Here is a 55,562-nt window from a genome sequence, read left to right on the forward strand (position 1 = left end):
TGCGAACCAAGAGAGCATCGTAATCTCCGATGATGGCTACAAGCTCATCTTCGGACAAGCCATTCTTTTTCTCTACCTCTACATCTGGCGCATCGTAAAGCAGTTGAATCCCCATATCACTGATTCCATCCATGACTAACACTTTGAACATTTCCAATTCCCCTCCCGAATTTGTACATCTTATTTGTGTGAACGCAAAAAAACTCTCCATCCCGACACGTCTAGCGTATACAAGGGACGAAGAGTTCTGGCTCTCGTGGTACCACCCTAATTCGCTGAACACTCGCGTATCCAGCCTCATTCGGTCTGCATGCAGACCTGGAAGGGTAACGGCTTCCTGCCGTCCGCGGCTAATTTAAGAATTCACCGCAGCAACTCGGGAGTGCTCCGCAAATCGAAGGCGTCCGGTTCACACCAACCACCGGCTCTCTGTACGTTTCGTCTTTGCTTGGCTCCGTCAAAGCATTGTTTCTAAAGTTAAATTTTCACTAGCTTACCATGAGTTTTTCGGGCCTGTCAATAGGTGTCGAATGGATTTTGAATTACGAAATTTTTGTGAATCTATAGCACGTCATGCTAAGATAAAAATGGACTAGAGGAGGGACTTTAAGATGTCAATCGATCAAATTGAACCGGATGATTTCTTGCGCCAAATGGAGGAAGGAATCCTGCATGAAGCGCTTCTTATCGATGTCAGGGAGCCCTACGAGTGGGAGTATTATCACCTGGAGGGCATCCAGCTCATGCCGATGAATTCGATTCCTGCCAAGCTGGAGGAGCTTCCTAAGGAGAAGCCTATTTACGTAGTTTGCGCTCATGGTGTACGCAGCATGCATGTGAGCTACTATTTAATGCAGCAGGGCTTTGAGCACGTGGTGAACGTGGAAGGCGGCATGGCGGCACTGGCTCAATTGCGCGGATTCCAATACGACTGACCAGAAAGGAAAAATGACCGACAGGAGCGAAAACCCTTCGGTCATTTTGTTTATCAATCAATTCGTGAAAAAGGGGAGCTGCGGCATGGTTTCATTCATGTACTGCTTGCTCTTGTTGCGCAAGAAGTCACCAGGACGAACCGCATCCGTACCCATGAGCATGTCAATAACCTGTTTAACGTCACTAAGACTCATCTTTTTAACTTGACCTGAAGCAATCATCTCGTCTATCCGGCTAGTCATGTCTTGCGGTGTGAACGGTTTAAACGATTTGGCGGCAAGCAGCTGCTGTGCGATATAATCGTTTTTCATATTAAAGTTCAGCGCGCTCCAATCGTTCAGCGAAAGGGGCTTGCTTACATCAATCGGTTTAAACCCGCTATTGACGGTTTCGTTCCATTTGATTATCGCATCGTAGTATTCCTTCTCGGCTTTCAGTGCGAAGTTCTTCGCTTCCCCCAAGTAAGCATCGTTTCCCAGCTGGGCTACAAGCTCCGATCCGGACACGGCGTTCGCCTTAGGCGCATAGTCCTTCATGGCCTCGCTGAACAGCTTCAGGCTTTTCATATAATCCTTCAGCGCGTCCTGCAGCAGCGGGGAGGAATCCGGCATGGTCTTACTGCCTAGACGATCATAATTTTCTTGAGCAAGCTTGCCGAGATCCTTTATAATAAGCGAAGCGTCAGCAGAGTGATTTGTCTGAAGCTCGTCCATTTTGTCGAACCACTTTTTGTGAAATTCCCTGTACTGTACATAAATGGTATGATAGAAAGAGACCAAATACTGTTGATGGTATGCGGTAAAGCTATTAGCAGCTTCATTCTGCTTGGCAATCTGATCTTCGTATTTAAGTGCGGATCGATCCTGGCCCATTCTGAGACCAAAGAAGAAGGCCCCTAGTGCTACTACAAGCATAAAAATAAAAGTAGCGGCAAATAAGTAGTCCGTTCGGTTCAGTCGTTTTTCCATGTCTCATACACCCCTGCTCCTATCTCTATGCAGTAAGTATAGGTCAAATTGTCGAAAAAGGGAATATTTATGAAGAAATTTAATTTTAAGAATCTTAAGTTTCATAAGGTGAATTTAGACGAGGTAGACGACCACTTTTTGCTTGCAAACCTGTATATAACGCAGTCCTTGGTGGTGGTGCTGGCCGTTATTCTCCTGCTGTTTCAAAAACCGCAGCTCAGTACGATGTTCTCTATCAAGCCGGGATATTCGATCTTGGCATGGGCTGCGGGGTATGCGCTGTTGGTACTAATTCTCGATCTAATTTTGTCTCGCTGGGTTCCCCCTGAAGTCACGGATGACGGCGGAATCAATGAGATGCTGTTTAAAAATCGGCCCTTATGGCATATTGCCTTGCTTTCACTCGTGGTGGCGTTTTGTGAAGAACTGCTGTTCAGAGGCGCGATTCAGAGCTGGTGGGGGGCCTATTGGACCAGTATTTTGTTTGCGGCAATTCACATCCGGTATTTGCAGCATTGGATTATGACGGGACTGGTGTTCAGCATCAGCTATGGCTTAGGGTACATTTATGTCCATACCGGTACGCTTTGGACCCCGATTGCCGCACATTTTCTGATTGATTTTGTTATGGGCTGCATACTGCGGTACAGGAGAGAGAGCTAACATGAGAGGCAAATCAACACCCGCCACGAATCGGATTCCAGAGGAGCACAAACAGACGGAAGCACCCGCGGCAGCGAGTGAGGACGAGCACTACCTACCGCCGCGCAAATCGGTGCATCCGCCTGAAAAAGAAAAGTATGTGCATTACTTTTACAGGTCGCTGCTTTGGATGTTTATACTGCTTGTAGCCGGATTGTTTGTTTGGGGCTGGAAGCTGGTCAGTACCTAGAGCCTAGGGAACTTCAATCGTATTCGGATCGACGAAGCCGTACCCCTTCTCCTCCAGCCTAGTGAGCAGATTATCCAACGTTTGAACCGTCCAAGGCAGCTCGTGCATCAGAATGTTGCTTCCAGGACGAAGCTGCTCAAAGACATTGCTGATCACTTTATCCGGATTGTTGTTTTTCACCGTCATCTCCCAGTCTAACGACCCGTTGGACCACGTCATATAGAGCAATTTTTCGTCTTTGGCCTTTGCCCTGACGTCATCGCTGCCGGACCCAAACGGTGGACGGAAGAAGCTCGGGGCTTTCCCTGTAAGGTCTTTAATGGCCCGCTGTACATCCCCGATTTGGTGCTCCAGATTTTCTTTGCTTTCCTTCTTCAAGTCATTATGATCCCAGGAGTGATTGCCGATCGTTTGGCCGCGGGAAGCGATGAGTTTGACCAGCTCCGGCTTTTGCTTGATGCGGTATCCATTCAAGAAAAAAATCGCTTTTGCGTGATGCTTATCCAGCGTATCCAGCAATCCTGTGTTCATCTCCAAATCCTTCGGGCCATCGTCAAAAGTAAGCAGCACTACCTTTTTCTCCGTCTTCGCCGGATCGATGGGGACAATATCATAGGTTTTCGGATTCAGCATGTATGTTTTTTCCGCTTCCTTCGGAGGCTCCGTGGCTTGCGGCTTTGGTTCTAGTACAGGCGGCGGAGAAGCTTCGGCAGGCTTGGTTTCGGTCTTCGGCTCTTGAGGGACAGAAGCAGCAGTGGCTGCAGGTTGAGGCGCAGCGGTAGGCTCTGGCTGAGGGGAGTTTGCAGGTGCAGCGGTACATGCGGTGAGCAGTACGGCGGCCGCCGCGAGAATGGTCCATTTGCTTGTCATGTAGGGGAAGACTCCTGTTCCTTAGAAGTAGTAACCTTCACTGGTTATAAGGCGATTCCCTTATTTTATCATGCATGCTCGTTTGCAGGATAGCGGAAAATAAGGGCGTTACCGAAACCAATGGAGGGGTGTGATCACATGAGATTCGGTGCTTTCTTACTGGGCGGTCTCGTAGGGGCTGCAGCTGCTGTTTATTTAACGGGAAAAAGCAAGCCGATGCTCTGGTCGGTATTGGGCAAAAATGACGCGCTTGGGAGCATGATGATGAATTCCATGAACGATAAGTCGGATAAGAGCAAGTCCAAATTTGGCGATTCCTCCGGATCGGCTAAATCGAATGCTTCGTTCCAAGGCAATAAGGCAAAAGGCCATGAGGAGCAGTTTAGCGCAGCTGCTGCCGGCGGCATGTCCAAAGTTACGGAGTTCGTCAATCAGGATCCACAGCTGAAGGCGCAAGTAAATGAAATTTTATCGAGCAACAACCAGAGCGAACAATCGCAAGTACAGTAGGTTCTGCGATTCTTAAAAAAGCCATAATGACGCGGTTCTCGTCCCATAGTGCTTAGGCCCTGTGGGACGGGTTCCGCGTCTTTTTACGTATATTGAGGGAAAATTCAGCCTTTAACCGTTCTTTTCTCCAGTGTTTGTGATATAATAGATGTTAGTATGGAATACAAACTCTTAAATCGCTAATTAAGAGTATTGTATACATATACCCGTTACACCTTTGTTAACCAAACTTCATAAACTGTTATCACAGTCGGTTAGGAGGAATCCAGTATGAAAATGGAGCGATTAAGTCAGGACAAGATACGGATTTTCCTCACATTCGATGACTTAACGGAGCGCGGTATTCACAAGGATGATATGTGGAGAGAGATCCCTAAGGTTCATGAACTGTTTAGCGAAATGATGGACCAAGCCTATATGGAACTAGGGTTCGACGCTACGGGTCCGCTTGCCGTTGAAGTACTTGCCAGCCCTGCACAAGGAATGGTCGTTATCGTGACACGCGGGAGAATGAATTTCAGTCACGCGGATGATGCCATGGACGACGAAGTGGAAGAAGTGTACGAACTGGAAGTCACCATGGATGAGACGGATCAGATCACTTACGCATTTCACGACTTCGAGGATCTGCTGCGTATGGCCAAGGTTGTGAATCCGCTCCTGATCGAAGGCGGAACGCTGTACTCCTACAAGAATAAATGGATTCTGGTGCTGGATGCCGTGGAGATGGAAGATAAGCGGCTACAGTCCATCGTTGCAGTGCTTTCGGAATTCGGCGAAGCTGCGTCCGTGACGCAAGCGGTGCTCGAAGAGTACGGCAAGACGGTCATTGAATCCGATGCCATAAAAGTACTATGCTCCAAATTTTAATATCGGCGAAGCTCGTTCACATGGTTTCGGGGTAAGAGAAGCATTCTCAAAAACAGTATTGTTTTTGTGGGATGCTTTTTTTTGCGGTTTAGGGGGTTCGTGAATTGGGTCGGGAGGAAAGTGCAAGAATACAAACAGGATGTTGGTTCCGGAAGGGCAATATGGAAATCTGACGGTATTTATGCAAATTGACCCAGCAAAGGATGATCAGGATGGCTGAAAATTTAAACGTGTTAGAGTCCACGCAGCTCATTATCGAGGAGGCGCTGACCAAGCTCGGCTATTCTCAGGCGATGGTGGAACTGCTGAAGGAGCCGATGCGGGTGTTGACCGTTCGCATTCCGGTAAGGATGGACAACGATTCGGTTAAAATTTTCACGGGGTATCGGGCCCAGCACAATGACGCGGTGGGACCGACGAAGGGCGGCGTCCGTTTTCACCCAGATGTGCACGAGGATGAAGTGAAGGCGCTGTCGATTTGGATGAGCTTGAAATGCGGGATTGTGGATCTGCCCTATGGCGGAGGCAAGGGCGGTATTATTTGTGATCCACGCCAAATGTCGTTTCGAGAGCTCGAGAGGCTAAGCCGCGGCTATGTCCGCGCGATCAGCCAAATCGTCGGACCGTCGAAGGATATCCCCGCACCCGACGTAATGACGAACTCACAGATCATGGCTTGGATGATGGACGAATACAGCCGCATTCGCGAATTTGATTCCCCTGGCTTTATTACAGGCAAGCCGCTGGTGCTGGGAGGCTCGCATGGCCGGGAAACGGCCACAGCCAAAGGCGTGACGATCATGATCGATCAGGCGCTGAAGAAAAAGAATATCCCGCTCAAGGATGCCCGGGTTGTCATCCAAGGCTTCGGCAATGCCGGCAGCTACTTGGCCAAATTCATGCATGACGCGGGAGCAAAAGTGATCGGTATCTCCGATGTGTATGCCGCGTTGTACCGACCGGAGGGACTGGACATCGATTATTTGCTGGATCGCCGCGATTCGTTCGGTACGGTCACGAAGCTGTTCAATAACACGATTACGAATAAAGAGCTGCTGGAGCAGGAATGCGATATTTTAGTCCCCGCGGCGATTGAGAATCAAATTACGCTGGAGAATGCGGACCGGATCAAAGCGCCGATCGTGGTTGAAGCGGCAAACGGACCGACGACCTTGGAAGCCACGAAGGTGCTCACGGATCGCGGCATCCTGCTCGTGCCGGACGTGCTTGCCAGCGCTGGAGGCGTTGTTGTATCCTATTTTGAATGGGTGCAGAATAACCAAGGATATTACTGGACAGAAGCGGAAGTGCATGCCAGACTGCAAGTTATGATGGAAAAAGGCTTTGAAAATGTCTATAATGTTCATGTGACAAGAAATGTCGATATGAGACTGGCCGCATATATGGTCGGCGTCCGCAAGATGGCGGAGGCGGCGCGATTCCGCGGTTGGGTGAACTAATAAATGAACTGGAAGGGGGGACACTGTGAGCGTCTTATCTGTCCTGATGGCGGCTATTGCTCCTGGTGTCGCTCTGATGTCATATTTTTACTTGAAAGACCGTTATGACCCGGAGCCGATATCCCTTGTGCTCAAATTATTTCTGTTTGGCGTGCTGCTGGTTTTTCCGGTTATGGTGCTTCAGCGCGCATTGGTCCAAGGCTTGGGCGAAAATCCGTTTGTCTTTTCCTTTCTTACCTCGGCGGGGATTGAAGAGTTCTTTAAGTGGTTTCTGGTTTACTTTATTATTTTCAAGCATACCTCGTTCGATGAGCCTTATGATGGAATCGTGTACGCCGTCGCCACTTCACTCGGATTCGCGACACTGGAGAATGTGCTGTATGCGTTTCTGAATGACTCCGGCTTCTCGGCGCTGATGATGCGGGCGTTTTTGCCGGTATCCGGTCATGCGATGTTCGGTGTGATTATGGGCTATCACTTGGGGAAAGCGAAATTTTCACCGGATGGCGGGAACAAGCATCTGCTTCTTGCCTTGGTGCTGCCGCTGTTCTGGCATGGCGTATTCGATTATACGATGCTGGTGACCAAGACGTACTGGATCTGGTTCATGGTGCCGCTGATGGCGTTCCTGTGGATGCGAAGCTTATGGAAAGTGAATCGGGCGAATGCCAAGTCGCCGCTGCGGGTGATTCATCCAGAGGATCAGGTTAAAATTTGACAGGTGTGTCCATACTGGCTAGTAAAACCCAGTACGGAGGGAATCCATGACGTCGGTCGGCACACGTGTAAAAGTAACCATTCGCTGTAAGGCATGTGGGGAACGGTTCATTTTGAAAGGGAAAAAGGAAAAGGGTAGAATCGATACGGGCTTCAAGCAGTGCATTTGCAATAATGACAAGGATTTCTATATCGAAACAACTGATTTTTAGGGAGTAGGAGAGTCGGCCGCGGGCCGGCTTTTTTTGTTGCATAAAGCCCTGTACTTCAGGCGAACACTAAGTCCAAGTTTTTGTTATGAAAGGGGCTTATTAGAACATGTACAAACGATTGAGTATCGTCATGTTTCCGATTCTTCTGATCGCGCTCATCGGCACCGGCGTGTGGGGGTACTTAGAGCACCAGGAGAAAAACTCGGTGCTGATCAAGGCCGAGAATCAATACCAAAGAGCGTTCCACGACCTGTCGTTCCATGTGGATAAACTGCATTCGGAGCTTGGCAATACGCTCGCGGTCAATTCCACGTCGCAGGATGCCTACAAAAAAGGGCTGATCAACGTATGGCGGATCACAAGTCAGGCGCAAAATGAAATCAGCCAGCTGCCGCTGGGCATGCTGCCGTTTAACAAGACCGATGATTTTCTATCGAAAATTTCGAATTTTGCCTACCGCGCGGCCGTGCGGGATTTAAGCAAGCAGCCACTGGACGAGAATGAAATCAAAACCTTGAATACGCTCTACGAGCATGCAAATGACATTTCCACCGAGCTGCGCGGCGTGCAGGATAAAGTGCTGGCCAGTAACCTGCGCTGGATGGATGTCGAGCTTGCTCTGGCTACCCATAAGGAGCAATCGGATAACGCTATTATCGACGGATTCACCATGGTAGATAAAAAAGTCGGCGAATATCCGGAAATCAACTGGAGCCCGACGGTGATGAGCGCGTATCAGAACCGCAATATGAACATGCTTTCGGGTCAAGAGATCAGCGCCGATGAGGTCAAGCAAAAAGCCGCGCAATTTCTGGGTATCCAAGATCCTTCCAGCCTACAGGTCGTGGAAAATGGAGCGGGAACCGAATACCAGTCCTACAGCGTGAGCGCTCCGAAAGAGGGAACCAGCGACGGCTTGGTTCATATGGACTTCTCCAAGAAGGGCGGGCAGCTGCTCTGGTATAATGCGGCTCGGAATGTGCCGGAGAAAAAGGTGGATCTGCGTGCCGCGCGGGACAAAGCTGCGCAGTTTTTGGACGAGCACAACTATAAAGATATGACGGCTGTAAGCTATGACGAATACAATAACGTCGCTAACCTAACCTTTGCTGCACGAACCAATGACATCATCAACTATTTGGAGAAGGTTGCTGTGAAGGTGGCCCTGGACAACGCTGAGGTCGTGGGTGTCGAAGCCTCCGATTACGTGTATGACAAGAAGGATCGTCAAGTGAATGCAGCCAAGCTGTCGGATGAGGAAGCTCGTAAAACCTTAAGCGCCAACTTCAAAGTAGACAGCGTGCACAAAGCGCTCATCCGCAACGATGTGGAAGAGGAAGTGCTCTGCTACCAGTACATCGGACGCGTGAATGGCGGCATTTACCGCATCTACGTCAATGCGGAGAGCGGCGCCGAGGAGAAAATCGACCGGATCGGCAAAGACGAAGCCCAAGTTACGAAGTGAGTTAGCTTTTTTGCTCCCCTATTAACAAAATTAGGCCCGATGGATTTCATCGGGCCTTTTACATGGACAAATACGACCAAGTGTCGAAGGAGAAATACCCATTTGCGGCGAGTTTTTTGCTCAATCTTCACATTTTAAATTTTTTCAGGGGATTGAAGCAAAACGTGTTTGAGGAAGAGCAAATGGTTATTTCACCGGAGACCGCGGGAGCGTTTGTCCAAATTTTATTGCCACTCAGAAGGCATCGGCCGCTATTTTTACCGCTTCCCATATTTTCCCCGCGTGTTATAATAAAGACCAGACATGACCCGGGGGTGCATACAATTTGCTTCCAAAAGTGAATCAGATCTTATACATACAAGTGAATTCAATAGATGAAGAGGAAGCCCGGCAGGAAAGCAAATCGAGGATAGCTGATATAACAGACACGTACATTAGCATGGAAATCCCGATCAATGAGAAAAGCGGTCGATTGAAACGTTTGTATCACGGGGACGAGCTGTCGGTTTATTTCGTAACGGATGGCGGCGTGAAGAACTATTTTAACACCTCGGTAATGGGCTTTACCGACGACGTGATTCGGCTGGTGCATATCAAGAAGCCGGAGCTGGATGCCATCACGAAAGTACAGCGGCGAAATTTCCTTCGCGTGCCCGCCGAATTGGAACTAGCTGTGAAATTTTCGGAGCAGCTGCAATTTGTTTCCTTGACCGATGATGTCGGGGGCGGAGGCATTTCCTTCTTGTGCGATGAGTATGTTCCGGTGGTGTCCGGTTATGTGGTTCAGTGCTGGCTCCTCGTGCCTTATAAGAACGGACTGATCGAGCATGTGCCTTTCAAAAGCGAGGTCGTACGAGTTAAGCCGATGGAAACCGGTAAGCAGCAGGTCATGATGAGGTATTCGGAAATCACCGACCGCGACCGGCAGAAGATTATCCGCTATTGCTTTGAGCGTCAGCTCGACTTTAGAAAACGCTAGGGAATAAATTCCAACAAATTTGGATAAACTACCACCCAAAATCAGAGATGGGTGACGCACATGGAGCAAGAGAAGCAAAAGAAACGCGAAGCATCGTACGAGGAGCTATTCTTAATCTTTGGCAAACGTGTGGAAAAGGTGCTGGCTGTCATGGTCATTCTGCTATTCGTTGCGCTAATGGCCGCCCAGCTCTTGCTTCAGAATGCTCATGTGCGATACTTATTAGTTAAAGTGGAGCAGCTCGAGGGAAATCCGTACCGTGCTGACGGCAGTAAAGCCATGGAGAAGTGAACAAGACCTCGGTTCGTTTTGCAATTCTTGTCATACGTATGGTATAATTTTCTTCGTTCGAGGCTTCGGCCTGTTTTTTTTTGGCGGGCTCGTCCGCTTTCAATCTTGTTAGGAGGCCGCATCTTGGAAAAGTTTAACATCGCGATCGATGGCCCGGCAGGAGCAGGGAAAAGCACGATCGCCCGGCTCGTCGCAGAAGCGCTTGGCTTTATTTACATCGATACCGGGGCAATGTACCGAGCGGTTACTTGGAGCATCCTGCAGAAGGGCTTGGAGCCGGATCAAACTGCGGAGATGATCCAACTGGCAAACAGTATGGATATTCGTCTTATGCCGGGACCACAAGGTCAGCTTGTTTTTGTCGATGGGGCTGAGGTCACAGGGGTTATTCGAACGGCCGAAGTGACAGGCAACGTATCCCGCGTTTCCTCCATCGCTGAAATTCGCAGCATTCTGGTGGCCAAGCAGAAGGAGCTTGCTCAGAGCAAAGGCGTGGTGATGGACGGCCGCGATATCGGAAGCCATGTGCTGCCGGATGCAGAAGTGAAGATCTTTCTGACCGCAAGTGTCCGCATTCGAGCAGAACGTCGCTTCAAAGAAATACAAGACGTGCAGCAGGGAATTACTCTCGAGCGTCTGGAACAGGAAATTGCCGAGCGGGACCGGATGGATGAGCAGCGGGAGGCTTCACCACTTGTGAAAGCACCGGATGCCGTTTTGATGGATACGACCCAAATGACGATTCCGGAAGTGGTGGAATCCATTTTGGAACTTTGCAAGACGCAGGTGAGCGGAGGGACGTAAGATGCTTTATGTGACGCTTCGCGGCATGTTTCGATTTATCTTTGGTTTTTTTTACCGCTTGAAGGCGATTGGGACAGAGAACATTCCCCTCAGCGGGCCGGTTGTACTGTGTGCGAATCACACCAGCAACTTTGATCCGCCGCTGCTTGGCTCGCCGATCGATCGCAAAGTGCATTATATGGCCAAAGCGGAGCTGTTCGAACTGCCTGTTCTAAGCTACGTACTACCGCGGATTTGTGCATTTCCTGTCAAACGCGGCGGTGTTAGTAAAGAATCTATACGGTTGTCCATTCAGCTGTTGAAGGATGGAGAGATTCTAGGCATTTTCCCTGAAGGAACGCGCAGCAATGCCGGCGGAATGGGAAAGAAGGGCGCAGCCAGTCTGGCGCTCAAATCCGGTGCCACGGTGATACCGGCGGCCATCGTCGGGCAATATAAGCTGTTCCGTCAGATGAAGGTGATTTACGGCCCACCGGTCGATATAACGGAATTTGCCGACAGCGGATCTGAAGGCTTGGAGCAAGCGACGGATAAAATCATGGCTACCATCCGAACGATGGTAAAGCAATACGAATCGAAATCATAAATCGTGGCATACTTAAAAAAATGATGAAGTAATTTATTTTCCAAATACATTGTTGTCAGGTTGCTAAGGAGGGTATTCGACATGTCAGAAGAAGTTAAAGTGGAACAAGCAGAGGTAACCCAGGAAGAATCGATGGCGAATGTAACCTTTTTAAAGAAAGGCGATATCGTCAAAGGGAAAGTCATTAAAGTTGACTCCGATCAAGCGATTGTTGACGTGGGTTACAAGTATGACGGTGTGATCCCATTGCGCGAGCTTTCTTCGGTTCAAATCGAAGATGCTGCTGAAGGGATTGGCGCTGGTCAAGAGGTCGAGCTGAAAGTATTGACCATCGACGACCACAAAGAGAAGCTTGTTCTCTCCAAGCGTGCGATCGACAGCGAGAAAGCTTGGGATAAGCTGAATGCCGATATGGAGAATAAAACGGTCCTTGAAGCGAAAGTAGCTGAAGTTGTCAAAGGCGGCTTGGTCGTTGACGTTGGTCTTCGCGGCTTCGTTCCGGCATCGATGGTAGAGCGCACATTCGTTGAAGATTTCAGCGATTACAAAGGCCGTACGCTTCGTCTTCGCGTCAAAGAAATGGATAAAGAGAAGAACAAAGTAGTTTTGTCCCAAAAAGACGTTCTGGATGAAGAATTCGACGTCAAAAAGAAAGAAACCTTGTCCAAAATTTCGGTTGGCCAAACGTTGGACGGTACGGTTCAGCGCCTGACGCAATTTGGTGCGTTTATCGATATCGGCGGCGTAGACGGCTTGGTGCACATTTCCGAAATGGCATGGCATCATGTAGAAACCCCTTCGGAAGTCGTTAAAGAAGGCGACAAAGTGAAAGTACAAGTATTGAAGGTGGATCCGGAGAATGAGCGCATTTCCTTGAGCATCCGGGCAACGCAGCCAGGGCCTTGGCAGTCGATCAGCAGCATCAAGACGGGCGATATCGTAACGGGTACAGTGAAGCGACTGGTGAACTTCGGTGCTTTCGTTGAAGTGGCGCCTGGTGTGGAAGGCTTGGTGCATATCTCGCAAATTTCCCACAAGCATGTCGCAACGCCGCAAGAAGTGCTGAAGGAAGGGCAACAAGTTCAAGTGAAGGTGCTGGACATGAACCCGGACGAGAAGCGCATTTCCTTGAGCATCAAGGAAACCGAAGAAGCGCCTGCCCGTGAGCCTCGCGAGCCAAGACCAGAACGTGAGAGAGCGCCACGCAAGCAGGAATCGATCTCCCATGAAGAGGGCTTCAAGACGACGCTGGGCGATAAGTTTGGCGACATGTTAAGCAAATTTAAATAAGCAGATCAACGAAAAGAGGAATCCGAAGTGCGTATTTCCAGGAAAATGGAGCATGTGCATCATGCGCTTCGGCTTGGACAAAGCGGGAAGCATGGCTTCCAGGATGTCAAGCTGATTCCTAATTGTCTGCCTGGCATCGCTTCGGATCACATAGCATTACAAACCCAAATCGGCGAACTCATTCTGAGCTCGCCGATTATTATTAATGCGATGACCGGAGGGGCACAGGAGACCGAGGAGATTAACCGGGAGCTTGCCATAGCCGCCCGTGAAACCGGACTTGCCATGGCGGTTGGCTCGCAGATGTCCGCCCTTCGCAATCCGGAGGTATCCTCCAGCTACGAAGTGGTTCGGAAAGTGAATCCGGAGGGGATCGTGTTTGCCAATCTTGGCAGTGAAGCGACCGTGGAGCAAGCGAGACAAGCGATCGAGATGCTGCGGGCGGATGCGCTTCAAATTCACTTGAATGTGATGCAGGAGCTGATCATGCCGGAGGGAGACCGGAATTTCAGCGGCATGCTGGAGCGGATCGAAGCCATCGTGCGACAAGTAGGCATACCGGTGATCGTGAAAGAAGTAGGGTTTGGCATGGTGAGCGAAAGCGCAGAAGCGCTGCTGGATTGCGGAGTGCAAATCATTGACGTAGGCGGCCGGGGGGGCACCAATTTTGCCGCAATTGAAAATGCCCGACGGGAGCAGCCGATGGAATGGTTGAACGACTGGGGCTGCACGACCTCAGTAGCCTTGCTTGAGGCGCTGGAAGCCAAGCGGAGTCATACAAGTCAAGTCTCGATTATTGCGACGGGGGGGATCGGCGAAGCAGTGGACATTTGCAAAGCGCTAACGCTCGGCGCTTCAGCTGTAGGGATGGCCGGCGGGCTGCTGAAGCTGCTTCGCTCCGATGGGACAGAGGCGCTAATCAAGCGGATCGAGTCGCTGCATAGCGAGCTGCGCTTGCTCATGACGGCGATGGGCTCGCGAACGATGGCTTCCCTTGCCGAGGCTCCTGTAGTCATTACGGGAGAAACGGCGGCATGGTGCACTGCAAGAGGGATCTCCACGGAGGCTTACGCTCGCCGCCAAGGATATGCGAAGCGCAAGTAATGAAAACCATACAGAAAAGCCATACTAAGGAAAAAGTTCGGGAGCAGCACTCTTCCCTCTTATTGGAGTGTAAGGAGCGGCTCAAGAAAAATTTTTCGTTAGGTGGGTGCGAATGAATGCAGGCTATTTGTCCTCAGTGCTGATGGTGATCTCACTGATTCTGTTCGCCAGTGGCTGGAAGAACGTCATCATAAGAGGTATTACTCACCAGAGTCTACTTCTTTTTTTTATTTTCTGGCTGCTTTGTTCTCTGGGGAGCTGGAGCTGGAACGGGGTGCATTATAGCGGGATTGTAGGCTTGCTCCTTATTACGTCGGGGATCGCGATAGCCCGAGCTTCCGGTGCCATGCTGAGGCTGCATGTGATTTCGGTAGGCTTGCTGCTGGGCTCCGTCTCCTTCTTTTTGAAGGAAAGCCTGCATCTGATACCCTCGATAATCGTTTACAGCACAACGGTGACCATCTCGGGGATTATCGGCCTGTTAGCTGCGGTAACACTGCGCCAATCGGCGCTTCAAATCGCTGCCGTATCGATCGGATTGTTGATTGGTGACGGCATGTTCGCGTATTCGCATAAAGAGCATGTGCAGATGAGTATGGGGGGAGCTGCGTTTCAAGATCTATGGTGGATGACGATGTTCATGACGCGAACGTTATCCATGGCAGTATTATCGATGCTGGAAGGCTTCAAACGCGCTGCCGGATTTGTTTGGGAGACGATCCGTAACCGTAGAGAATAACGGCCAAGCTCTCGTAGCCTGCCAAAGTGACGCAAAAAGGAAGTGGTTTGGATGTGGGCATGGATCGTAGAACAAAAATATACGGTAGGCGTTATCCTTGGGGTTATCTTTGGTCTCGGCGCCAGGCTGAATATGCTCAGAACGGATTACAGGCAGTATCCCACGTATCCGCACGGGAAAATCATTCATATTGCCCTTGGTGTCATTGCAGCCGGCTTGGGAGCTGTGGCGATCCCAGCCCTATTGGAGAAAAATTATACAGCGATCACCTTTCTGGGAGCGGCCGCTCAACAATTTCGCGATGTCCGCAACATGGAACGGCAAACGCTGAGTAAAATCGATAGCATGGAGCTCGTTCCACGCGGTGCCACTTACATCGAAGGCATTGCTATGGTGTTTGAGGGACGCAACTATCTAGTCATCTTTACTTCGTTAGTGACTTCCTTTTTTAGCATCGTGCTGTACTGGTATTGGGGGATTGCGGCTGGGATCCTGTCGATCCTCATTACGAATTATTTCAAAACGGGCGAGAACATTTCACATATCGCGAATGTTCGTGTGGGACAGGTGAAGATCGACGGGCCCGATTTATTTGTGGATGATATTTATATCATGAATGTTGGGTTAGGCGATACTCAGAACGTAATTCGTGAGAAGGCGATCGGACTGATTTTGGAGCCAAAGAATCGAAACAGTCGGATTACGCTCTCCAATCCCGGCCAGCGCCAAGCGCTGCTGCATGATGTTTCGACCATTATGGGGGTTCACCGGGATACAGGCGAGCCAGCATTAATCCCTTTAGCGAAGCTGGATATGAACGATGGCCGCTTGGCCATGCTGCTGCTTCCCCAGGAGCACGACCCCGAGAAGGCCAGAGTGGTTGCCATGCGTTGCCCGATTCTGGAAAGCGCGGTACGGATGCCAAGTGAGGCTGGGGTTAACAACAATGGAAAGGCAGGCGCATGAACCATGGGTAAGATCGTGGCGGTCGTTTCTATGGACAAGGAGAAGGTGGCCGGCGGCGCGCCGATTTTCATCGTCGAGTCCCCCAAGGAGCAGCAGGAAGTAGCGTTTCGACTGGAAAAAATTTTGGATGCGGCAACGCACGACCTGCTAAACGGTACTCTCATTCTGGTCGATCACTCCAGTGGCGGCGGAAACGGGTAGTTCATTTACTTGTTCGGCTGATTTTGGTATAATATTGTTTTGATATTGAAGGTTTATGGAAGATGGTTGTACATTAGAAGGGAATGAAGTGCATAATGGCAAGGCCTATCGTAGCGATTGTCGGCCGCCCTAATGTGGGCAAATCCACGATTTTTAACCGAATCATCGGGGATAAGCTGGCGATTGTAGAGGATAAACCCGGTGTGACTCGGGATCGGTTATATGGGAACGGTGAATGGCTGAACACCCATTTCAGCGTCATTGATACGGGTGGGATTGAGATTGAAGGCGAGGACCATATTCTGCGTTCGGTTCGCGTTCAAGCGGAATTGGCCATTGAAGAAGCCGACGTGATCATGTTCATGGTGGATGCGAAAGCAGGCATCACGCCTGCGGATAGTGAAGTGGCGGAGATATTATACCGCGCGAAGAAGCCGGTCGTTGTCGCTGTCAATAAAGTGGACAACCTTCAGCGGATGGATGACATTTATGAGTTTTACAGCTTAGGGTTCGGTGAAGTCGTTGGCATTTCCGGCGCTCACGGCACAGGTCTGGGCGATTTGCTTGATGAAGTGATCAAGCATTTCCCAGATAAGCAGGATGATGAGTACGGCGAGGATGTGATCAAAGTCGCTTTGATCGGCCGTCCGAACGTAGGTAAATCCTCTTTGGTCAACGCGATTTTGGGTGAAGAGCGCGTTATTGTCAGTGATGTGGAAGGTACGACGAGAGATGCCATCGATACACCGTTTGAAAAAGATGGGCAAAAATACGTCATTATCGATACCGCCGGGATGCGCAAACGCGGCAAGGTGTACGAGAACACGGAAAAATACAGCGTGATGCGGGCCATGAAAGCCATCGAGCGCGCGGATGTTGTACTTGTCGTTATCGACGGTGAGGTTGGCATCATTGAGCAGGACAAGCACGTAGCCGGTTTCGCGCACGAAGCAGGGAAAGCAGCGATTTTCGTTGTCAATAAGTGGGATATCGTAGAGAAAGACGACAAAACGATGCACCAGTTCACGCAAAAAATCCGCGATCACTTCTTGTTCATGACGTACGCGCCTGTGGTTTATGTTTCGGCCAAAACCAAGCAGAAGCTGCATAAGCTGCTGCCGGTTGTGAACACCGTAGCGGAACAGCACGCACTCCGAGTGCAAACGCACGTGCTCAACGATGTCATTTCCGATGCAGTGGCCATTACGCCGCCTCCTACGGACAAGGGCAAGCGCCTCAAAATCAATTACGCTACGCAAGTGGCGGTGAAGCCTCCGACGTTTGTGTTCTTCGTTAACGATCCGGAGCTGATGCATTTCTCCTATACGCGCTATTTGGAAAATAAAATTCGTGCGGCCTTCGGCTTCGAAGGGACTCCCCTTCGGTTGTTCACGAGACGCAAATCGGAAGATGAATAGGAGAGAGGCGACTTGATTAGCTTGTTATCGGCTTTGATCAGTTATTTGCTCGGTTCGATCAGCTTTAGTTATTTGGCAGGAAGACTGCTCAAAGGCATCGATATCCGGAAGCATGGTAGCGGTAATGCCGGGGCCACGAACACCCTTCGTGTGCTTGGCAAGGGTCCCGGGATTACCGTCCTTCTGCTGGATATGCTGAAGGGCGTTGCCGCAGTGTGGATCGGCACCCTTCATAGCGGTGGCGATCCGCTGATTCAAGTGCTTGCGGGAGTCTGCGTCATCGCCGGGCACAATTGGCCTGTTTTCTTCGGCTTTCGCGGAGGAAAAGGGATCGCCACAACGATTGGTGTCATGGTGACCCTGGCCTTCTTGCCGGCGTTGTTCGCTGGGATAGTTTGCATTCTTGCGATAGCTGCAACACGTTATGTCTCACTCGGTTCGCTCGTGTTTACTGCACTCTTACCTATTTTGATTTGGTTTATGCACTATCCGACGGAAATTTTTGTACTTAGCTTGCTCTTATTCGTATTCGCTTGGGTGCGTCACCGTTCCAATATTGCGAAGCTCTTGACAGGTAAAGAAAATAAGCTTGGCGCAAAGAGACAAGCTTAGCTTGCGTTAGTAGGAGGTGAGCATGGATGCCAAAGACAAGCAAAACGGCGGTGCTCGTAGCGGGCAGCTGGGGAACGGCAATTGCCTCAGTGCTGGCGGATAACGGTCATCAGGTTGCCCTATGGTCTCGTAACAAGGATCAGGTAGAGGAAATCAACAGCCGCCATCGCAATCATCGGTTTTTGCCGAATGCGATCCTATCCGAGCGCATTCGTGCCACGGATTCGATGGAAGAAGCGCTGCAGGCTGCGGATGCGGTCATCATTGTTGCCCCATCGGCAGCGATGCGAGATGTGGCTTCGCAGATGCAGCCGTTCTTGTCGGAGCAGACGACGGTTGTCCATGCGACGAAAGGCTTTGAAGCCGGCAGCCTGAAACGGATGACCGAAGTGCTGTCCGACGAGCTGAAGGGCTATGATGCTAACCGTATTGTCGTATTATCCGGTCCGAGCCACGCCGAGGAAGTGATCGAGCGTCGACCAACCACCGTCGTAGTAGCTTCTATAGATAAGAATGAGGCGGAGAAGGCTCAGGACTTGCTGATCGCTCCATACTTTAGGGTGTATACGAACCCGGATGTGGTAGGCGTTGAGGTTGGCGGTGCGCTAAAGAACATCATTGCACTCGGCGCAGGACTGTCGGACGGTCTCGGTTTCGGCGATAACGCCAAAGCAGCCCTCCTGACTCGAGGGCTTGCTGAAATTGCCAGACTCGGCACGGCTATGGGGGCCAATCCGTTGACGTTCTCAGGTCTCGCTGGTATTGGCGACCTGGTGGTGACTTGCACCAGCCAGCATAGTCGGAACTGGAGAGCCGGTTCGCTGCTTGCCCAAGGACTAAGCCTGGATGAAGTGCTGAGTCGGATGGGGATGGTAGTGGAGGGTGTGAAGACAACGCAAGCCGCCTATCGCCTAGCAAGTCAATATGAGATCGCCATGCCTATTACCAGTGAGCTTCATCATGTGCTGTTCGACGGGAAGGAGCCCCAATTGGCGGTGGAGGATCTCATGGGTCGTGGCCGAACGCATGAAATCGAAGATTTGGCAGAGCCTTTCCAAAACGGATGGGCGGACCAGGAATGACCGCTCGATTGTGAGATTACCGCGGCGCGAGTAGTCAAGCGCCTACACAGCTATGGTTTAATATACATATAATACCTCAGACTTAGGTTGCAATTTATAGTCTGAGGAGGTAATGCAAGCGATGCCAGATAATAAGAACATGTCTAAAGACGTGCTGAATGTCGTGAAGAAGAAGACGGGGAAATCCGTTTCTGAAAATGACATATATAAACTCGCCAGCGGTGTCAAGCCTTCCACGCTTCAGAGCGATGCGCAGCTCCGGCAGCTCATTAAGCAAGTATCCAGCCTGGTGAACATTCCTGTCTCAGAACAAACGACGAACGATATAATCGATGCGATCAAGAGCAGCAAAATGAACGCAAGCAACATGGAGCAGCTGATGAAGATGATTATGAAAAAATAATTTGTATTTTCAACATTTTGATGGCATAGGCCGCTGGGAAGCGCGCTTGTGCTTTTTTTGTGATATGATTATGCTATTGTAAAAAAAGGGCTGGGGGTTGGAAGTCAAGTGTTGACGTCGATGGACAAGATGTGGGCATCCTTTATCGCCATTGGACTAATGATTGCCGCATCGGTTTTAATTTCATTTGCGCGCAGTAAAACAACCGGCGTGGTGCGGGTGCTGTTGTCGCTGGTCGCGTTTTTAATGTTTATCCCGATACTACTCTATATGATTGTATCGATGTTTTAGATCATCTCGTTTGACCGGGGGGTTACCAAAAGCAATGATTACGCTAGCAGGACGAAGAGTGAACAAAACCGTGGAGCCTGTCAAAGGGTTCACCATCTTGGACATGGCGCTAAAGCATGAGGTGGATTGGGGCTTTTCTTGTATGAGAGGCACTTGCTCACGCTGCCGTTGTCTTGTAACAAAAGGAATGGAGCATTTATCAGAGGTTTCTGAAGAAGAGCTTGACGCCCTAGAGCCGGAGGAGATCGAAGAAGGCTACCGTCTGGGCTGCCAGGCAAAGATTCGCTCGGAAGGCGAAGTATCTGTGACACATAAACCTTATTTTTAACATAGCAGGATGATGAGAAGATGAATAAACATATGAATAGCAAGCTGACCGATCCCTTGCAGGCGGCAATGATGGAGTTGTCACTTCGAACGCAAGGGTTGAACTTATCATGGCTTGTAGGTGGTAGCACGGGACTTCTGATTCAAGGCGTACCGCTGGCTGCTGAGCCCCGTGACTTGGATATTTATATTGACCGTGGTCAAGCGCATGCGATGCATCAGGCACTGCAAGCGTATTCCGTTGATCCGCAGGCAGAAAGCGAAACGAATATTTACCGTTCCATACTGAGTCATTATGATATTGGTGGTGTCCGAGTGGAACTCGTCGGAGCCTTTGAAGTACGGGCATTGGAAAGTGAGTACCGGGTGGAAGCGGATTTCCTACATACCGAATCCGAGGTGCACATTGAATTGGCCACGAATGAACGGATCACACTTATGCCGCTCGTGCATGAACTGATTTTCAACGTACTGCGAGCAAGGCCGGATCGGTACGAAGCGATCGCGGAAGCATGCCGGGCCAATGATTTGCCTCAGCATAGAGCCTTATTCGAGCGTTTGGCGGAGCGGAATACGTTCAGCCCCATCCTGCGTCATAAGTGCGAACAGCTGCTTTCATAACGCCTGTGTATTTCTAGCATTATAACCAAAAAGGAGCTAGTCCTATGCCACAAATCACCTTCCTGCCGGACAACAAAAAAGTTCAGGTGGCTCCCGGTACAACCGTACTTGGCGCTGCGGCCAAGGCTAAGGTGCATATCCGCACGCGCTGCAGCGGCAAAGCTGCATGCCTGATGTGCAAGGTCAGGGTCACAAGCGGTTCGGGACTGGCGGGGCTGAATACGAACGAACGCCTGAAGCTGGGCGGCATGGATAACGAGGGCTACCGGCTGGCTTGCCAAGCTAAAATTACGGGGGATGTGACGGTCACCATACCGGAGGATCCGCTGAAGGCTGCGATTCGCAAGCAGCTGGAGCAACAACAAGAGGAGGGCTGGTAATGAAGAGCTTGATACGTTTGGCGGCGGTGGCTTTGATCTTTACGCTGCTGAGCGGCTGTTTATACCCAAAAGAAATGCGCAAGGAAAATCAAATTGCCAGCGGAGAATACGTGGTGCTGGTGCAGAACGCCATTGACCAATATAAAGCGAAGACCGGCGTGCTTCCGATCAAGAACAGCGAAGAAACGACGCCAATCTATGAGAAATACCCGATTGATTTTAAAAAGCTGAAGGGACCGTATCTCAGCACCGTACCTGCCAATGCGTTTGAAAATGGCGGTACAGCTACTTATGTGCTGGTGGATGCGGAGACGAAGCCGACGGTTAAAATGATGGACATCCCGTCCTTCCAACAAACGGTGGATTTGCAAAAAGCAGTCGACGATTACAAAGCCAAAACCGGCCAGCTGCCCAAAGGACAAGCCATCGCTCAAGGGTTTTCGACAATCGATTATGCGAAGCTGTCCAGAAAGCCGGACGAAGTCCAGAGCATGTACTCGCGGGAGATCAAATTGCCGTTCATGCTCCATGATTCCGGAGTTGTAGCCATTGATTATGCGCCGGAGATTATGCGATTGATTGACAAAAAACAGCTCCAGAGCAAGCTTGATCCCAAGCAGGATTTAAGACAGCTGCTGGTACAGGAATCATTCTATGTGCCGGCGCGCTCCTTCCCTTATTTTTGGCACAATGGACAGCCGGTTCCGTTTACGGCGCCCTAACTCTATTAACCAACCTCTATAAACCTTCAAAAAAGGCGATAGAGGTTTTTTTATTTTTTCAAAATAGCTAGAATAACCTGCATCCGCCCTACATATATTTGACAAGGATGAAGTCGCGAAGCATGCGGCAATAACGGTACAGCAAGGAGTGGTCAAAATAAAAGTTGGGTCTACCGATCATATTTTGATACGCAATACATATATTGTACTAGTCCGAAGCATGTACGAGTTTCGTCTTAAACCACCTGTAGGAGGGATTCTCATTGGAAAAAGTGGATATCTTTAAGGACATTGCAGAGCGTACTGGCGGGGATATTTACCTGGGGGTCGTTGGAGCGGTCCGTACAGGAAAATCAACCTTCATCAAGCGCTTTATGGAATCGATCGTGCTTCCAAATATTCAGAATGAAGCCGATCGCATTCGGGCGACGGATGAGTTGCCGCAAAGTGCCGCGGGCCGGACCATCATGACGACTGAGCCGAAATTCGTGCCGAATAATGCGGTGCAGCTGCACGTTGCGGAAGGACTGAATGTTAATGTTCGTTTAGTCGATTGCGTTGGATATGTCGTGGAAGGAGCCAAGGGCTACGAGGATGAAAATGGTCCGCGCATGATTAATACGCCTTGGTTTGATGAAGCGATACCGTTCCAGGAAGCGGCTGAAATCGGTACCCGCAAGGTCATCCAAGAGCACGCCACACTGGGTGTGGTCATTACGACGGATGGCTCCATTGCGGAAATTCCACGTGCCTCTTATGTGGATGCCGAAGAGCGCATTATCAATGAGCTGAAGGAAGTCGGCAAGCCGTTTATCGTCATTGTCAACTCCACGAAGCCGAACAGCGAAGCGGTGCAGGAGCTGCGGGGCAATCTGCAGGCAAGACACGACGTGCCGGTTGTCGCGATGAGCGTAGCGAATATGCAGGAAGACGATATGATGTCCGTGCTCCGCGAGGTGCTGTACGAATTCCCTGTGCACGAAGTGAATGTGAACCTGCCTAGCTGGGTGATGGTGCTGGAGGAGAATCACTGGCTCCGCTCCAACTTCGAGAGCTCGGTTCGCGAGACGGTGCAGGACATCCGCAGGCTGCGTGATGTGGATCGAGTCGTCACCAATTTCGAGGAGTACGAATTTATTGATAAAGCGGCACTCGCCGGTATGAACATGGGGCAAGGTGTGGCGGAGATCGATTTGTACGCTCCAGATGAGCTGTACGATCGGATCTTGATGGAGGTTGTCGGCGTAGAAATCCGAGGCAAAGATCATCTGCTCCAGCTCATGCAGGAATTTACGCATGCCAAGCGTGAATACGATCATTTCGCCGAAGCGCTTGAGATGGTGAAGACGACTGGCTATGGCATTGCACCGCCATCGCTTGCAGAGATGAACCTCGATGAGCCGGAGCTTATTCGTCAAGGCTCGCGTTTCGGGGTCCGGCTGAAAGCAACGGCACCTTCGATTCATATGATCCGCGTCGATGTGGAATCCGAATTTTCTCCAATCATCGGCACCGAGAAGCAAAGCGAAGAGCTCGTCCGCTATCTGATGCAGGACTTCGAAGCGAATCCGTTGAAGATTTGGGAGTCCGATATCTTCGGTCGTTCACTGCACTCGATCGTGCGCGAGGGCATTCAAGGCAAGCTTGCGATGATGCCGGATAACGCCAGATATAAGCTCCAAGAAACGCTTGGACGAATTATTAACGAAGGATCCGGCGGCTTAATTGCAATCATTTTGTAAGATATCATAAAAAAGTTCATAAAATTTGCATTGCAATTCCGCGAAAAATGCACCTTTTGGTGCATTTTTTATCTTTTCACTTGAAAAACCAGATAAGCTGTATTACTATAATCTTGATTTCTTTGCTCTGATAGCTGATCAATGTATATTTTTCGGTGAAACGGTTAACAAAGAGAATAACAGGAATAAGGCTTTTCATTGGGGGGAGGTGAATCGAATGAATAAATCCGATTTGATCAACAAGGTGGCTGAGTCCTCCGAGCTTTCCAAGAAGGACGCAACGAAAGCGGTTGAAGCCGTATTCGACGCGATCTCCGAAGCTCTGCAGAGCGGCGATAAAGTGCAACTGGTTGGTTTCGGGAACTTCGAAGTTCGTGAGCGTTCCGCCCGTAAAGGACGTAATCCGCAAACAGGGGAAGAAATCGAAATCCCTTCCAGCAAAATTCCAGCGTTCAAGCCTGGTAAAGCGCTGAAAGACGGCGTTCAGTAATTTTTACATACGCTTAAATGACGAAACGCTTGGATCTAGTTATAGATTCAGGCGTTTTTATATGCCGCTAAAAGTATTGCATGGCCCAAAGCTCGTATAGTATAATCAAGTTAAGTAGTAGTAAATGTTTTGAGAGAGTTGCGGTTCATATCGGGGTATGGCGCAGCCTGGTAGCGCGCACCCTTGGGGTGGGTGAGGTCGCACGTTCGAATCGTGTTACTCCGACCATGGAAGAGACATCGTCAATCCGGTGTCTTTTTCTTTTGTTAAAAATTTATGAAGCAAATTTCAAAGATATTTGTTATACTAAGTTGTCCTAATTTTTGTGCTGCTTACAGCTTCGACACAGGGGGAAGAACGAGAATGAGAGAAAGATTCAATCAATGGGTCCGTGCGAATGATTGGAATATGTACGGGATTCTGGCATCCATATTTTTGATCTGGCGGATTGGGGTTGTAGGCAACTGGAGTATCGAATGCTGGGTATTGCTATGTGTCTGCTTGATGGGTGTCCGCAAAGATCAAATTGATGTGGATTGGAAACGTTTTTTTATATTTGGTATTCCACTTCTGGGCGTCTTCTATTATTTCTACGGAACAGGCAACGGCTTCTGGTGGGATATTGCTAACTGGATGTTCGAGAAGAATCGTCACCTGCTGCAATGGGATAATTTCATGAAGAGCATTCCGCTGAATAGTGCGGGGTGGGCTAGAACCTTCAAGTCTCCATTGATGGATCAAATCATGGGCTGGATTTATAATTATGGCTTCGTGCTTTCCTTGTGGATCTGTATTGTCCGTAGCTTTTGGACGAAGAGCATTAAGAAAATGATGTCTTACGCCTTGTCGGGACATTTGCTGCAATTTCCACTCATTCTGCCGTTCTACAACCTGATCTTGCTTCGCGAAGTCTGGTGGGTGAAAGGGCAGCCGGATTTGCTTCACCGTAATTTCGCTACGGAGAACGAATTGCTCGTCAACGTAATGAATTGCTTCCCTAGTATGCATACGTCCATTTCTTTCGCGATGCTGCTGCTCGCCCTGCGGGAGAAAGATAAGATTTTCAAATATATGATGGTCACTTACTGTGCGTCCATTATTTTTTCGACGATGTACCTGCAAATTCACTGGGTGCTCGACGTCATTGCGGGTATGGCGTTTGCCTATGGCGTAGTCAAGCTGGCCGATCTCATCATTCGATTGGCTTCCAATCTAGTGCCGAGCCGTTTCAAAGGCTTTTACAATGCCAAACAAAAAGCTTATGCGAAAGACACTGTAGCTGCCTAATAGGCAGCTTTTCTTTTGTTCAAGCGGCGTCTGCGGTTGACAGCGGCCTTTTTTTTCTGCATCATAAGGAATAGTTTAACATTAGGAGCGGGAGGGAACGGATTATGGATGCAAATCAGAATGATTATTTTGTGATTAAAGCCAAAGAGAATGGAGTTCAGGTCATCGGGCTGACGCGTGGACAGGATACGAAGTTTCACCATACGGAAAAGCTCGACAAGGGTGAAATTATGATTGCACAATTCACAGATCATACCTCTGCTGTCAAAATTCGCGGGAAAGCGGTCGTGATGACGAAATTCGGCGTAATGGATACAGAGGAATAATTTTTTAAGCCGGCGCAGGCATAGCCTGCTTTTTTTCGTTGTACAATGATAAGGACAGGAGTTTGGCCAAACATTGAAAGGGTGCGGTTCAATGAAATGGTTTTCCCGTGTTCTTATCATGACTGTGATCTCGGGTGCAGTTGCCGTGTCATTATCATATTTGTCCGTGCTGGATGAGACCGCAGGCGTGTTTCGTACAGTGAAAGCACAGCCGGTTTCGGAAGGCAATATTGTGGATGTCGTATCGAAAATGCAGCTGCATTTGCGCATCCGCCGGGTGGAGATTAATCATGCGATCGTCTCGATTGATTTGCTTGCCGTCAAGACAACCGAGCCTACCGATATGGTGAAGGATTTATACGAAATTCCGCGCTATTTGTTCGGCGCATCCACGAATATCCATCAAGTGCTCATACGGGTATTGGATTCTTCGGCTGATCAGGGCGCAAGTCCCCAACTGCTTATTGCATCCGATGCTAGACGGGAGAAGTGGCTTCCGAGCGATTCAAGGATCCATCCGCAAAGCCTAGATGAGCTGCAGCAGTATTTGGATGCCCATTATCGCATGACCTACACGCCGAAATGGCAGGAGCGCACGAAAGAAAAAAGCTAATCGCTATCGACATGCGCATCCTATCCGTTTGTGCTATAATAATTTAGATGATGAAGTAAAGAACAAGATTAGATTGATGCAACGGTTGACAACTTGACATCGACGGGTTCGAGGTCCCAGTTGCAGCAAGCTTCGGAGGCTTACATATGAACTCTTATCGAATACCCGAGATGGCCAAAAAATATATGGAACACGACATGATTCTCAAGCATACGGATCTGCCGCGCTTTCCTGAGTACCGCACACGGCTGCTGTATGCCTTTTTAAATAAACACAGCGCATTGTCTGGGAATAGCGAGCTTTATGCCTTGGTTACCTCGCTTGTACAGCTCGGATTGGACACGCATGATATGGTGAGCATCACCAACGATGTCAAAGAAGAGAAAGCCGCGCGTTCGCGGCAGCTGAAGGTGCTGGCAGGCGACTATTTCAGCAGCCGCTTTTATTATTTGCTTTCCTATGCGGGACATATCGATCTTGTCGGAGTGCTGTCCAGCGCCATTTGTGAAGCCAACCGGTTGAAAATGAACCTGTATCTCCTGATGAAGCAGCTGAAGCTTACCGCCGATGAATATATCCGTCATTCCGTGGAAGTGAAGACGCAGCTGTTTCTTTCGTTTGCTTCCATGCTTGAAGATCGCTTTTTTAACGTGTGGCCGGAGATGCTTCGATTGTTTACGCGCTGCGAGGTGCTGGTACAAGAAATTATTCGTTCCGAGACTTCCCAAGAATTTAGGGAAAGCTGGGGTTTTTGGCATGTGATGCAATGCGGCACCAAGGATGAGAAGCAGCTTCTTCAGCACCATGACCCTGACCCATCTAAGCTTCGCTCGCTTTGGATGAAGTATAAGATCACGCCGCAGCTTCATGATCAGCTCGATGCTTGCATGACGGAGCTTGAAGAGAAGCTCGAGTTATTGGAGTCGGACAAGCTGGGCAAGGAGCTTCAAGCCATCGGAGAGTCGTTCCGCTGGTATTTAACCAACAAGAGTGCAACACAGGAAGTTTGAGGTGATGAGCATGCAAGGAAAATCCAAAGAGCAGTTTGTTCATTCCGTATTTGAGAGCATTGCTCCGAAATACGATTTGATGAACGATATTTTGAGCTTCAGGCGTCATAAAGCGTGGAGAAATTTCACGATGAAGAAAATGAACGTAAAGCCCGGCAGTACAGCCATTGATCTGTGCTGCGGCACCTGCGACTGGACGATCAGCCTAGCGGAAGCTAGCGGGACAGGCCCTATGGTCGGACTCGATTTCAGCCAAAATATGCTGGATGTTGGCGCAGAGAAAGTACGTCGCATAGGTCTGGACAAGCAGATCAAGCTCGTTCGGGGCAATGCTATGGAGCTCCCTTTTGAGGACAACTCGTTCGATTACGCTACAATCGGCTTTGCACTTCGCAACGTGCCTGATTTGGTGAAGGTGATTGAGGAAATGCAGCGGGTGGTGAAGCCGGGGGGGATGGTCGTTTCTCTCGAGCTATCCAAGCCGACCTGGCAGCCGTTTAAATCGATTTATTACTTCTATTTTCAACGCGTTCTGCCGATGCTCGGCAAGCTAATAGCTAAGCGATATGAGCAGTACAAGTGGCTTCCGGAGTCATTGATTCATTTTCCCGACCATAAACAGCTCGCCGACATTTTTCGTAAGACGGGGCTGACGAAAGTCGAGGCCTATCCGCTGACGGGCGGCATTGCGGCGCTGCATATCGGCATTAAGCCGGATGCGGCAAAATGAGCCTAAGGAGATGTCCACACAATGGTTTGGAAAAAGACCAAAATCTTTTTAGAAATGATTAAAATTGAGCATACGCTCTTTGCACTGCCCTTTGCGTTTATGGGGGCGCTACTCGGCTCGGTCGTCAATTTTGGCCATCTTCCTTCATGGAGTCAAATCGGTTGGATTTTACTCGCTATGGTAGGGGCTAGAAGCGCAGCGATGGGGCTGAACCGGATTATTGATAAAGTGTTCGATGCCAAAAACCCACGAACAGCCATGCGTGCCATTCCCGCCGGTCTTATTAGCTCGAAAGAAGCCATCATTTTTGTTATCGTCTCGTTTTTATTGTTATTCTGGGCCGCTGCAAAGCTAAACCCGCTGTGTGTAAAGCTGCTTCCGATCGCGGTATTTTTTCTCGTCTTTTACTCTTACACGAAGCGATTTACTTGGGCTTGCCATCTGTTTCTTGGTTTAACGATTGCTTTGGCGCCGCTTGGCGGCTGGGTTGCAGTAACCGGTAGTATTTCCGCTCCGGCGGTTGTGTTCTATGTTGCGATCGTTTTTTGGCTTGCAGGCTTTGATGTCATTTATGCGTGCCAGGACACCGAATTCGACCGGAAAGAGGGCTTGCATTCGATTCCCAGCCGCTTTGGTATTCCGAAGGCGCTTCGCCTTGCACGTTGGTTTCATCTGATTACCGCAGCCGGATTTATCGCTTTGTACTTGATGACGTCGCTTTCCTGGGTTTATTTAGTCGGTGTAATCATCTCTTATGCCCTGTTAATGTATGAGCACTACATTGTGAAGCCGAATGACTTGACCCGTGTAAATACGGCGTTTTTTACGATGAACAGCGCCTTGAGCATGGCCCTATTTGTATTTACTCTCGTTGATTTGGTGGTGTTTGGGCGATGACCAGACCGTGGGTGATCGGCATCACCGGCGCCAGCGGTGCGGCATACGGCGTCCGGTTATGCCGTTTTATGCTGTCTATGGGAGAGAACATTCATTTGCTGATCACGGATGCCGGCTGGCGCGTGCTGAAGGAAGAACTGGGATGGGACGCTGCCAAGCGGCAGCAAACGATTGAAGCCCAATTCAGCGAGGGAACTGGCAAGCTGGAGTATTATCCCATTCAAGACATCGGGGGGAAAACCGCAAGCGGCTCGTTTTTAACCAAAGGGATGGTCATCGTACCGTGCTCCATGGGGACGCTGGCCGCGATTGCGAATGGAGCCTCGGACAACCTGCTGGAGCGTACGGCGGACGTCATGCTGAAGGAAGGCCGTAAGCTAATCCTTGTCCCGCGGGAAACACCGCTGCATGCGATTCATCTGGAGAACATGCTGAAGCTGTCGCGCATGGGAGTTCGGATCGTTCCGGCTATGCCTGCTTTTTATCAGGGGCCGCAATCAATGGACGATATGATTGATTTTATGGTGGGAAAATTACTGGACAGCATGGAAATTGAACATCAAATGTATAAAAGATGGGGTATGTCAAATGACAACGAACAATCCGGTGATTCGAATCGGCCGCATTGATTTTACGAATGTTTGGCCGCTCTTTTATTATTTTCCGTTTTCTGCCTTTGGTAATGAACTGGAAGTAACTCAGCAAGTGCCGACGGGCTTGAACAAGGCGATGGCCCAAGGGGAAATTGATATCGGACCGATTTCATCGTTTGCTTACGGTGAAAATTATGAGAAATACATGCTGTTCCCTGATATGTCGGTTAGCAGCTACAGTCATGTGAATTCGATTCTTTTCTTTCACCGCAAGCCGATTGAAGAGTTGACGAGTGCTACAATTGCGCTGCCTACTACCTCGGCTACATCGGTTAATCTGCTGAAAATTATTTTATACAAATTTTACCATCTGGAGCCGAACTACGTGTACGCAGCCCCGGAGTTGGATACGATGATGAAGACAGCTGACGCAGCGCTGCTCATCGGCGACCATGCCATCCGCGCCAGCTGGGAAGACAATGGATATATGGTTACGGATCTCGGAGCAGAATGGACCCGCCTGACGGGACAATGGATGTCTTTTGCCGTGTGCACGATCCGCAAGGAAGTTGTAGAACAGCAGCCGGAGCAGATTGAACGGATCTACGAAGCCTTTCTGGAAAGCAAGCGCAAATCGCTTGCCGATATGACAGGAATGATTAATGATGCCCAGAAGCTCATCGGTGGAACAGCCGAGTATTGGGAGCACTATTTTTCAAACCTAAGCTATGAGTTTGGCCCGAAGCAGTGGGAAGGGCTGCAGCTGTATTATCAATATGCAACGGAGCTCGGTTTCTTGGATCGGGAAGTGAAGCTGCATATATGGAATCATAATTCTGTAGTACGGGTGACGGAATGAAACTGTTGGATATTTACGCCAAATTGAAAAAAGATATCAATTATATTGAGAAAGAACTGGAGCGAAGCATTGATGTGGAGCATCCGATGCTCCGAGAAGCTTCGCTGCATTTGCTCAAGGCAGGTGGGAAGCGTATCCGGCCTGTCTTCGTTCTGCTCGGAGCCAAGTTTGGAACCTACGATCTGGAACAGGTGAAGCACGTGGCCGTTCCGCTCGAGCTGATCCATATGGCTACGCTGGTTCATGATGACGTGATAGACGATGCGAATACCCGTAGGGGCCAGCTGACGGTTCGATCGAAATGGGATAACCGGATTGCCATGTATACGGGTGACTACATATTTGCCAAAGCGCTGAATATCGTAACGAAGCTGTCTAATCCGCTCATCCACCAAATCATGTCCAAAGCCATTGTGCAGGTTTGTATCGGGGAGATGGAGCAAATCCGCTTTTTCTTCAACAGCGAGCAGTCGATCAGGGATTACTTGCTGCGCATTAAGCGAAAGACAGCACTGCTTATCGCTATTAGCTGTCAGCTTGGGGCGGTCGCCGCGGGCGCATCGGAGAAAGCGGCACGTCAGCTGTACATTTTCGGATACAATGTGGGGATGGCGTTTCAAGTCAGAGATGACTTGCTGGATTTATTCGGCACGGAGAAGGAGATCGGCAAGCCGCCCGGCAATGACATAAAGCAAGGCAACATCACCATTCCGGTCATATTTGCGCTTCAGAATGAGAAGCTAAAGCCTGAGCTGCTAAGAGAGCTCAAGGTCATTCAGGACACCGACGGACAAACCGATGTGAATCCGTTTCTTAACATCGTGCGCCAAAGTGAAGGAATTGCGCGTTCAGAAGCGATGGCATCCAAATACATAGACAAAGCTATTGCAGCACTGCAGAGCCTTCCTGATATTCAAGCCAAAAAAGATTTGATTAGCATTGCACATTTTATAGGCAATAGGTCCTACTAGAAGATTATCACCATTAAGTTTCTATGATATAGTAAGATTATGAAGGGAGTCGATTTGTAATGGAAAGAACGTTTATCATGATTAAGCCGGATGGCGTCCAAAGAGGTTTGATTGGAGAGATCGTGGGCCGCTTTGAGCGCAAAGGCTTTCGTTTGGTCGCCGCCAAATTTCTGCAAGTGAGTCAGGAGTTGGCTGAAAAGCATTACGCAGAGCATCTCGGCAAGCCTTTTTATGACAATCTGATCCGCTTCATCACTTCCGGACCAGTGTTTGCCATGGTATGGGAAGGGGATCGCATCATTGCTTTGTCCCGCGCGATGATCGGAAAGACGGACGCGTTGGAAGCGGCGCCGGGCACCATTCGTTCGGATTTCTCCGTCACAACCAGGCTCAATTTGATCCATGGCTCGGATTCGGCTGAAAGCGCAGCCTATGAAATCGGCAACTATTTTACGCCAGAGGAAATCGTAAGCTATACGAAAAACATCGAAGCCTGGATCTGATAAAAGCGGGGTTGTAGAGATGGAAGACGATAAAGATTTCCTTTTATTCATTCAAAAAGTGAAGGATTATACATCCATTGATTTAGCACAGTATAAAGAAGCTCAAATGAAACGTCGTCTTACCACGCTGCGGTTGAAAAAGGGGTATAACACGTTTAGTGCCTTTTTTGATGCGATGACAAAGGACAAGGATCTGTTTTACGAGTTCTTGGACCGGATGACGATTAACGTTTCGGAGTTTTGGCGTAACCCTAACCGATGGGAAGTGCTGGAGCAGCGCTTCCTTCCCGAGATGCACCGCAAATCACGCCGACTTAAATGCTGGAGCGCCGCTTGCTCGACTGGTGAAGAGCCGTATACGCTGGCGATGATCCTCTCCGAGCTCGGAGCCTTGAACGACGCCCAGCTGTTTGCGACGGATATTGACGACGGTGCCCTCGACAAGGCCAAGAAAGGCATCTACGCCGATCGCTCGGTCCGGGATGTACCCGCTAAGTATTTGAAAAAATATTATCGGCAAGAAAACCTGACTTATCACATATCGGATACGCTGAAAACCGCCATTAAATACCAGAAGCAAAACTTACTTATCGATCGGTTTGATACTAATTTTGATCTCATTATTTGCCGCAATGTTATGATCTATTTTACCGAAGAAGCGAAGCATGTACTGTATCAAAAGTTTGCCCATGCGCTTAAGCCGGGCGGGATCTTGTTCGTCGGTAGTACCGAGCAAATCTTTAGTCCAGGGCAATATGGCTTGGAGCCAGCCGAAACGTTTTTTTACCGAAAGTCAGGGGCTTAGTGAATAAAGGTTACCAAACGATCCCATACTATGAATATTATGTTATGGAAGCTATTTCCGGCATAAACTGTTCAGGAGGGGCCGTATGGATAAACGAAAAGTCATCACAGCTTATCGTCGGGGCTTTATTACAATGCAAGAGTGCGCGCAAATTCTGGGGATCGACTCCTTGCAGATCGTCGGCATGGTGAATGATCCGGAATGGATCGAAAGCAGCCGCGTACGGGGCAGACAGCCGGTGAATGGCTAGCAGCGGTGTATCTTTTTCAAAAAGCGTTGTTGAACGGCGTGATGTCGTTCCGCAGCGCTTTTTTTATGGCTTCATTTTCTTGTCAAACGGTGGCACCTATACTATAATGAGCAAAAGGACTTAGCACATAAAAGCGCTAAAGCGTCCTAGGCGGATGGCGGCTGTAGGTTCAAGGACGCTGCAAGATATGCCTTATCGGGATAGGATGAAAGGGGACAACCAAATGAGATATTTAACAGCAGGAGAGACGCATGGTCCGCAGCTTACGACCATTATCGAAGGTTTTCCAAGCAATTTAACCATTAACTTTGAAGAAGTTAACTTCCAGCTGGCTCGCCGCCAGAAAGGCTATGGACGTGGCCGGCGCATGCAGATTGAGAAGGATACCGCCAACATCGTGGGCGGTGTGAGACACGGCAAAACTACAGGAGCGCCGATTGCATTGGTCGTTGAGAACAACGATTGGAAGCACTGGACCTCCGTTATGAATATCGAACCGATTGAAGGCAGCGACGAGACGAAGCGCCGGGTGAACCGTCCGCGTCCGGGACATGCCGATCTGAACGGCGGATTGAAGTATAATCAGCGCGATCTTCGCAATATTCTTGAGCGTTCCAGCGCACGCGAAACGACGATGCGCGTAGCAGTTGGGGGTATGGCTCGGCAGCTGTTAAAGGAATTCGGCATTAAAGTGGCGGGACAGGTTATCCGGATCGGCGAAGTGGAAATTCAGCGCCGCGAGCTGCCGATTGATGAGCTGATTTCAATTACGGAAGAGTCGCCGCTGCGGGTGACGGATCAAGATGCGGAAGCACGCATGATCGCTGCGATTGATGCCGCTAAGGATGACGGGGATACGCTTGGTGGTATCGTAGAATGCATTATCGAAGGCGTTCCAACCGGGCTGGGCAGCCACGTGCAATGGGATCGCAAGCTTGATGGCCGCATTGCGCAAGCGGTATTGTCGATTCAAGCGTTCAAAGGCGTAGAGTTCGGCATTGGCTTTGAAGCGGCTGAGCGTAGAGGCTCCTCTGTGCATGATGAGATCATGCATGATGAGTCCCGTGGATTTTACCGCGCAACGAATCGTGCCGGCGGCTTCGAGGGTGGAATGACGACAGGCGAGCAAATTGTTGTTCGCGGTGTAATGAAGCCGATCTCCACCCTCTACAAAGCTCTGCAAAGCGTAGATATCGACACGAAGGAAGCCTTCACTGCTCAGGTTGAGCGTTCAGACACGTGTGCCGTGCCTGCTGCTGGTGTTATCATGGAGAACGTCATCGCTTGGGAAGTGGCCCGCGCATTTATGGAGAAATTCGGTGGTGACTCCATCGAGGAGATTCGCCGCAATTATGAGAGCTACCTGGAGCAGATCAAGCAGTATTAATCCGGATCGGGAGAGTCGGTACTATGAGAGAGCTAACGGTAGATTTGGGAGCAAGATCGTACCCGATTTATATCGGCGAAGGCATTTTGAATGACATTGGTACTTTGTTTGAGAAGCACGGAATTGGGAAAGGTTCACCGCTGCTTGTTGTGACGGATGATCATGTGGCGGAGCATTTCTTGGAACCGGTAGTCAGTCTGCTTCGCACGGCTGGCTATACGACGGCATCACATGTGGTGGCGTCCGGTGAGAAATCCAAGTCACTCAAGGTTCTTGAAGATGTTGTCACGACTGCACTGCAAGCTGGACTGGACCGCAAATCTACTGTGATCGCTCTCGGTGGCGGTGTCGTAGGGGATTTGGCCGGCTTTGTTGCAGCGAGCTACATGCGTGGAGTGCGCTTCGTGCAAATTCCAACGACGATTCTGGCGCATGATAGCAGTGTCGGCGGCAAGGTAGCTGTGAATCATCCGCTGGCCAAAAACATTATCGGCGCGTTTCATCAGCCGGAGATGGTGCTGTACGATACTGCGACGCTTCGTACCCTGCCGGATCGCGACGTCCGCTCCGGACTATCGGAGATGATCAAGCATGGCTTGATCTGGGACGCCGAATTCACCGCATGGTGCGAAGACAATGCCGACAAGCTGGTTGGATTGGACCCGGAGGCGCTGCAGTATGGCCTTTACATGGGCTGTAGGGTGAAGGCGGCCGTGGTGTCCCAAGATGAACGCGAGAATGATCTTCGCGCCATCCTGAACCTCGGCCATACGATCGGGCATGCGCTGGAGGCCGTTGCCGGCTATAACGAGCTGCTGCACGGAGAAGCGATCGCCATTGGCATGGTTGGAGCAGCCAAGCTGTCCGTCCGTATGGGCAATCCGGAGCATGTGTATACGGTGACTAAACGGATTTTTAAGAAATTCGGCCTTCCAACCGCCATTCCAGCTCATATGGATACCGATGCCATTATGAGTGCCATGATGCACGATAAGAAATTTAGCGAAAGCAAGATTGTTTACATCGTCCCAACGGACATCGGCAAAGTAGAAATTAACAAAAATGTATCCGCGGATTGGGTCAGAGACATCGTGGATCAATTAAAACAGGAGGACTGACGCATGTTTGTACGGGGAATTCGCGGCGCCACAACGGTGGAGCACAATGAGGAGAACGAAATTTTAGCTTCGACTTCCGAGCTGCTGAACCAAATCATTCTTGAGAATGGAATCGTGCCGGAAGAAATCGCTTGCGTTTATATTACGGTAACACAAGATCTGACGGCAACCTTCCCTGCGAAGACGATCCGTCAGATGGCCGGCTGGGAGCTGGTTCCGCTGATGTGCTCCGTTGAAATCCCGGTGGAAGGCAGCTTGGCCAAGTGCATTCGCTTAATGGTCATGGTGAACACCGAGAAGAGTCAGCAGGAAATTAACCATGTTTATATGAAGCAGGCTATGCGTCTTCGTCCTGACTTATCCAAATTGACAAAAGCATAATAGAGGTAGTATAGTTAGTTTAAGTATTTCATTGGTGCAGCTTTTGGGAGCATTAGCTGGCCAATCGGTTGAGCAGAGTAGAGCTAGTTGAGTTCAGTTGAGATGAGTCGTTTTATTGTTTTTTGCTAAGAGAAGTTGGATTAGTTGCGCACACTTGTATAGTGACCTTATTTTCTTTTTCGTTACTTTCGTGCTGCAAATTAATCGATCGATTCTATTGGCAGAAGACAGCCATCTTCTGGATGTACACCTCTACCTTGTTGTAGAGGTTTTTTTGTTTTTAACAGACCAGCGAAGCATGATGAGACGAGTAGAGGAGAGATGGACCATGTACACACCGGAAGCGAGCGAAGTCATTCGACTGGCAAGACAGTACAATTTGATTCCCGTCGTACGCCACATGATGGCCGATACGGAAACCCCGATTCGCGTGTTTCAGCATTTTTATGAGGAGAAGCGGGCGTTCTTACTGGAGAGCGTTGAAGGTGGAGTGAAATGGGCTCGATATTCCTTCATCGGCACGGACCCGTTCATGCTGATCCATGCGAAAAACGGCGTAACCCAAATTGAAGGACCGGAGGGAGTCAAAGAATCCCGCGAAAAACCGGTCGATGTGCTGAAAGCATATCTTCGTGATTACACGAGTCCATCCCTTCCGGATTTGCCGCGCTTTACCGGCGGTGCGGTCGGATTTTTCGGATACGATCTGCTGCAATATTATGAAAAGCTACCGAAACACCGGAACGATGATCTGCAAATGAACGATATCGAGTTTATGTTCTGCGATCAGGTTATAGTGTTCGATCATTTCAAACAGCAGCTGAAGGTGATTGCCAACGTCCATGTGCCTCCCCATGGTACAGACGCGGAAATTATCGCTGCCTATGAGCAAACCTGCGCTAAGATCGACGCGACGATTGAACGCTTGAAGCGGCCGTTGCCGGCGCTGTCCATGACGCATCAACCGATTCCGGACGATGTGGACCTGGGCGAGATTCGTTCGAACTTAACGAAGGAGCAATTTATCTCTAACGTGGAGAAGGCCAAGGAATATATCCGGTCTGGGGATATTTTTCAAGTCGTGCTATCACAGCGCTTCGAGATCGAAACGGATGTTTCGCCGCTGCATGTGTACCGAATCTTGCGCACCATGAATCCTTCGCCATATATGTACTGCCTCAAAATGGACGATGAGGTGATTGTTGGTACGTCCCCAGAGATGCTTGTACGAGTGGAGGATGAGAAGGTGGAGACCCGGCCGATCGCTGGGACCCGTCCTCGAGGCAAGACTCAAGAAGAGGACTTGGCGTTGGAGAAAGAACTGCTGGCAGACGAGAAGGAGCGTGCGGAGCATCTGATGCTCGTCGATCTGGGCCGCAACGACATCGGGCGTGTATCGGAATTCGGGACCGTCAAATGCGATACGTTCATGCAAATTGAGAGATACTCCCACGTCATGCATATCGTGTCCAATGTGTCAGGGAAGCTTGCCAAGGATAAAGATTTCTACGATGCGTTCATTTCCTGCTTGCCTGCAGGGACGGTTTCGGGAGCTCCTAAGCTCAGAGCGATGGAGATTATCGCCGAGCTGGAGAATGAAGCGCGCGGCGCCTATGCGGGTGCGATTGGCTACCTAGGCTTTTCCGGCAACCTGGATACATGTATCACGATTCGGACGATCATTTTCAAAAAAGGAAAAGCGTACGTGCAGGCTGGAGCCGGCATCGTGTGGGATTCCGTACCGGAGAGCGAGTATCAGGAAACGGTCAATAAAGCGAAGGGCATGCTGAAATCGATTCGCACGGCGGAAGCAGTCTTCGCATCCAAGCCGAAGGAATATGCACTGATCAATCATGACTATTACGAATAACTCGATCTGCATGTAACTGCAGGAGTTCTATAGAATTACAGTTTATGGGGAGGCATGAAAACGATGGAGCAGCAAAAAACTACGATTCAACAGGCAGTTAAGAAAGTGATTTTACAGCAGCATTTGACACGGGCGGAAGCGCGGGATGTCATGTCGGCGATCATGGAAGGCGAAGCAACACCGGCTCAGATCGGAGGTTTGCTGACCGGGCTTAGCATTAAAGGTGAGACGATCGAGGAAATTGCCGGCTTTGCGGAGACGATGCGCGCGAAGGCAAACCGGGTGCACACCGAGCGTGTGAACCTGCTGGATACATGCGGCACAGGCGGCGATGGAGCGGATACGTTCAACATTTCCACCACGTCCGCTATCGTTGCCGCAGCAGGCGGCATTCGCGTGGCTAAACACGGGAATAAAGCGATGTCCAGCAAAAGCGGCAGTGCGGATGTGCTCGAAGCGCTGGGCGTCAATATTCGCTTGAATCAAGAGCAGGCCGCTTATTGCCTGGAGAATGTAGGAATCTGCTTCATGTTTGCGCAGCTCTATCATCAATCAATGAAGCATGTAGCGGCGCCGCGGCGGGAATTAGGGGTGCGGACGGTGTTCAACCTGCTCGGACCACTGACCAACCCTGCTGGGGCTGACCGCCAAGTGCTGGGCATTTATGATCGTGGCAAAACGGAGACAATCGCTCATGTTATGCAAGCCTTGGGCGTAAAGCGTTCCCTCGTTGTAGCAAGCTATGACGGGCTGGATGAAATCAGCATCTCGGCTCCGACTCAGATTACGGAGCTCAAAGAAGGGGAGATTCATACCTTTGATATCACTCCGGATGATCTCGGGCTGCGTACTTATTCGGTGAAGGATGTTGTAGGCGGAGATCCAGTTGTGAATGCCGAGATTATTCGTAATATTTTCAATGGCGAGACCGGCGCTTGCCGCGATATTGTGCTGGCGAATGCAGGTGCATGCTTCTATGTCACGGGGACTACGTCCACGCTGCAGGAAGGCGTCAAATACGCCGCGCAAGTGATTGACTCCGGCCGCGCGAAGGCCAAACTCGAGCAATTAGTTCAGTGTACGGGAGAAATGAGCCATGTTTCTTGATAAAATCGTAGCAACGAAAACAGTAGAGGTAGCCGAGCTAAAAGCACGGTTGTCGATTGCCGAAATGGAGCGCCGCATTGCGGAGCTCCCAGCCACCTTAGGCTTTGAGAAGGCGCTGACGGTCTCGCGGAAACGTCCGATGGGGCTAATTGCCGAAGTGAAAAAAGCATCTCCGTCCAAAGGATTGATCCGGGACGATTTCGAGCCGGTACAGCTGGCTCAGGCATATGAACGTGCCGGTGCAGATTGCATCTCCGTGCTGACCGATGTACAGTATTTTCAGGGCGCGAATGCGTATCTGAGCCAAATCCGTCAATCGGTGAACATACCGATCCTGCGCAAGGATTTTACGATCGATCCACATCAAATCTATGAAGCCCGCTGCATTGGGGCAGATGCCATTCTGCTGATCGCTGCGATTCTTACGACAGAGCAAACGAGAGAATTCCAATCGATCGCCCGCAGCATCGGCTTGGATGTACTGATCGAGGTGCATGACAAGGAAGAGCTGGATCGGGTATTGGAGCTTAGTCCTACTCTTGTCGGGATCAATAACCGCAACCTCAAGACGTTCGTCACCGACCTGGGAACGACCGAGGAGCTTGTGAAGCATATTCCTGCCGGGATTACGGTAGTCAGCGAAAGCGGCATCTCGAAGGCGTCCGAAATTGACTGGCTGCATTCCGTGGGAGCCCGTGCGGTGCTGGTTGGAGAGCATTTCATGCGCCAGCCGGACGTGACTGATGCCGTTCATCTTCTTATGGGTGAATATGCGTCCAAGGAGCTGTAGGTCATGGCGATGGTAAAAATTTGCGGTCTCCAAACCGTTGAAGCGGTTCGTGAGACGGCCGGTCTTGCCGTTGATCATATCGGCTTTATGTTTGCTCGGAGCAAGCGTCAGGTTACGCCCGAGCAAGCAGGAGAGCTGATCCGGCAAGGACTGCCGGTAAAAGGGACAGCAGGCCGGCCCGAGGCGGTCGGTGTGTTCGTCAATCCTTCGAAAGAAGAGTTGAGTGCCGTATTGGACAAAGCGCCGCTCGATGTGATCCAGCTACACGGGCAGGAGGATGCCGCTTTTTGCTGCTGGGTTAAAGAGACGTTTCCAGGTGTCTGTGTGTTCAAGGTGATCTCAGTCACCAGCACGAGTGCGGGCGGTGAGCAATCGCAGGATTCCAGTCCTGAGGCGATTCTCAGTTCGTATAAGCCATATATCGACGGTGTGCTTCTCGATACCTTTGACCCCGTTTATGGCGGTGGCTCAGGCAAAACGTTTGATTGGGACGCCATCCCGCCATTCCTGTCCTGGTGCAGACAAGCAGGCATACCGCTGCTTGTTGCCGGAGGACTTGCTCCTGACAATGTAGCAGATTTGATTCAGACCTATGCCCCCGATGGGGTAGACGTTTCCAGCGGTGTTGAAACCGATGGCATCAAAGACTTAACCAAAATACGCAGCTTTGTCGAAAGGGTGAAAACCATTGTTTAATGGACCGGATGAGTATGGCCGATTCGGGAAATTCGGCGGGCGTTATGTGCCGGAAACCTTGATGAACGCTTTGATTGAGCTGGAGGAAGCATTTAAGAAATATACGAAAGAAGAGAAATTTCAGCAGGAGCTGAACTACTTGCTGCACCGGTATTCGGGGCGGCCGACGTCACTCTACTATGCTGAGCGGTTAACCGAGACGCTGGGCGGCGCCAAAATTTATTTGAAGCGGGAAGACCTGAATCATACCGGCGCTCACAAAATCAACAACGCACTGGGGCAAGGGCTGCTGGCCAAATGGATGGGCAAAACCAAAATCATCGCTGAGACCGGAGCAGGTCAGCACGGCGTGGCAACTGCGACCGTAGCCGCTTTACTCGGATTTGAGTGCAAAGTGTTTATGGGCGAAGAAGACATTAAACGTCAGCAGCTGAACGTGTTTCGGATGAATCTGCTGGGCGCTGAGGTTGTGCCTGTCACTTCTGGTACACGTACGCTGAAAGATGCATGCAACGAAACGCTGCGGTACTGGGTTAGCGAGGTTGAAGATACGTTCTACATTCTTGGCTCGGCTACAGGGCCTCACCCGTATCCGATGATGGTTCGTGATTTCCAGCGCATTATTGGCGATGAGTCCCGCAAGCAAATTGTAGAGCAAGAAGGTCGTCTGCCCGATGCGGTTGTAGCGGCTGTAGGCGGCGGAAGCAATGCGATTGGTATTTTTTATCCATTCGTTCAAGACGACGGCGTTCGTTTAATCGGTGTAGAGGCAGCGGGGCACGGTGTCGAAACCGAGCAGCATGCGGCCACGATGACCAAAGGAACGGTAGGCGTGTTCCAAGGCTCCTACAGCTTCCTGCTGCAGGATGAGCATGGACAAGTTCAAGAGGCGCACTCGATTTCCGCAGGCTTGGATTATCCGGGCATTGGACCGGAGCACGCACATTTGAAAGATACCGGCCGCGCTGAGTATGTGCCGATCACGGATAAAGAAGCGTTGGATGCACTGCAGCTGCTCAGCCGTACCGAAGGCATTATTCCAGCGCTTGAAAGCGCTCATGCCATTGCGCACGTGACCAAGCTGGCGCCGACAATGGCCAAGGATGAAATCATTGTGGTGAGCTTGTCCGGCCGTGGCGACAAAGACGTGGAAGCGATCATGAAATATTTGGGAGGCGGCGTGAATGAATCGCATTGATCGTAAATTTGCAGAGCAACGCGCACTGAAGCAGCCTGCGTTTATTCCATTTTTGACGATCGGCGATCCGGACGTCCGTACCTCGATCGATATTATTAAGGAGCTGGAAAAAACCGGCGCAAGCATCGTGGAGCTCGGTGTGCCGTACTCCGATCCTTTAGCCGACGGTCCGGTCATTCAACGCTCCTCGCAGCGCGCCCTCAAAGGTGCACGCATATCGATATTGGATGTCATCGGAGCGGCGAAAACGGCCCGCAGCGAAGGCTGCGAGCTTCCTTTTATCCTGTTTACTTACTATAACCCTGTGCTTCAAATCGGCTTGGAACGCATCTTCCCGATTTTGGCCGAGAATGAGATCAGCGGTTTGATCATTCCAGACCTGCCGATGGAAGAGGATGCAGAGGTTAGAGTACTTGCAGAGCGCTATAATATTCATTTGATTCCGCTTGTTGCGCCAACCTCGAAGGAGCGGGTTCAACGGATCGCATCGCGTGCCAGCGGGTTCGTTTATTGCGTATCCTCCTTGGGCGTTACAGGGACTCGGACGCAATTCCATACCGGGATTGATGAGTTTCTGGACACGGTTAAAAAATCGACTAATCTGCCGATTGCCGTTGGCTTCGGGATTTCAAACCATGAGCAATATGCCCGGTTTTCGCAAATTTGTGACGGAGTAGTTGTAGGCAGTGCTTTGGTTCGACAAGTTGAAGATGCACTGCCCCTGCTCACGAACGAACAAACAAAATCGCAAGGGCTCTTGCAAATTCACAAATATGTGAGAGAATTAATGGGAAACTAGCACCCATTTCTCATTCGACGAGGTGACCATTTCGTGCAACCGAAAAAGAATATTGTCCACTTGCCGGTATACCAACCGGGTAAACCTATTGATGAAGTTAAGCGCGAGCTGGGATTGACCGAAGTAATTAAGCTGGCCTCCAACGAAAATCCGTTCGGATATTCGCCGAAGGCGAAAGAAGCGATTCTAGCAGCTATCGATCAGGTTAGCATTTATCCGGACGGCGGGGCAGTAGAGCTGACCGCAGCGCTGTCCGCACAGTTTGGCGTAGAGCCGAACCAAATTATTTTTGGTGCAGGATCCGACGAAATCATTATGATGATCGCTCGTGCGTTTCTGTCTCCAGGAGAAGAGACCATTTATGCCGTGCCAACTTTCCCTCAGTATCGTCATAATGCTGAAGTGGAAGGTGCGGTCGTTATTGAAGTTCCGGTTGATGAAACGGGCACACATGATTTGAAAGCAATGCTTGCTAAAGTGAATGATAAAACGAAAGTCGTTTGGATTTGCAATCCGAACAATCCGACCGGCACAATGCTGACGGAGAAGGAAGTCAAGGATTTCATGGAAGCTGTTCCGAAGCATGTGTTGGTCGTTCTTGATGAAGCCTATGCGGAATACAACGTTACTGATCAATATCCGGATGGCTTCGCACTATTGAAGCAGCATAAGAATATCGTTCTTCTCCGTACCTTCTCTAAAATCTATGGCCTTGCATCCCTCCGGATCGGCTACGGCGTTGGTCATCCAGACGTGATCCGTTCGATCAACCAAGTGCGGGAGCCGTTCAATACGACTACGTTCGCACAAAAAGCAGCTTTAGCTGCAGCAAGCGATCAAGCATTCATCGATTTCTGCCGCGAGTCGAATGCCAAGGGAATTCGCCAATTGCAGGCCAAATTCGACGAGCTTGGACTGCCTTATTTCGATGCTCACGGCAACTTTATTATGGTAGACGTAAAGCGCTCTGGCGCTGCTGTATTCCAAGCGCTGCTTAGAAAAGGAATCATTATCCGACATGATCCAAGCTGGGGCTATCCGACCAAAATCCGCGTGACCGTTGGCAGCGAAGAGCAAAACAATAAATTTTTAGAGGCGCTGGAGCAGGTTCTCAGCGAAGTGACTGTTTAATGACAAAAATCACTATATTCGCCGTAGGTTTAATCGGCGGATCGTTAGCTATGTGCTTCAAAGGCAAGCCAGGCATTAAAGTAGTAGGACATTCGAACAATCCAAGCTCCGTGGAAAAATATTTGAAGCGGGAAGTCGTGGACGAAGCGACCACCTCGATGGAGGAAGCCGTTCGCGACGCCGATTATATTTTCCTGTGCGTACCCGTAGGCAACTTGGAAGAGTATTTACTTAAGCTGTCTAAGCTTCCACTTAAGCCTGGTTGCATCATTACGGATGTTGGCAGCACCAAAGCTTCTATTGCACGCTGTGCGGCTCAGCTTCAACTGAAGGATGCGTATTTTATCGGCGGTCATCCGATGGCCGGTAAAGAAAAATCCGGTGTAGAGGCGGCAACTTCGCGTTTGTTCGAAAATGCGTTTTACGTTCTGACACCGGAATCACGGACGCCGCAAGAAGTTTATGATCGGTTGGCCGAGCTCCTCAAATGGACGAAAGCGCATATCGTCAAGGTAGATCCGGCGCGGCACGATGAAATTGTCGGCGCTATCAGCCATTTGCCGCATATTATCGCAGTCGCTTTGGTCAACCAAATCGCCGGCTACAACGAATCGAATTCGTTGTACAAGGATTTGGCCGCCGGAGGCTTCCGCGATATTACCCGGATCGCTTCCAGCGATCCGATTATCTGGCGCGATATCCTGCTGGACAATAAATCAGTGCTGCTTCAACTGCTGAAGGATTGGAACGCAGAGATTGCCAGCTTCATCCGTCTTCTTGAAAAGGGTGATGGTCCGGGTATCGAGCAGGAATTCCTTCGTGCCAACCAGTTCCGTAACGGCTTACCAGAGCGCCGGAAGGGTGTTATTCACTCTTTTTACGATGTTTATGTTGATGTTCCCGACCATCCGGGTGTCATCGGACAGATTACAACGCTGCTCGGCAGCCATCGCATCAACCTGAGCAATATCCAAATCATCGAGAGCAGGGAAGACGTTCCTGGCGTCCTTCGCTTATCCTTTAGTGAAGAAAGCCACATGGACAAAGCCCTCGAGCTATTGAAAAAAGACTACGCGGTTCACGTGTAGTCTTTTTTCTTTGTGTTTGGGTCATTCTCGCTGACCCCGAATGGGGGCAGTCGAGAGTCATGCGCTCAAACGTAAAGCGTGTCCGTCTATCGCCTGCTGGAAGCCAGGCATAGACGGACAAACGCGCTCTCCGCACCCAAGTAACTCCACCCCAACTCCGCAGTATCGCAACAGACGTGTCGTCGTCGAGGGGAGGCGAAAAAGCGCTTTCAAAAAAATGTTGACAAATTGAAAACGTATACATATAATAAAAGTACAGTATGGTTTCTCTCCACTCCTATCCGAATAATGGCACTATGTGCAACCGCCTGATTTATCAGGCGGGCTTTTTTTTGTCCATAAAGGTTGTTTTTCTTTAATCCATCATATAGTGGTAAAAGTGCACACTGTTTATTGGAAGTTTTTATGAAACTTGTCGATTCAGCAGGATTTTTGACCTAGGATCACGAATAATGTATGTCATATTATTTTCCTGCAAATTATTTTGAGGATGACCGCAACTTTCTTACTCCCTTATAGTAATAACATAAAGAATCGCTGGGAGTAATTAGTGTTGACAACTGACAGCGGAGTAAAGTTGCAGCAGTTGCGACAGGAATCACAAGGAGGGTCGCTTTCGAATGACCGATTCCCAGTTGATCAGAGAAATAAAAGACGGCAACGTCGAGCTTTACGATGAATTAATGCGCCGCTACGAACGCAAAATTTTAGCGTTTATATTCCACATGCTGAAAAGTGCACATATGGAGTCATTGGCCGAGGATCTTTGCAATGAAACGTTTTACAAGGCTTATCGGAGTCTGAACTCGTTTCGCGAGGTGGAAGCGACCTTTTCGACATGGCTGTACACGATCGCACGGAATACCGTTCTAAGCGAGCTGCGTAAACATAAAAACAATCAGGTTTCTTTGGAGCAGAGCGGATATACGCCTCAGGCGGCATTGGAAGCACTTCCCGAACAAACGATCCTTCGCAACGAGAAGGTGTCCATGGTACGGGATGCAATCAACAACTTGCCCGAGAAACAGCGTTCCGCATTGATTTTGCGAGAGTATGACCAACTGGATTATCAAGAGATTGCCAATATATTGGGCCAAACGGTCAGTTCGGTCAAATCTTTGTTGTTCAGAGCAAGGGCTAGCGTGAAGCTTCAGTTGGAACCATACTTTCTTGAACCGATTTTTGAGGAGTATGAGGAGATGAGCCGGAGATGAAATGTGACGAGATAGAGGAATGGCTAGGGATCTACTGGGACTTGCCGGAGGAAGACGAGCAACGACAAGTGGTGGATAGACATATTGAGCAGTGCAGGTCGTGCGCAGAAGAATTCGAGATTTGGCAGGAGAGCACCGATTTGATTCGCACCTCGGTTGACGGCGGTGAGCCGGCGGCGATACCGATGTCTGTATCTTCAAGCGTCATGAAACGGATCTATCAGGAGGATTCTTGGCGTGTACCGGTCGGAGGCCGTTTGTATCATTTTTCATACAAGCTGCGCCGCAACTTGACAGCAGTCGTCTCGCTTTGTCTGGCGATGTTTATGTTCACGTTTATGTTTTCCATCCTGAATGAGCGTGGAGGAGAACAGCCGACCAGTCATGATTCCGCTGTATTTGGACGCATTGGAGATCCGGTGGTCCTGGCAAGCAGCCAGACGGATTCGATGAATGTTCACGCGATGCCAACGGCCGTGGCCAGCCTGAAAGGCTTCAGTGAGCCATTTATGTATCATGTAGGTCCGATCCATACAGTCAAGGATTACATATTGTTTATCTCGCTGTTGGGATTGACCAGTACACTGCTCATCATGAATTGGCTCTCGAGAACAAGAAGCTGAGAATGACAATGGAGTAGCTCAAGCCCATTAGGGCTGAGCTTTCTTTTATTTCATACGAACCTATTAAAGGAGACTGCTTCGGATGACAACGATTGGATTTATACGACATGGGACAACCGAATGGAATTTAGCCGGAAGAATGCAGGGCCAGATGGATACGCCGTTAGCTGAAGTAGGACGCATTCAAGCAGACCTGCTGGCGAATAGACTTGTTGGCGAGGCTTGGGACGGCATTTTGTCAAGCGATCTGAAGAGGGCGAGTGAAACGGCGCAGACCATCTCCAAGGTAACGGGAACTCCGATCTTGGGAGAAGATAGAAGATTGAGAGAGCGTTCGTTCGGGCAAGTCGAGGGGACGACGCTGGAGGAACGAGTACAGCGGTGGGGCGAGAAGTGGCGCGAGTTGGATCTGGGGATGGAGACCGATGAAGCGTTACTGGAGCGATGGGGCTCATTCCTAAATGATCTGGAGGATCAGCACAGCGGCAAGCGGATTCTGCTGGTGAGTCATGGCGGATACATTGCGCCGATCTTAGGTCATTACATTGGGCGTACAATTGAAGAGCATTTACAGAACACGTCGCTCACCATTTTGCAGAAATCCAGCGAAGGGTGGGTTTGCAGCCTGCTGAATTGCACCGCGCATTTGGCGGTTTTGGAGAACAGAGCTTAAGCCAATCAGGGCTTGAGCTTTTTTTATTTTATTAGCCAGTCCGATTGAACGGTAGAAAGCGCATCTCGTCCGCCTACTGCATAAAATAATGTACTTACACAACGGGGCGTGAGACAGATGTGGTATGACTTTTTGTACAGTAGTATCGTGTTGATTTGTGTAGCCGGAGTTTTCATCGGATTAGGCTTAACCGACCGCAATAGGAAAAAATAAGTTTCTTCACACCGCGTTTAAAACCGGAACATTGTCCAATAATGGTTAATGAGATCCATGTTCCGGAGGTGCAGCGCATGAATTTAGCGGATATGTTAAGCTACGCAGACATCCATGAACTTAGCCGCATTGCGGGGAATTACAACTGCAAATGCGACGGACACTCCAAAAACGAGCTCATTCAATCGATTCTGTCGATCGTCGGTCGAAGGGAAATCTTCGAAGGACAAGTGGATGAGTTGTCCATTGAGGATGTTCGTTTTTTGAATTCTTTACTGTTTGAGAAGCGGGATTCCTTCAGTCTGGAGGAGTTGGTCGCGCGGGTTCAGCAGAGCCGGTTTAATAAGGAGGACGCCAGCCCTGACTGGAATCCGAGAGACGTCATCGCACGCTTTAAACAGCGGGGGTGGTTGTTCAGCGGGTATTCGCATCAGACGAGGTACTTGTTTCAGGTTCCGCTCGATTTAAAGCGCAGATTTATTGCGGCACTCGGCAAACAATTTCAGCAAAAGCTCGAGTCTATGGATGAGCCAACGGTATATCGGGATGAACAAAAGCTGATGGTGGACGATATTTGGAGCTTTTTGCATTATCTCCGGGGTCAAGAGATCATGTTAACCTCGGAAAATGTTATGTACAAACGAAGCCTGCAGCAAATTCTCGAACGCTTAGCCGTGATGGAAGAACCCGTCGGCAAAACGGCATGGAGATTCGGCTACGGACGCATGTTCCGCGATTATCCGAACCGGTTCTCCTTCATCTATGATTATTGCTACTATAATGATCTGATTTCGGAGCATAATCAAGTGTTGGCGCTTACGGATAAGGGGATAGCAAGAGTAGACGGAGAAATGAAAGAAGATCCGGCGTCCGTTTACCGATTTTGGCTGCGTCTATATAAAGGGCCGATCCCAAATCTGCAGTCGCTCGTTCATTGGTTGAACCTGCTCGCGAAAGGCTGGGTTACGGTCGATTCGACAAGAGAAGCGCTGGTTCAGCTCATCAGGCCGTTTTACTATGACACATCGGAATCGATCTTTGAGCAGCGAGTCCTGCAAATGATGATGCACTTGGGGCTGCTTCGGATCGGTGAGGACGCGCAGCGCGGTACCGTGATTCAAATTACGCGTCTGGGCAGCGGGATTATCGAAGGAACGTATGTTCCGGATGATGAAAAGATTGTAATTCCGTTTGACAAGCGCTGAATCGACTTGCTACAATCACTCCCAAATTGGGATATGAAACCAAACAACGTTGCAGCTAACTTCGGTCTTTCGATGTTAGCTGTCAACATAAGGGAGTGGGAATGAACATGCTGCATAGCTACAACGGAATTGTCCCTCAAGTACACCCGACAGTATTTTTGGCGGCCGGGGTGCAGATTATCGGGGATGTGATCATTGAAGAAGGAGCAAGCATCTGGTACAACACGGTGCTTCGGGGCGATCTGGCTCCCATTCGAATCGGCAAACGGAGCAACATTCAAGACGGATGTATTGGTCATGTCAATGTCAATCAGCCACTGATCATCGCGGATGAAGTTTCCGTTGGCCACGGTGCCATTATTCATGGCTGCGAGGTGGGCAGAGGCACATTAATCGGGATGGGGGCTATAGTACTAAACGGTGCCACTATCGGTGAATATGCTTTAATAGGGGCAGGTGCGCTGGTTACTGAGAATAAGTCGATTCCGCCACGCACGCTTTCTCTGGGAACTCCTGCCAAAGTGGTTCGCGAACTATCCGAAGCAGACTTCGAGCGAATGCATCGAACCATGGAAAGCTACTGCATCAAGGGCGGAGAGTACCGGAGTGAACAAATGAAGCCATAGCTGAAAAGTAAACAAAGCAAAGGATCAAGACCCAGTTTGGAGGTAGGTACTATGGGCAAAATGAACGTGACAAACGATATGATGCTGGGCTTGTTTGCGGAGATGGTGCTAGACGAGGCGCTTCGCAAATATAAGGAACAGTATCTGTACAGAGAAATCGATCAAGCGCTCGCCAAGGGAGACGAATCGTCTTTTATTGCCCTCACGACCGAACTCAATACGCTTCGCTCCCTCGCGTAACATCCAGGCAGATCCTTAAGGCATGACAATTTTATGAAAGACATGTGAAGCTACGTTCATATGTCTTTTTTTTATGGTAGAGTATGGGGTGGAAAGAAGGTGAATAAATGAAATTCAACGATATTGAGCAGCACAGCTGGGACGAGCTCAAGCCTTATTTAGACACGTGTCTCCTTCCAGTCACAGGTCTGTCGGGGGTGGAGGCGCCATGGGAAGCCGTGGTGGAACTTGAACGGTTAAGAGATGCCTTGGATCTGCTGGAAATCCCGTTTAAAGGCAGAGTAGTTACTTACCCAGCTTTGCACTATGGAACAACGACATCGGATCCCGCCAGTTCGGACATGTTGGATTCCGTCTGCGCGAATTTGAAAGCAAGCGGGTTTCGCTATGTCGTTCTCGTAACCGCCCGTTCGGAAGACCATGTGTCTCTCGTCTGTCGAAATGCGGAGCTTATTCTTCGCTTTACACCGGACGAGCTGGAGAGCTCTTTAATGGAAGCAAAGCAAAAAGCCTCTGCCGCGATGACTAAGCTATGGAGTGGAAGTCAATGATTTCGGGGGATGTATGATCCGTGGAAAAACTGCAAATTCTATGTAAGAGCCCACATTCTCCAAGCCTGAAATACAGTTGTGACAATTTCGTTAAACTGTCCGCGGCGCTTGGCTTTACAGCGCAGTAAGGCTCGTCTTCATTCTTGACGCACCCTAAGACGTAGGCTATTATTAGTTATGTCCTAGTATCTGGTGTAAAGTTATGTCGAACGACTGATATATGTTGCAAAAGGGGGTAGAACAAGAATGAACGATCACACGAATCAAGAGGCGCAGCACGGCGAGAAACCTGTCAAACGACGCGAAATGTCTAGACGTCAGTTTCTTTCCTATACCCTTGGCGGAGCCGGCGCATTCATGGGTGCTGGAATGATCATCCCGATGATTCGGTTTGCAGTGGATCCAGTCCTGAAACCTAAGACGCAAGCGGCTTGGGTTAAGGTTGTGGAAGAGTCGAAGATTACGGACGAGCCGAAATCCTTCAAATTCAAAGTGCATCAAGTCGACGGTTGGTATGAGAGCGATCCAGAGCTTGAGGCGTGGATTTCCAAAGGGAAAGATGGCAAGATCTTCGCTTTGAATCCAACTTGTAAGCATCTTGGCTGTACGGTCAACTGGAACGCGAATCCGGAGTACAAGGATCAGTACTTCTGTCCGTGCCATGGCGCGCACTACACGTCGGACGGCAAGAACTTGGCCGTAGCACCCGCGCCGCTTGACCAGTACGAATTGAAGATTGAAAACGGCTTTGTTTATCTCGGTCAGCTCGGTCCGAACAAACGGGTGTAATAAGGAGGCGTAGCATCAGATGTTTAAAAATGTCTATAACTGGATTGATGAACGTCTAGATATCACGCCAATGTGGAGAGACGTTGCGGATCACGAGGTTCCGGAGCACGTTAACCCGGCGCATCACTTTTCCGCATTCGTTTATTGCTTTGGCGGATTGACGTTTTTTATCACGGTTATACAAATTTTGTCGGGTATGTTCCTGACTATGTACTATGTACCGGATATTATCAATGCTTATGCGAGCGTAGACTACCTGCAGCATAAGGTTGCTTTCGGCGTCATCGTACGCGGCATGCATCACTGGGGTGCCAGCTTGGTTATCGTTATGATGTTCTTACATACGCTCCGCGTGTTCTTTACAGGCTCTTACAAGGCGCCGCGGGAAATGAACTGGGTCGTAGGTATGCTGATTTTCTTTGTCATGTTAGGCCTTGGTTTCACAGGGTATTTGCTCCCTTGGGACAACAAAGCTTATTTTGCGACTCAGGTCGGTATTAAAATTGCCGCTTCCGTTCCTTATCTCGGTGATTACATTAAAATCTTCCTGCAAGGCGGCGAAATTGTAGGGGCTCAAACATTGACGAGATTCTTTGCGCTTCATGTGTTCTTCCTTCCAGGCGCGCTCTTGGCGTTGCTTGCTGGACACTTCTTCATGATTCGTAAACAAGGGATTTCAGGCCCACTATAATATTCTGCTAAGGAAATGAGAAGGAGGGGCGTTAAGTGGCTCACGGTCATAAATCTGACGAAAAAATCGTGTTTGTTGGGGATTCACGTGTTCGCGCCAAATCGTCGCGAATGATCCCTCAAGATTTCTCTGCATATCCAGGGAAGTCGGAAGTGTTCATTCCGAACTTCTTGCTTAAGGAATGGATGGTAGGCGTTGTCGTAATGGTCGGTGTCTTAACGCTGGTTATGTCCGAAGCGGCTCCGCTCGGATATCCTGCTGACCCGACGAACACGCAATTCATTCCAATGCCAGACTGGTACTTCTTGTTCATGTATCAGCTCCTGAAATATCCTTATACATCCAATCACTTCGTCGTTATGGGAACACTCGCTGTACCAGCGATCCTGTTCGGCGGATTAATGATGGCGCCTTTCCTGGATACAGGGAAGGAAAGACGCTTCTACAAGCGTCCGATTGCTAGCTCCTTGATGTTCCTGAGCTTGATCGCTTGTGCTTACTTGACCGTTACATCGTGGCATCATTACGAGCTTGAGCTTAAGGAGAAGAACATTATTCCTGAGCATATCAAGCGCGAAGAAGAGCTACATGCAGCCAAGGGGGCGGGCGGCGAAGGCGGCGGAACAGCCAAACCGGGCGGCGCAGCCCAAGCGGCGGCCATCGTTGCACCGGATGATCCGGGTGCTGAGATCTTCAAGAAAGCAACTTGCGTATCTTGCCATGGCGGCGAGCTGAAAGGAATGCCGTCCTCCGGTATCCCAGCGCTTCGCGGCATTGGAGATAAGAAAGATAAAGCAGCGATCATGAACGTCATTCAAAAGGGTCAAGGAAACATGAGCCCACAATACGATGACAACATCAAGAAAGGCCTGACAGCGGCTGATATGGATAAGCTGGCTGACTGGCTGTCCAGACAGAAGAAGCAATAAGTAAAAACCTGACCGTTTGCTGCGGTCAGGTTTTTTTAGATCACTGGAAGGGAGAGTGCACACGTGTGGAGTTGGCGGTTGTCGTATTATTTTTCACGTGAATTTTTAGGGAGCCGTTGGATGCTCTGGAGCTTATTCTGGGTCAATCTGCTTGGAACGATCTATGGCTACGAGTGGTATTGGAAGCAGCTGGTATATACGGCCCAGGAGATTTCGCCATGGCTGCTGCCGTTTGTGCCGGATAGTCCAACAGCCAGCTTATTCTTTACATTCGTGCTCATCTATTTGCTGATTGAAAGCAAACGGAATGACGACCAATCCAATAAACCAGCCGGGATCGTTAGAGGCTTCGTGGAAGCGTTTGCGGTCATTACCTCGTTCAAGTACGGCATATGGGCCGTTTCGATGATTATGGCCTCGGCGTATCAGGGAGATTCGTTGGTCTGGCAGGATTGGATGCTCTCGATCTCTCACTTAGGGATGGCTGCAGAGGCGCTGCTTTATTTTGCATTTTATCGTTACCGGTGGTCTTCGGTTGTACTCGCTGCGGCGTGGGCGTTTCTTAATGATTATATGGACTACACCGCTGGTGTTTTTCCTTGGCTGCCTGAGGTTTTAATGGATGATTTGCCTGCGGTGGAGACCTTTACGATCAGCTTAAGCGTCGTCAGCGCGGTGGTCGCCATGGTGATGTGGTTAATTCGGGAATTACGTGCGTTCTCACCGAGAAAATCGGTCTAATCTTGGACATACTCCCATAGGATTTACTATTGACAATGGCTATCGGCTATGACACGTTGTCCAATTGTATATTGGGAGAGGATGTCCGATGTTAGGAGCAAGGAATTGGAAGTGGACCGGAATCTTGATGATGCTGATGATTACCGGCACGTTGTTGTTAGGCTGCAGCTCAGTGGGGCAATCGAAAGTGGCAGCGATACCCAAGCCATCGCAGGAGCAGCTTCATAAAGTAGAACTGTTGAATAAGACGGCCGACGACATGTACCAGAAGGTAATGAAAGGGAATTTCGAGGGCGGAAGAGTGGGGCTGCAGCAGCTTAGCGATCAAGTACCGCAAATTCGATTCGAGGGAATCACATCGGTAGAGGGCATAAACGCTCTTACGGAGACGATCACGCAGGCGAAGCGCGTATTTAATGCAGCGAAGATCAATGCGGGAGAAGGACAAGTGTATGCGGCCAAAATTCGGCTGGCGACCGATGCGCTGACGCACAGCAACCAGCCGATGTGGCTGCAGTACTATAAGCTGCTTCAAGATGATGTGAATCTGCTGGAGCAAGCTGCGAAGCAGCAGAGCAAGGCGGATTTGCAAAAAATCGCAGCCCAGCTGGACCAGCACTATGGAGTCATTCACCCGAGCCTCCTGATTAGCCGCAGTCCCACAGACGTGGAAAAGATGGATTCGCTGAATACGTTTGTAAAAACGCAGATTAGTTCATCCGCAGAGCCGTATAAAAATATTTTAAATGCCGTCACCCCCATGCGTCAGACGCTCGATAAGCTCTTTATGAAGCGGGAAACGACGGCTTACCTGCCTTATGCCGATCAGCAGAATCCGATCCTTTGGACGCTGGTGATTGGGTCGGTTATCATGATGGCCCTCGGCTTTGCGGGCTGGCGGTTGTCCAGAAAAAATGATGGGCTTGTTACTGTTCAGCGCATTGATGAGGCATAACTGAATATGTACCTTATTTGGGCTTAAAGCCTTCGCCGACGACGTCGTGCACCTCCGTGATTATGATAAACGCGAGAGGATCGACAACGTAGACGATGTCTTTAAGCCTTTTCATTTCACTGCGTGCGACGACGCAATAGATGACATTTTTATTTTGCTTGGAATAAGCGCCGACGGCCGGAAACAAAGTGGCTCCCCGGTCCAGCTCCTTGGTAATGGCTGCCGCAACCGTCTCGGAGTGATCGGTAATAATGGTAAATGCCCGTGCGGCATAGGCGCCTTCGATGATGATATCAATCATTTTGGAAGCGATAAAGACGGCTACGAAGGTATAGAGAATTTTCTCTTTGGGGATGAACAGTATGGAAGAGCCAATGACCACCCCATCAATGCACAAAATAATTTGCCCCATGCTCCAGCCTTTCAGCTTTTGAGCAATACGGGCTAGAATGTCTGCACCGCCCGTCGTACCGCCGTACCGAAACACAATCCCAAGCCCAGTCCCCACCGTAAAGCCGGCATAGGCGGTAACCAGAAAATAATCGTGCTCCGTGCGAAAGGGAACAATCAGCCCTTTTTGAATCAGCAGCTCCATGACCCATAGAAAAAAAGAAACCGAAACGGTACCGATGATGGTGTAGAGCATTGACGATTTGCCAAGCACCCTCCAGCCTAGATAAAACAGCGGGAAGTTCATAATTAATGATGTAACGGACGGCGGAAGGCCGAAAATATAATGAAGCAGCAGTGAGATCCCGGTAATGCCGCCTTCCATCAGCTCATTGGGAATGATGAAATAGTGCAGCCCAAAGGCGTAAATGGCCGTGCCTAATAGAATAGGAAATGTAGTGCGCAGCGCTCGCGTATAGTTCGACAATGGTTGACATCCCTCCTGACCATCCATTATAGCATGAACTTCTTTCTTAGGTTGCAACTTACATCGGGGGTTCGTCGATATACGTTGTCAACTTAGCTTACCAAGTTCATGCAAAAAAAATTTGTCATTGAGCCTTGTTATGCGTTAACATGTTAATGAAAGGTGGGTGAACATACGCAGCTATGAGTGAAAGAACGTTAAAAGACCTGCAACAAGAGGTCCATGAATACATATCTCAGTTTAAAGAGGGCTATTTCAGCCCCTTGTCCATGCTGGCCCGCATGTCAGAAGAAGTCGGCGAGCTCGCCCGCGAAGTGAATCACCGATTCGGTGAAAAACCAAAAAAGGCGACTGAAGAGGACAATTCCATCGAGCTGGAGCTAGGCGATATTATGTTCATTACGATCTGCTTTGCTAATTCGCTTGGGATTGATCTGGCGGAAGCGCATGATAAAATAATGCACAAATTCCGTACACGAGATGCGGATCGGTGGACAAAAATTAACACGGATCAATAGTGTACTTCATATGCTGTACCATCAGCCTTATTTTTCAGGAAGGGGATGGGACAATGGATGGAGAAGAAGCCATTCGAAAAGCATATGAATCGATTCTTAAGCATGACTTCGAGCAGGCCATCGCTTGGTTCGAGCGAGCCATTGCCCTGAAGCCGGACCGTGCAGAGTATCATTACAAGCTGTCCATAACGTACGCACGCAGCAATAAGTTGGAGAAGGCAATAGTCCATGCACGAGAAGCGGTAAAGCTGGATCCGCGAGATGAGCATTATACGTTTCATTACAATCATCTGCAAGCAAAGGCGCTTCTATTTCAAGCGGAGAAGCTATTTGAAGAAACGGATGAGCGTTTGTGGCTGG

The 55,562-nt window shown here is 49.7% G+C and carries 69 protein-coding genes, 1 tRNA gene and 1 other annotated feature (2 of these 71 running past the window's edge); of the genes, 66 read left to right on the forward strand and 4 right to left on the reverse strand.

All coding sequences use genetic code 11. From position 1 onward, the window contains the following. Window positions 1-151 carry the beginning of a phosphoglycerate dehydrogenase gene (serA, locus tag FPZ49_RS02415; protein WP_144842812.1) on the reverse strand. The gene continues 1,433 nt to the left of window position 1, outside the view, so the window shows 151 of its 1,584 coding nt (coding positions 1-151); the start codon lies at window positions 149-151; the stop codon falls past the left edge of the window. Between the two features lie 79 nt (window positions 152-230). Beyond that, window positions 231-470, reverse strand: a binding site (T-box leader). A gap of 141 nt (window positions 471-611) precedes the next feature. Between serA and FPZ49_RS02420 the strand changes: the two genes are divergently transcribed. Next, window positions 612-935 carry a rhodanese-like domain-containing protein gene (locus tag FPZ49_RS02420; RefSeq protein WP_144842814.1) on the forward strand — a complete coding sequence of 108 codons (324 nt, stop codon included), beginning with the start codon at window positions 612-614 and terminating at the stop codon, window positions 933-935. A 57-nt stretch (window positions 936-992) separates the two neighbouring features. On the opposite strand, the gene FPZ49_RS02425 is transcribed toward FPZ49_RS02420, so the two are convergent. Next, window positions 993-1,904: a hypothetical protein gene (locus FPZ49_RS02425; protein ID WP_144842816.1), complete on the reverse strand. Its 912-nt coding sequence runs from the start codon at window positions 1,902-1,904 to the stop codon at window positions 993-995. Between the two features lie 69 nt (window positions 1,905-1,973). Here FPZ49_RS02425 and FPZ49_RS02430 point away from each other — a divergent pair, with 69 nt between their 5' ends. Together FPZ49_RS02430 and FPZ49_RS02435 are read left to right on the forward strand one after the other, a co-directional pair. Next, window positions 1,974-2,567 (forward strand): CPBP family intramembrane glutamic endopeptidase, encoded by a 594-nt coding sequence (locus FPZ49_RS02430; protein WP_144842818.1) that lies wholly within the window; start codon window positions 1,974-1,976, stop codon window positions 2,565-2,567. Window position 2,568: 1 nt separating this feature from the next. Next, window positions 2,569-2,796, forward strand: coding sequence for a hypothetical protein (locus FPZ49_RS02435; protein ID WP_144842820.1), 228 nt, complete (start codon window positions 2,569-2,571; stop codon window positions 2,794-2,796). Between the two features lie 3 nt (window positions 2,797-2,799). Here FPZ49_RS02435 and FPZ49_RS02440 read toward each other — a convergent pair whose 3' ends face one another. Beyond that, window positions 2,800-3,666 carry a polysaccharide deacetylase family protein gene (locus FPZ49_RS02440; protein ID WP_144842822.1) on the reverse strand — a complete coding sequence of 289 codons (867 nt, stop codon included), beginning with the start codon at window positions 3,664-3,666 and terminating at the stop codon, window positions 2,800-2,802. A 138-nt stretch (window positions 3,667-3,804) separates the two neighbouring features. Here FPZ49_RS02440 and FPZ49_RS02445 point away from each other — a divergent pair, with 138 nt between their 5' ends. The 61 genes from FPZ49_RS02445 (at window position 3,805) to FPZ49_RS02740 (ending at window position 53,807) form a co-directional block, all read left to right on the forward strand. Then, window positions 3,805-4,176: a hypothetical protein gene (locus FPZ49_RS02445; RefSeq protein WP_144842823.1), complete on the forward strand. Its 372-nt coding sequence runs from the start codon at window positions 3,805-3,807 to the stop codon at window positions 4,174-4,176. Window positions 4,177-4,446: 270 nt separating this feature from the next. Beyond that, complete coding sequence (locus FPZ49_RS02450) at window positions 4,447-5,046, forward strand: genetic competence negative regulator (protein ID WP_144842825.1); 600 nt, start codon at window positions 4,447-4,449, stop codon at window positions 5,044-5,046. A gap of 212 nt (window positions 5,047-5,258) precedes the next feature. After that, on the forward strand, window positions 5,259-6,506 hold the full coding sequence (locus tag FPZ49_RS02455) for a Glu/Leu/Phe/Val family dehydrogenase (protein ID WP_144842827.1): 1,248 nt from the start codon (window positions 5,259-5,261) through the stop codon (window positions 6,504-6,506). 25 nt (window positions 6,507-6,531) lie between these two features. Further along, window positions 6,532-7,224, forward strand: coding sequence for a glutamic-type intramembrane protease PrsW (prsW, locus tag FPZ49_RS02460; protein ID WP_144842829.1), 693 nt, complete (start codon window positions 6,532-6,534; stop codon window positions 7,222-7,224). A gap of 317 nt (window positions 7,225-7,541) precedes the next feature. Continuing rightward, window positions 7,542-8,900, forward strand: coding sequence for a germination protein YpeB (ypeB, locus tag FPZ49_RS02465; protein ID WP_144842830.1), 1,359 nt, complete (start codon window positions 7,542-7,544; stop codon window positions 8,898-8,900). A 325-nt stretch (window positions 8,901-9,225) separates the two neighbouring features. Further along, entirely contained in the window at window positions 9,226-9,879 is a 654-nt protein-coding gene (locus tag FPZ49_RS02470; RefSeq protein WP_144842832.1) for a flagellar brake protein, read from the forward strand. Window positions 9,880-9,939: 60 nt separating this feature from the next. After that, complete coding sequence (locus FPZ49_RS02475) at window positions 9,940-10,170, forward strand: DUF5359 family protein (protein ID WP_144842834.1); 231 nt, start codon at window positions 9,940-9,942, stop codon at window positions 10,168-10,170. Between the two features lie 123 nt (window positions 10,171-10,293). Further along, entirely contained in the window at window positions 10,294-10,974 is a 681-nt protein-coding gene (gene cmk, locus FPZ49_RS02480) for a (d)CMP kinase (RefSeq protein ID WP_144842836.1), read from the forward strand. Window position 10,975: 1 nt separating this feature from the next. Beyond that, window positions 10,976-11,560: a lysophospholipid acyltransferase family protein gene (locus FPZ49_RS02485; RefSeq protein ID WP_144842838.1), complete on the forward strand. Its 585-nt coding sequence runs from the start codon at window positions 10,976-10,978 to the stop codon at window positions 11,558-11,560. 81 nt (window positions 11,561-11,641) lie between these two features. Next, the gene (gene rpsA, locus FPZ49_RS02490) at window positions 11,642-12,850 is read left to right on the forward strand and encodes a 30S ribosomal protein S1 (RefSeq protein WP_144842840.1); all 1,209 of its coding nucleotides are present in this window, start codon (window positions 11,642-11,644) and stop codon (window positions 12,848-12,850) included. A 27-nt stretch (window positions 12,851-12,877) separates the two neighbouring features. Then, window positions 12,878-13,954, forward strand: coding sequence for a type 2 isopentenyl-diphosphate Delta-isomerase (gene fni, locus FPZ49_RS02495; protein ID WP_144842842.1), 1,077 nt, complete (start codon window positions 12,878-12,880; stop codon window positions 13,952-13,954). Window positions 13,955-14,066: 112 nt separating this feature from the next. Then, window positions 14,067-14,693 carry a hypothetical protein gene (locus FPZ49_RS02500; protein ID WP_144842844.1) on the forward strand — a complete coding sequence of 209 codons (627 nt, stop codon included), beginning with the start codon at window positions 14,067-14,069 and terminating at the stop codon, window positions 14,691-14,693. A 51-nt stretch (window positions 14,694-14,744) separates the two neighbouring features. After that, window positions 14,745-15,659 (forward strand): YIEGIA family protein, encoded by a 915-nt coding sequence (locus FPZ49_RS02505; RefSeq protein ID WP_144842846.1) that lies wholly within the window; start codon window positions 14,745-14,747, stop codon window positions 15,657-15,659. A gap of 3 nt (window positions 15,660-15,662) precedes the next feature. Further along, window positions 15,663-15,860 (forward strand): capping complex subunit for YIEGIA, encoded by a 198-nt coding sequence (locus tag FPZ49_RS02510; protein ID WP_144842848.1) that lies wholly within the window; start codon window positions 15,663-15,665, stop codon window positions 15,858-15,860. A 95-nt stretch (window positions 15,861-15,955) separates the two neighbouring features. Continuing rightward, the gene (gene der / locus FPZ49_RS02515) at window positions 15,956-17,278 is read left to right on the forward strand and encodes a ribosome biogenesis GTPase Der (RefSeq protein ID WP_144842850.1); all 1,323 of its coding nucleotides are present in this window, start codon (window positions 15,956-15,958) and stop codon (window positions 17,276-17,278) included. A 12-nt stretch (window positions 17,279-17,290) separates the two neighbouring features. After that, a complete protein-coding gene (gene plsY, locus FPZ49_RS02520) occupies window positions 17,291-17,890 on the forward strand; it encodes a glycerol-3-phosphate 1-O-acyltransferase PlsY (protein ID WP_144842852.1) in 600 nt (199 codons plus the stop codon). A gap of 26 nt (window positions 17,891-17,916) precedes the next feature. Further along, window positions 17,917-18,972 (forward strand): NAD(P)H-dependent glycerol-3-phosphate dehydrogenase, encoded by a 1,056-nt coding sequence (locus FPZ49_RS02525; RefSeq protein ID WP_144842854.1) that lies wholly within the window; start codon window positions 17,917-17,919, stop codon window positions 18,970-18,972. A 121-nt stretch (window positions 18,973-19,093) separates the two neighbouring features. Continuing rightward, window positions 19,094-19,375, forward strand: coding sequence for a stage VI sporulation protein F (locus FPZ49_RS02530; protein ID WP_144842856.1), 282 nt, complete (start codon window positions 19,094-19,096; stop codon window positions 19,373-19,375). Window positions 19,376-19,483: 108 nt separating this feature from the next. Further along, a complete protein-coding gene (locus tag FPZ49_RS02535) occupies window positions 19,484-19,666 on the forward strand; it encodes a DUF2768 family protein (protein ID WP_391563798.1) in 183 nt (60 codons plus the stop codon). Between the two features lie 34 nt (window positions 19,667-19,700). Beyond that, window positions 19,701-19,994, forward strand: coding sequence for a 2Fe-2S iron-sulfur cluster-binding protein (locus FPZ49_RS02540; protein WP_144842857.1), 294 nt, complete (start codon window positions 19,701-19,703; stop codon window positions 19,992-19,994). A 20-nt stretch (window positions 19,995-20,014) separates the two neighbouring features. After that, the gene (locus tag FPZ49_RS02545; RefSeq protein WP_144842859.1) at window positions 20,015-20,614 is read left to right on the forward strand and encodes a nucleotidyltransferase domain-containing protein; all 600 of its coding nucleotides are present in this window, start codon (window positions 20,015-20,017) and stop codon (window positions 20,612-20,614) included. 44 nt (window positions 20,615-20,658) lie between these two features. Then, the gene (locus tag FPZ49_RS02550; protein ID WP_144842861.1) at window positions 20,659-20,994 is read left to right on the forward strand and encodes a 2Fe-2S iron-sulfur cluster-binding protein; all 336 of its coding nucleotides are present in this window, start codon (window positions 20,659-20,661) and stop codon (window positions 20,992-20,994) included. After that, window positions 20,994-21,716 carry a DUF3939 domain-containing protein gene (locus FPZ49_RS02555; protein WP_144842863.1) on the forward strand — a complete coding sequence of 241 codons (723 nt, stop codon included), beginning with the start codon at window positions 20,994-20,996 and terminating at the stop codon, window positions 21,714-21,716. The genes FPZ49_RS02550 and FPZ49_RS02555 overlap by 1 nt, the downstream gene beginning before the upstream one ends. A gap of 263 nt (window positions 21,717-21,979) precedes the next feature. Next, window positions 21,980-23,458, forward strand: coding sequence for a stage IV sporulation protein A (gene spoIVA, locus FPZ49_RS02560; protein ID WP_144842865.1), 1,479 nt, complete (start codon window positions 21,980-21,982; stop codon window positions 23,456-23,458). Between the two features lie 208 nt (window positions 23,459-23,666). Further along, window positions 23,667-23,948, forward strand: a complete 282-nt coding sequence (locus tag FPZ49_RS02565) for an HU family DNA-binding protein (protein WP_449289937.1) — start codon at window positions 23,667-23,669, stop codon at window positions 23,946-23,948. Window positions 23,949-24,099: 151 nt separating this feature from the next. Continuing rightward, window positions 24,100-24,176, forward strand: a tRNA-Pro gene (locus FPZ49_RS02570). Between the two features lie 135 nt (window positions 24,177-24,311). Further along, on the forward strand, window positions 24,312-25,235 hold the full coding sequence (locus tag FPZ49_RS02575) for a phosphatase PAP2 family protein (protein ID WP_144842869.1): 924 nt from the start codon (window positions 24,312-24,314) through the stop codon (window positions 25,233-25,235). A gap of 104 nt (window positions 25,236-25,339) precedes the next feature. Continuing rightward, window positions 25,340-25,561, forward strand: a complete 222-nt coding sequence (gene mtrB, locus FPZ49_RS02580; RefSeq protein WP_144842871.1) for a trp RNA-binding attenuation protein MtrB — start codon at window positions 25,340-25,342, stop codon at window positions 25,559-25,561. A gap of 91 nt (window positions 25,562-25,652) precedes the next feature. Then, complete coding sequence (locus FPZ49_RS02585; protein WP_144842873.1) at window positions 25,653-26,174, forward strand: hypothetical protein; 522 nt, start codon at window positions 25,653-25,655, stop codon at window positions 26,172-26,174. A gap of 146 nt (window positions 26,175-26,320) precedes the next feature. Continuing rightward, on the forward strand, window positions 26,321-27,184 hold the full coding sequence (locus FPZ49_RS02590) for a heptaprenyl diphosphate synthase component 1 (RefSeq protein ID WP_144842875.1): 864 nt from the start codon (window positions 26,321-26,323) through the stop codon (window positions 27,182-27,184). A gap of 10 nt (window positions 27,185-27,194) precedes the next feature. Next, window positions 27,195-27,914 carry a demethylmenaquinone methyltransferase gene (locus FPZ49_RS02595; RefSeq protein ID WP_144843060.1) on the forward strand — a complete coding sequence of 240 codons (720 nt, stop codon included), beginning with the start codon at window positions 27,195-27,197 and terminating at the stop codon, window positions 27,912-27,914. Window positions 27,915-27,935: 21 nt separating this feature from the next. Continuing rightward, on the forward strand, window positions 27,936-28,811 hold the full coding sequence (locus FPZ49_RS02600) for a UbiA-like polyprenyltransferase (protein WP_144842877.1): 876 nt from the start codon (window positions 27,936-27,938) through the stop codon (window positions 28,809-28,811). Then, window positions 28,808-29,440: a UbiX family flavin prenyltransferase gene (locus tag FPZ49_RS02605; RefSeq protein ID WP_144842879.1), complete on the forward strand. Its 633-nt coding sequence runs from the start codon at window positions 28,808-28,810 to the stop codon at window positions 29,438-29,440. Before FPZ49_RS02600 ends, FPZ49_RS02605 begins: the two co-directional genes overlap by 4 nt. After that, window positions 29,400-30,263 (forward strand): menaquinone biosynthesis protein, encoded by an 864-nt coding sequence (locus FPZ49_RS02610; protein WP_144842880.1) that lies wholly within the window; start codon window positions 29,400-29,402, stop codon window positions 30,261-30,263. Before FPZ49_RS02605 ends, FPZ49_RS02610 begins: the two co-directional genes overlap by 41 nt. Continuing rightward, window positions 30,260-31,234 carry a heptaprenyl diphosphate synthase component II gene (gene hepT / locus FPZ49_RS02615; protein WP_144842882.1) on the forward strand — a complete coding sequence of 325 codons (975 nt, stop codon included), beginning with the start codon at window positions 30,260-30,262 and terminating at the stop codon, window positions 31,232-31,234. The genes FPZ49_RS02610 and hepT overlap by 4 nt, the downstream gene beginning before the upstream one ends. Window positions 31,235-31,293: 59 nt before the next feature. After that, window positions 31,294-31,737 (forward strand): nucleoside-diphosphate kinase, encoded by a 444-nt coding sequence (ndk, locus tag FPZ49_RS02620; protein ID WP_144842884.1) that lies wholly within the window; start codon window positions 31,294-31,296, stop codon window positions 31,735-31,737. Between the two features lie 19 nt (window positions 31,738-31,756). Then, complete coding sequence (locus FPZ49_RS02625; RefSeq protein WP_144842886.1) at window positions 31,757-32,542, forward strand: CheR family methyltransferase; 786 nt, start codon at window positions 31,757-31,759, stop codon at window positions 32,540-32,542. Window positions 32,543-32,627: 85 nt separating this feature from the next. Further along, a complete protein-coding gene (locus FPZ49_RS35300) occupies window positions 32,628-32,792 on the forward strand; it encodes a hypothetical protein (RefSeq protein ID WP_186445560.1) in 165 nt (54 codons plus the stop codon). Between the two features lie 223 nt (window positions 32,793-33,015). Then, window positions 33,016-34,179 (forward strand): chorismate synthase, encoded by a 1,164-nt coding sequence (aroC, locus tag FPZ49_RS02630; RefSeq protein ID WP_144842888.1) that lies wholly within the window; start codon window positions 33,016-33,018, stop codon window positions 34,177-34,179. 23 nt (window positions 34,180-34,202) lie between these two features. Then, the gene (gene aroB / locus FPZ49_RS02635) at window positions 34,203-35,297 is read left to right on the forward strand and encodes a 3-dehydroquinate synthase (RefSeq protein WP_144842890.1); all 1,095 of its coding nucleotides are present in this window, start codon (window positions 34,203-34,205) and stop codon (window positions 35,295-35,297) included. A gap of 3 nt (window positions 35,298-35,300) precedes the next feature. Next, window positions 35,301-35,678: a chorismate mutase gene (gene aroH / locus FPZ49_RS02640; RefSeq protein ID WP_144842892.1), complete on the forward strand. Its 378-nt coding sequence runs from the start codon at window positions 35,301-35,303 to the stop codon at window positions 35,676-35,678. Between the two features lie 328 nt (window positions 35,679-36,006). Further along, window positions 36,007-37,548, forward strand: a complete 1,542-nt coding sequence (gene trpE / locus FPZ49_RS02645; protein WP_144842894.1) for an anthranilate synthase component I — start codon at window positions 36,007-36,009, stop codon at window positions 37,546-37,548. 63 nt (window positions 37,549-37,611) lie between these two features. After that, window positions 37,612-38,655: an anthranilate phosphoribosyltransferase gene (trpD, locus tag FPZ49_RS02650; protein WP_144842896.1), complete on the forward strand. Its 1,044-nt coding sequence runs from the start codon at window positions 37,612-37,614 to the stop codon at window positions 38,653-38,655. Next, a complete protein-coding gene (gene trpC / locus FPZ49_RS02655; RefSeq protein ID WP_144842898.1) occupies window positions 38,645-39,445 on the forward strand; it encodes an indole-3-glycerol phosphate synthase TrpC in 801 nt (266 codons plus the stop codon). Before trpD ends, trpC begins: the two co-directional genes overlap by 11 nt. A gap of 3 nt (window positions 39,446-39,448) precedes the next feature. Then, window positions 39,449-40,141 carry a phosphoribosylanthranilate isomerase gene (locus FPZ49_RS02660; RefSeq protein ID WP_144842900.1) on the forward strand — a complete coding sequence of 231 codons (693 nt, stop codon included), beginning with the start codon at window positions 39,449-39,451 and terminating at the stop codon, window positions 40,139-40,141. Further along, window positions 40,134-41,339, forward strand: a complete 1,206-nt coding sequence (trpB, locus tag FPZ49_RS02665; protein WP_144842902.1) for a tryptophan synthase subunit beta — start codon at window positions 40,134-40,136, stop codon at window positions 41,337-41,339. The genes FPZ49_RS02660 and trpB overlap by 8 nt, the downstream gene beginning before the upstream one ends. Then, window positions 41,326-42,138, forward strand: a complete 813-nt coding sequence (gene trpA, locus FPZ49_RS02670) for a tryptophan synthase subunit alpha (RefSeq protein ID WP_144842904.1) — start codon at window positions 41,326-41,328, stop codon at window positions 42,136-42,138. The genes trpB and trpA overlap by 14 nt, the downstream gene beginning before the upstream one ends. Before the next feature lie 33 nt (window positions 42,139-42,171). Beyond that, a complete protein-coding gene (gene hisC, locus FPZ49_RS02675; protein WP_144842906.1) occupies window positions 42,172-43,269 on the forward strand; it encodes a histidinol-phosphate transaminase in 1,098 nt (365 codons plus the stop codon). Further along, window positions 43,269-44,357, forward strand: coding sequence for a prephenate dehydrogenase (locus tag FPZ49_RS02680; protein ID WP_144842907.1), 1,089 nt, complete (start codon window positions 43,269-43,271; stop codon window positions 44,355-44,357). The genes hisC and FPZ49_RS02680 overlap by 1 nt, the downstream gene beginning before the upstream one ends. Window positions 44,358-44,977: 620 nt before the next feature. After that, a complete protein-coding gene (locus tag FPZ49_RS02685; protein WP_144842909.1) occupies window positions 44,978-45,571 on the forward strand; it encodes an RNA polymerase sigma factor in 594 nt (197 codons plus the stop codon). Then, window positions 45,568-46,194: an anti-sigma factor family protein gene (locus FPZ49_RS02690; RefSeq protein ID WP_144842911.1), complete on the forward strand. Its 627-nt coding sequence runs from the start codon at window positions 45,568-45,570 to the stop codon at window positions 46,192-46,194. Before FPZ49_RS02685 ends, FPZ49_RS02690 begins: the two co-directional genes overlap by 4 nt. A gap of 82 nt (window positions 46,195-46,276) precedes the next feature. Further along, window positions 46,277-46,867, forward strand: a complete 591-nt coding sequence (locus tag FPZ49_RS02695; RefSeq protein WP_144842912.1) for a histidine phosphatase family protein — start codon at window positions 46,277-46,279, stop codon at window positions 46,865-46,867. 290 nt (window positions 46,868-47,157) lie between these two features. Further along, a complete protein-coding gene (locus FPZ49_RS02700; RefSeq protein ID WP_144842914.1) occupies window positions 47,158-48,285 on the forward strand; it encodes a hypothetical protein in 1,128 nt (375 codons plus the stop codon). Between the two features lie 107 nt (window positions 48,286-48,392). Then, the gene (locus FPZ49_RS02705; RefSeq protein ID WP_144842916.1) at window positions 48,393-48,911 is read left to right on the forward strand and encodes a gamma carbonic anhydrase family protein; all 519 of its coding nucleotides are present in this window, start codon (window positions 48,393-48,395) and stop codon (window positions 48,909-48,911) included. 51 nt (window positions 48,912-48,962) lie between these two features. Continuing rightward, a complete protein-coding gene (locus FPZ49_RS02710) occupies window positions 48,963-49,151 on the forward strand; it encodes an IDEAL domain-containing protein (protein ID WP_144842918.1) in 189 nt (62 codons plus the stop codon). A 107-nt stretch (window positions 49,152-49,258) separates the two neighbouring features. Continuing rightward, complete coding sequence (locus FPZ49_RS02715) at window positions 49,259-49,702, forward strand: DUF2487 family protein (protein ID WP_144842920.1); 444 nt, start codon at window positions 49,259-49,261, stop codon at window positions 49,700-49,702. A 246-nt stretch (window positions 49,703-49,948) separates the two neighbouring features. Next, entirely contained in the window at window positions 49,949-50,491 is a 543-nt protein-coding gene (locus FPZ49_RS02720; protein ID WP_144842922.1) for a QcrA and Rieske domain-containing protein, read from the forward strand. Window positions 50,492-50,510: 19 nt separating this feature from the next. Next, entirely contained in the window at window positions 50,511-51,182 is a 672-nt protein-coding gene (gene qcrB, locus FPZ49_RS02725) for a menaquinol-cytochrome c reductase cytochrome b subunit (protein ID WP_144842923.1), read from the forward strand. 35 nt (window positions 51,183-51,217) lie between these two features. Continuing rightward, window positions 51,218-52,111 carry a c-type cytochrome gene (locus FPZ49_RS02730; RefSeq protein WP_144842925.1) on the forward strand — a complete coding sequence of 298 codons (894 nt, stop codon included), beginning with the start codon at window positions 51,218-51,220 and terminating at the stop codon, window positions 52,109-52,111. A gap of 120 nt (window positions 52,112-52,231) precedes the next feature. Then, the gene (locus FPZ49_RS02735) at window positions 52,232-52,852 is read left to right on the forward strand and encodes a DUF1405 domain-containing protein (RefSeq protein ID WP_144842927.1); all 621 of its coding nucleotides are present in this window, start codon (window positions 52,232-52,234) and stop codon (window positions 52,850-52,852) included. Window positions 52,853-52,940: 88 nt separating this feature from the next. Further along, complete coding sequence (locus FPZ49_RS02740) at window positions 52,941-53,807, forward strand: sporulation protein YpjB (RefSeq protein WP_144842929.1); 867 nt, start codon at window positions 52,941-52,943, stop codon at window positions 53,805-53,807. Window positions 53,808-53,820: 13 nt separating this feature from the next. Here FPZ49_RS02740 and FPZ49_RS02745 read toward each other — a convergent pair whose 3' ends face one another. Further along, window positions 53,821-54,684, reverse strand: coding sequence for a YitT family protein (locus tag FPZ49_RS02745; RefSeq protein WP_261381215.1), 864 nt, complete (start codon window positions 54,682-54,684; stop codon window positions 53,821-53,823). A gap of 182 nt (window positions 54,685-54,866) precedes the next feature. Here FPZ49_RS02745 and FPZ49_RS02750 point away from each other — a divergent pair, with 182 nt between their 5' ends. Next, window positions 54,867-55,202: a nucleotide pyrophosphohydrolase gene (locus FPZ49_RS02750; RefSeq protein ID WP_144842933.1), complete on the forward strand. Its 336-nt coding sequence runs from the start codon at window positions 54,867-54,869 to the stop codon at window positions 55,200-55,202. Between the two features lie 53 nt (window positions 55,203-55,255). Beyond that, on the forward strand, window positions 55,256-55,562 hold the 5' portion of the coding sequence (locus tag FPZ49_RS02755; RefSeq protein WP_144842935.1) for a tetratricopeptide repeat protein. It continues 266 nt past the right edge of the window; the window shows 307 of its 573 coding nt (coding positions 1-307); its start codon is at window positions 55,256-55,258; its stop codon lies off the right edge, out of view.

The organism is Paenibacillus cremeus, from assembly GCF_007786445.1.
Lineage (GTDB): Bacteria > Bacillota > Bacilli > Paenibacillales > NBRC-103111 > Paenibacillus_G > Paenibacillus_G cremeus.

Bases quoted from the DNA above. Each gene is read 5' to 3' on its own strand.
- FPZ49_RS02740 (WP_144842929.1), top strand. From the start codon at position 52,941: ATGTTAGGAGCAAGGAATTGGAAGTGGACCGGAATCTTGATGATGCTG.
- aroC (WP_144842888.1), top strand. From the start codon at position 33,016: ATGAGATATTTAACAGCAGGAGAGACGCATGGTCCGCAGCTTACGACC.
- ypeB (WP_144842830.1), top strand. From the start codon at position 7,542: ATGTACAAACGATTGAGTATCGTCATGTTTCCGATTCTTCTGATCGCG.
- FPZ49_RS02590 (WP_144842875.1), top strand. From the start codon at position 26,321: ATGAACTCTTATCGAATACCCGAGATGGCCAAAAAATATATGGAACAC.
- FPZ49_RS02600 (WP_144842877.1), top strand. From the start codon at position 27,936: ATGGTTTGGAAAAAGACCAAAATCTTTTTAGAAATGATTAAAATTGAG.
- hepT (WP_144842882.1), top strand. From the start codon at position 30,260: ATGAAACTGTTGGATATTTACGCCAAATTGAAAAAAGATATCAATTAT.
- FPZ49_RS02420 (WP_144842814.1), top strand. From the start codon at position 612: ATGTCAATCGATCAAATTGAACCGGATGATTTCTTGCGCCAAATGGAG.
- trpC (WP_144842898.1), top strand. From the start codon at position 38,645: ATGTTTCTTGATAAAATCGTAGCAACGAAAACAGTAGAGGTAGCCGAG.
- der (WP_144842850.1), top strand. From the start codon at position 15,956: ATGGCAAGGCCTATCGTAGCGATTGTCGGCCGCCCTAATGTGGGCAAA.
- FPZ49_RS02720 (WP_144842922.1), top strand. From the start codon at position 49,949: ATGAACGATCACACGAATCAAGAGGCGCAGCACGGCGAGAAACCTGTC.
- FPZ49_RS02750 (WP_144842933.1), top strand. From the start codon at position 54,867: ATGAGTGAAAGAACGTTAAAAGACCTGCAACAAGAGGTCCATGAATAC.
- FPZ49_RS02595 (WP_144843060.1), top strand. From the start codon at position 27,195: ATGCAAGGAAAATCCAAAGAGCAGTTTGTTCATTCCGTATTTGAGAGC.
- FPZ49_RS02485 (WP_144842838.1), top strand. From the start codon at position 10,976: ATGCTTTATGTGACGCTTCGCGGCATGTTTCGATTTATCTTTGGTTTT.
- rpsA (WP_144842840.1), top strand. From the start codon at position 11,642: ATGTCAGAAGAAGTTAAAGTGGAACAAGCAGAGGTAACCCAGGAAGAA.
- aroH (WP_144842892.1), top strand. From the start codon at position 35,301: ATGTTTGTACGGGGAATTCGCGGCGCCACAACGGTGGAGCACAATGAG.
- mtrB (WP_144842871.1), top strand. From the start codon at position 25,340: ATGGATGCAAATCAGAATGATTATTTTGTGATTAAAGCCAAAGAGAAT.
- FPZ49_RS02425 (WP_144842816.1), bottom strand. From the start codon at position 1,904: ATGGAAAAACGACTGAACCGAACGGACTACTTATTTGCCGCTACTTTT.
- ndk (WP_144842884.1), top strand. From the start codon at position 31,294: ATGGAAAGAACGTTTATCATGATTAAGCCGGATGGCGTCCAAAGAGGT.
- FPZ49_RS02700 (WP_144842914.1), top strand. From the start codon at position 47,158: ATGAATTTAGCGGATATGTTAAGCTACGCAGACATCCATGAACTTAGC.
- FPZ49_RS02435 (WP_144842820.1), top strand. From the start codon at position 2,569: ATGAGAGGCAAATCAACACCCGCCACGAATCGGATTCCAGAGGAGCAC.
- FPZ49_RS02545 (WP_144842859.1), top strand. From the start codon at position 20,015: ATGAATAAACATATGAATAGCAAGCTGACCGATCCCTTGCAGGCGGCA.
- FPZ49_RS02735 (WP_144842927.1), top strand. From the start codon at position 52,232: ATGCTCTGGAGCTTATTCTGGGTCAATCTGCTTGGAACGATCTATGGC.
- FPZ49_RS02550 (WP_144842861.1), top strand. From the start codon at position 20,659: ATGCCACAAATCACCTTCCTGCCGGACAACAAAAAAGTTCAGGTGGCT.
- FPZ49_RS02625 (WP_144842886.1), top strand. From the start codon at position 31,757: ATGGAAGACGATAAAGATTTCCTTTTATTCATTCAAAAAGTGAAGGAT.
- trpE (WP_144842894.1), top strand. From the start codon at position 36,007: ATGTACACACCGGAAGCGAGCGAAGTCATTCGACTGGCAAGACAGTAC.
- FPZ49_RS02450 (WP_144842825.1), top strand. From the start codon at position 4,447: ATGAAAATGGAGCGATTAAGTCAGGACAAGATACGGATTTTCCTCACA.
- FPZ49_RS02530 (WP_144842856.1), top strand. From the start codon at position 19,094: ATGCCAGATAATAAGAACATGTCTAAAGACGTGCTGAATGTCGTGAAG.
- FPZ49_RS02505 (WP_144842846.1), top strand. From the start codon at position 14,745: ATGTGGGCATGGATCGTAGAACAAAAATATACGGTAGGCGTTATCCTT.
- FPZ49_RS02455 (WP_144842827.1), top strand. From the start codon at position 5,259: ATGGCTGAAAATTTAAACGTGTTAGAGTCCACGCAGCTCATTATCGAG.
- FPZ49_RS02430 (WP_144842818.1), top strand. From the start codon at position 1,974: ATGAAGAAATTTAATTTTAAGAATCTTAAGTTTCATAAGGTGAATTTA.
- aroB (WP_144842890.1), top strand. From the start codon at position 34,203: ATGAGAGAGCTAACGGTAGATTTGGGAGCAAGATCGTACCCGATTTAT.
- FPZ49_RS02510 (WP_144842848.1), top strand. From the start codon at position 15,663: ATGGGTAAGATCGTGGCGGTCGTTTCTATGGACAAGGAGAAGGTGGCC.
- FPZ49_RS02605 (WP_144842879.1), top strand. From the start codon at position 28,808: ATGACCAGACCGTGGGTGATCGGCATCACCGGCGCCAGCGGTGCGGCA.
- FPZ49_RS02540 (WP_144842857.1), top strand. From the start codon at position 19,701: ATGATTACGCTAGCAGGACGAAGAGTGAACAAAACCGTGGAGCCTGTC.
- FPZ49_RS02525 (WP_144842854.1), top strand. From the start codon at position 17,917: ATGCCAAAGACAAGCAAAACGGCGGTGCTCGTAGCGGGCAGCTGGGGA.
- FPZ49_RS02500 (WP_144842844.1), top strand. From the start codon at position 14,067: ATGAATGCAGGCTATTTGTCCTCAGTGCTGATGGTGATCTCACTGATT.
- FPZ49_RS02690 (WP_144842911.1), top strand. From the start codon at position 45,568: ATGAAATGTGACGAGATAGAGGAATGGCTAGGGATCTACTGGGACTTG.
- FPZ49_RS02695 (WP_144842912.1), top strand. From the start codon at position 46,277: ATGACAACGATTGGATTTATACGACATGGGACAACCGAATGGAATTTA.
- trpD (WP_144842896.1), top strand. From the start codon at position 37,612: ATGGAGCAGCAAAAAACTACGATTCAACAGGCAGTTAAGAAAGTGATT.
- FPZ49_RS02575 (WP_144842869.1), top strand. From the start codon at position 24,312: ATGAGAGAAAGATTCAATCAATGGGTCCGTGCGAATGATTGGAATATG.
- FPZ49_RS02710 (WP_144842918.1), top strand. From the start codon at position 48,963: ATGGGCAAAATGAACGTGACAAACGATATGATGCTGGGCTTGTTTGCG.
- qcrB (WP_144842923.1), top strand. From the start codon at position 50,511: ATGTTTAAAAATGTCTATAACTGGATTGATGAACGTCTAGATATCACG.
- FPZ49_RS02715 (WP_144842920.1), top strand. From the start codon at position 49,259: ATGAAATTCAACGATATTGAGCAGCACAGCTGGGACGAGCTCAAGCCT.
- FPZ49_RS02585 (WP_144842873.1), top strand. From the start codon at position 25,653: ATGAAATGGTTTTCCCGTGTTCTTATCATGACTGTGATCTCGGGTGCA.
- FPZ49_RS02660 (WP_144842900.1), top strand. From the start codon at position 39,449: ATGGCGATGGTAAAAATTTGCGGTCTCCAAACCGTTGAAGCGGTTCGT.
- FPZ49_RS02475 (WP_144842834.1), top strand. From the start codon at position 9,940: ATGGAGCAAGAGAAGCAAAAGAAACGCGAAGCATCGTACGAGGAGCTA.
- FPZ49_RS02705 (WP_144842916.1), top strand. From the start codon at position 48,393: ATGCTGCATAGCTACAACGGAATTGTCCCTCAAGTACACCCGACAGTA.
- FPZ49_RS02680 (WP_144842907.1), top strand. From the start codon at position 43,269: ATGACAAAAATCACTATATTCGCCGTAGGTTTAATCGGCGGATCGTTA.
- FPZ49_RS02445 (WP_144842823.1), top strand. From the start codon at position 3,805: ATGAGATTCGGTGCTTTCTTACTGGGCGGTCTCGTAGGGGCTGCAGCT.
- FPZ49_RS02610 (WP_144842880.1), top strand. From the start codon at position 29,400: ATGACAACGAACAATCCGGTGATTCGAATCGGCCGCATTGATTTTACG.
- trpA (WP_144842904.1), top strand. From the start codon at position 41,326: ATGAATCGCATTGATCGTAAATTTGCAGAGCAACGCGCACTGAAGCAG.
- FPZ49_RS35300 (WP_186445560.1), top strand. From the start codon at position 32,628: ATGGATAAACGAAAAGTCATCACAGCTTATCGTCGGGGCTTTATTACA.
- FPZ49_RS02685 (WP_144842909.1), top strand. From the start codon at position 44,978: ATGACCGATTCCCAGTTGATCAGAGAAATAAAAGACGGCAACGTCGAG.
- FPZ49_RS02555 (WP_144842863.1), top strand. From the start codon at position 20,994: ATGAAGAGCTTGATACGTTTGGCGGCGGTGGCTTTGATCTTTACGCTG.
- FPZ49_RS02440 (WP_144842822.1), bottom strand. From the start codon at position 3,666: ATGACAAGCAAATGGACCATTCTCGCGGCGGCCGCCGTACTGCTCACC.